The sequence below is a fragment of the Alishewanella jeotgali KCTC 22429 genome (genome assembly GCF_000245735.1).
GTDB classification, from domain to species: Bacteria; Pseudomonadota; Gammaproteobacteria; order Enterobacterales; family Alteromonadaceae; genus Alishewanella; species Alishewanella jeotgali.
This window is the reverse complement of sequence record NZ_AHTH01000051.1, coordinates 1-55,182: the sequence shown is the minus strand read 5'-3', so window position 1 is coordinate 55,182 and position 55,182 is coordinate 1. Positions and strand designations below refer to the sequence as shown.

The 55,182-nt window shown below is 51.7% G+C and carries 51 protein-coding genes; 16 read left to right on the top strand and 35 right to left on the bottom strand.

Features of this window, described 5'->3' with window-relative positions:
• Positions 1 to 41 precede the first annotated feature (41 nt).
• Entirely contained in the window at positions 42 to 434 is a 393-nt protein-coding gene (locus AJE_RS16400) for a DUF2750 domain-containing protein (RefSeq protein WP_008951786.1), read from the bottom strand.
• Between the two features lie 76 nt (positions 435 to 510).
• On the bottom strand, positions 511 to 933 hold the full coding sequence (locus AJE_RS16395) for a YqaA family protein (RefSeq protein WP_039928959.1): 423 nt from the start codon (positions 931 to 933) through the stop codon (positions 511 to 513).
• Between the two features lie 225 nt (positions 934 to 1,158).
• Between AJE_RS16395 and AJE_RS16390 the strand changes: the two genes are divergently transcribed.
• Positions 1,159 to 2,709: a methyl-accepting chemotaxis protein gene (locus tag AJE_RS16390; protein WP_008951784.1), complete on the top strand. Its 1,551-nt coding sequence runs from the start codon at positions 1,159 to 1,161 to the stop codon at positions 2,707 to 2,709.
• A 29-nt stretch (positions 2,710 to 2,738) separates the two neighbouring features.
• Here AJE_RS16390 and AJE_RS16385 read toward each other — a convergent pair whose 3' ends face one another.
• From AJE_RS16385 to AJE_RS16350, 8 genes are all read right to left on the bottom strand, one after another.
• On the bottom strand, positions 2,739 to 5,852 hold the full coding sequence (locus tag AJE_RS16385; protein ID WP_008951783.1) for an error-prone DNA polymerase: 3,114 nt from the start codon (positions 5,850 to 5,852) through the stop codon (positions 2,739 to 2,741).
• 9 nt (positions 5,853 to 5,861) lie between these two features.
• Positions 5,862 to 7,265 (bottom strand): Y-family DNA polymerase, encoded by a 1,404-nt coding sequence (locus AJE_RS16380; RefSeq protein ID WP_008951782.1) that lies wholly within the window; start codon positions 7,263 to 7,265, stop codon positions 5,862 to 5,864.
• A 10-nt stretch (positions 7,266 to 7,275) separates the two neighbouring features.
• On the bottom strand, positions 7,276 to 7,938 hold the full coding sequence (imuA, locus tag AJE_RS16375) for a translesion DNA synthesis-associated protein ImuA (protein WP_008951781.1): 663 nt from the start codon (positions 7,936 to 7,938) through the stop codon (positions 7,276 to 7,278).
• Between the two features lie 116 nt (positions 7,939 to 8,054).
• The gene (gene rlmC / locus AJE_RS16370; protein WP_008951780.1) at positions 8,055 to 9,209 is read right to left on the bottom strand and encodes a 23S rRNA (uracil(747)-C(5))-methyltransferase RlmC; all 1,155 of its coding nucleotides are present in this window, start codon (positions 9,207 to 9,209) and stop codon (positions 8,055 to 8,057) included.
• A 4-nt stretch (positions 9,210 to 9,213) separates the two neighbouring features.
• A complete protein-coding gene (locus AJE_RS16365) occupies positions 9,214 to 10,467 on the bottom strand; it encodes an alkaline phosphatase family protein (protein WP_008951779.1) in 1,254 nt (417 codons plus the stop codon).
• Positions 10,468 to 10,608: 141 nt separating this feature from the next.
• Positions 10,609 to 11,133 carry an RNA 2',3'-cyclic phosphodiesterase gene (thpR, locus tag AJE_RS16360; RefSeq protein WP_008951778.1) on the bottom strand — a complete coding sequence of 175 codons (525 nt, stop codon included), beginning with the start codon at positions 11,131 to 11,133 and terminating at the stop codon, positions 10,609 to 10,611.
• 3 nt (positions 11,134 to 11,136) lie between these two features.
• Entirely contained in the window at positions 11,137 to 13,428 is a 2,292-nt protein-coding gene (locus AJE_RS16355) for a YgiQ family radical SAM protein (protein WP_008951777.1), read from the bottom strand.
• 156 nt (positions 13,429 to 13,584) lie between these two features.
• The gene (locus AJE_RS16350; RefSeq protein ID WP_157999939.1) at positions 13,585 to 14,316 is read right to left on the bottom strand and encodes a helix-turn-helix domain-containing protein; all 732 of its coding nucleotides are present in this window, start codon (positions 14,314 to 14,316) and stop codon (positions 13,585 to 13,587) included.
• A 139-nt stretch (positions 14,317 to 14,455) separates the two neighbouring features.
• On the opposite strand from AJE_RS16350, the gene rhlP reads away from it, so the two are divergent.
• A complete protein-coding gene (gene rhlP / locus AJE_RS16345; protein WP_008951775.1) occupies positions 14,456 to 15,346 on the top strand; it encodes a rhombotarget lipoprotein in 891 nt (296 codons plus the stop codon).
• 22 nt (positions 15,347 to 15,368) lie between these two features.
• Positions 15,369 to 16,247: a cation diffusion facilitator family transporter gene (locus AJE_RS16340; RefSeq protein WP_008951774.1), complete on the top strand. Its 879-nt coding sequence runs from the start codon at positions 15,369 to 15,371 to the stop codon at positions 16,245 to 16,247.
• An 8-nt stretch (positions 16,248 to 16,255) separates the two neighbouring features.
• On the opposite strand, the gene AJE_RS16335 is transcribed toward AJE_RS16340, so the two are convergent.
• From AJE_RS16335 to AJE_RS16260, 16 genes are all read right to left on the bottom strand, one after another.
• Positions 16,256 to 17,671: a phosphomannomutase gene (locus AJE_RS16335; protein WP_008951773.1), complete on the bottom strand. Its 1,416-nt coding sequence runs from the start codon at positions 17,669 to 17,671 to the stop codon at positions 16,256 to 16,258.
• 61 nt (positions 17,672 to 17,732) lie between these two features.
• Complete coding sequence (locus tag AJE_RS16330; protein WP_008951772.1) at positions 17,733 to 19,145, bottom strand: mannose-1-phosphate guanylyltransferase/mannose-6-phosphate isomerase; 1,413 nt, start codon at positions 19,143 to 19,145, stop codon at positions 17,733 to 17,735.
• Positions 19,146 to 19,341: 196 nt separating this feature from the next.
• Positions 19,342 to 20,745: a sulfate adenylyltransferase subunit CysN gene (gene cysN / locus AJE_RS16325; protein ID WP_008951771.1), complete on the bottom strand. Its 1,404-nt coding sequence runs from the start codon at positions 20,743 to 20,745 to the stop codon at positions 19,342 to 19,344.
• Positions 20,720 to 21,670: a sulfate adenylyltransferase subunit CysD gene (cysD, locus tag AJE_RS16320; protein ID WP_008951770.1), complete on the bottom strand. Its 951-nt coding sequence runs from the start codon at positions 21,668 to 21,670 to the stop codon at positions 20,720 to 20,722. The genes cysN and cysD overlap by 26 nt, the downstream gene beginning before the upstream one ends.
• A 291-nt stretch (positions 21,671 to 21,961) precedes the next feature.
• Entirely contained in the window at positions 21,962 to 23,086 is a 1,125-nt protein-coding gene (wecB, locus tag AJE_RS16315; protein WP_008951769.1) for a non-hydrolyzing UDP-N-acetylglucosamine 2-epimerase, read from the bottom strand.
• Between the two features lie 131 nt (positions 23,087 to 23,217).
• Positions 23,218 to 24,021, bottom strand: a complete 804-nt coding sequence (locus AJE_RS16310) for an MlaA family lipoprotein (RefSeq protein ID WP_008951768.1) — start codon at positions 24,019 to 24,021, stop codon at positions 23,218 to 23,220.
• 1 nt (position 24,022) lies between these two features.
• Complete coding sequence (gene ccmI / locus AJE_RS16305; protein WP_008951767.1) at positions 24,023 to 25,252, bottom strand: c-type cytochrome biogenesis protein CcmI; 1,230 nt, start codon at positions 25,250 to 25,252, stop codon at positions 24,023 to 24,025.
• Complete coding sequence (locus AJE_RS16300; protein ID WP_008951766.1) at positions 25,249 to 25,737, bottom strand: cytochrome c-type biogenesis protein; 489 nt, start codon at positions 25,735 to 25,737, stop codon at positions 25,249 to 25,251. The genes ccmI and AJE_RS16300 overlap by 4 nt, the downstream gene beginning before the upstream one ends.
• A gap of 11 nt (positions 25,738 to 25,748) precedes the next feature.
• Positions 25,749 to 26,327, bottom strand: a complete 579-nt coding sequence (locus AJE_RS16295) for a redoxin family protein (protein ID WP_008951765.1) — start codon at positions 26,325 to 26,327, stop codon at positions 25,749 to 25,751.
• A complete protein-coding gene (locus AJE_RS16290; RefSeq protein ID WP_008951764.1) occupies positions 26,320 to 28,281 on the bottom strand; it encodes a heme lyase CcmF/NrfE family subunit in 1,962 nt (653 codons plus the stop codon). Before AJE_RS16290 ends, AJE_RS16295 begins: the two co-directional genes overlap by 8 nt.
• A 3-nt stretch (positions 28,282 to 28,284) precedes the next feature.
• Positions 28,285 to 28,815 carry a cytochrome c maturation protein CcmE gene (gene ccmE / locus AJE_RS16285; protein ID WP_008607980.1) on the bottom strand — a complete coding sequence of 177 codons (531 nt, stop codon included), beginning with the start codon at positions 28,813 to 28,815 and terminating at the stop codon, positions 28,285 to 28,287.
• Complete coding sequence (gene ccmD, locus AJE_RS16280) at positions 28,815 to 29,108, bottom strand: heme exporter protein CcmD (protein ID WP_008951763.1); 294 nt, start codon at positions 29,106 to 29,108, stop codon at positions 28,815 to 28,817. The genes ccmE and ccmD overlap by 1 nt, the downstream gene beginning before the upstream one ends.
• Positions 29,105 to 29,842 carry a heme ABC transporter permease gene (locus AJE_RS16275; protein ID WP_008607977.1) on the bottom strand — a complete coding sequence of 246 codons (738 nt, stop codon included), beginning with the start codon at positions 29,840 to 29,842 and terminating at the stop codon, positions 29,105 to 29,107. The genes ccmD and AJE_RS16275 overlap by 4 nt, the downstream gene beginning before the upstream one ends.
• A gap of 1 nt (position 29,843) precedes the next feature.
• The gene (gene ccmB, locus AJE_RS16270; RefSeq protein ID WP_008951762.1) at positions 29,844 to 30,509 is read right to left on the bottom strand and encodes a heme exporter protein CcmB; all 666 of its coding nucleotides are present in this window, start codon (positions 30,507 to 30,509) and stop codon (positions 29,844 to 29,846) included.
• A complete protein-coding gene (ccmA, locus tag AJE_RS16265; protein ID WP_008607974.1) occupies positions 30,503 to 31,162 on the bottom strand; it encodes a cytochrome c biogenesis heme-transporting ATPase CcmA in 660 nt (219 codons plus the stop codon). The genes ccmB and ccmA overlap by 7 nt, the downstream gene beginning before the upstream one ends.
• Positions 31,163 to 31,581: 419 nt before the next feature.
• Positions 31,582 to 32,598, bottom strand: a complete 1,017-nt coding sequence (locus AJE_RS16260) for an IS110 family RNA-guided transposase (RefSeq protein ID WP_008951603.1) — start codon at positions 32,596 to 32,598, stop codon at positions 31,582 to 31,584.
• Between the two features lie 190 nt (positions 32,599 to 32,788).
• Here AJE_RS16260 and AJE_RS18830 point away from each other — a divergent pair, with 190 nt between their 5' ends.
• The gene (locus tag AJE_RS18830) at positions 32,789 to 33,127 is read left to right on the top strand and encodes a hypothetical protein (RefSeq protein WP_008951761.1); all 339 of its coding nucleotides are present in this window, start codon (positions 32,789 to 32,791) and stop codon (positions 33,125 to 33,127) included.
• Between the two features lie 78 nt (positions 33,128 to 33,205).
• On the top strand, positions 33,206 to 34,867 hold the full coding sequence (gene fliK / locus AJE_RS16255) for a flagellar hook-length control protein FliK (RefSeq protein ID WP_008951760.1): 1,662 nt from the start codon (positions 33,206 to 33,208) through the stop codon (positions 34,865 to 34,867).
• A gap of 34 nt (positions 34,868 to 34,901) precedes the next feature.
• Here fliK and AJE_RS16250 read toward each other — a convergent pair whose 3' ends face one another.
• A complete protein-coding gene (locus AJE_RS16250; RefSeq protein WP_008951759.1) occupies positions 34,902 to 36,314 on the bottom strand; it encodes a sodium-dependent transporter in 1,413 nt (470 codons plus the stop codon).
• Positions 36,315 to 36,481: 167 nt separating this feature from the next.
• Here AJE_RS16250 and AJE_RS16245 point away from each other — a divergent pair, with 167 nt between their 5' ends.
• Positions 36,482 to 36,781: a YciI family protein gene (locus tag AJE_RS16245; RefSeq protein ID WP_008951758.1), complete on the top strand. Its 300-nt coding sequence runs from the start codon at positions 36,482 to 36,484 to the stop codon at positions 36,779 to 36,781.
• 30 nt (positions 36,782 to 36,811) lie between these two features.
• Positions 36,812 to 37,831 (top strand): UDP-glucose 4-epimerase GalE, encoded by a 1,020-nt coding sequence (galE, locus tag AJE_RS16240; protein ID WP_008951757.1) that lies wholly within the window; start codon positions 36,812 to 36,814, stop codon positions 37,829 to 37,831.
• Positions 37,832 to 37,959: 128 nt separating this feature from the next.
• Here the strand turns inward: galE and AJE_RS16235 are convergent, their stop codons facing one another.
• Together AJE_RS16235 and AJE_RS16230 are read right to left on the bottom strand one after the other, a co-directional pair.
• Entirely contained in the window at positions 37,960 to 38,610 is a 651-nt protein-coding gene (locus AJE_RS16235) for a response regulator (RefSeq protein ID WP_008951756.1), read from the bottom strand.
• Positions 38,603 to 39,745, bottom strand: coding sequence for a sensor histidine kinase (locus AJE_RS16230; protein WP_008951755.1), 1,143 nt, complete (start codon positions 39,743 to 39,745; stop codon positions 38,603 to 38,605). The genes AJE_RS16235 and AJE_RS16230 overlap by 8 nt, the downstream gene beginning before the upstream one ends.
• A 133-nt stretch (positions 39,746 to 39,878) precedes the next feature.
• Here AJE_RS16230 and AJE_RS16225 point away from each other — a divergent pair, with 133 nt between their 5' ends.
• Entirely contained in the window at positions 39,879 to 40,622 is a 744-nt protein-coding gene (locus tag AJE_RS16225) for a hypothetical protein (protein ID WP_008951754.1), read from the top strand.
• A 172-nt stretch (positions 40,623 to 40,794) separates the two neighbouring features.
• Entirely contained in the window at positions 40,795 to 41,595 is an 801-nt protein-coding gene (locus AJE_RS16220) for an SDR family oxidoreductase (RefSeq protein WP_008951753.1), read from the top strand.
• Positions 41,596 to 41,697: 102 nt separating this feature from the next.
• On the opposite strand, the gene rluB is transcribed toward AJE_RS16220, so the two are convergent.
• The 6 genes from rluB to AJE_RS16190 are packed head-to-tail and all read right to left on the bottom strand — an operon-like array spanning position 41,698 to position 47,739.
• On the bottom strand, positions 41,698 to 42,684 hold the full coding sequence (gene rluB / locus AJE_RS16215; RefSeq protein WP_008951752.1) for a 23S rRNA pseudouridine(2605) synthase RluB: 987 nt from the start codon (positions 42,682 to 42,684) through the stop codon (positions 41,698 to 41,700).
• Positions 42,684 to 43,277, bottom strand: coding sequence for an SMC-Scp complex subunit ScpB (gene scpB / locus AJE_RS16210; protein WP_008951751.1), 594 nt, complete (start codon positions 43,275 to 43,277; stop codon positions 42,684 to 42,686). The genes rluB and scpB overlap by 1 nt, the downstream gene beginning before the upstream one ends.
• Positions 43,277 to 44,098, bottom strand: coding sequence for a segregation and condensation protein A (locus AJE_RS16205; RefSeq protein ID WP_008951750.1), 822 nt, complete (start codon positions 44,096 to 44,098; stop codon positions 43,277 to 43,279). The genes scpB and AJE_RS16205 overlap by 1 nt, the downstream gene beginning before the upstream one ends.
• Before the next feature lie 13 nt (positions 44,099 to 44,111).
• A complete protein-coding gene (locus tag AJE_RS16200; RefSeq protein WP_008951749.1) occupies positions 44,112 to 44,732 on the bottom strand; it encodes an L-threonylcarbamoyladenylate synthase in 621 nt (206 codons plus the stop codon).
• Positions 44,729 to 45,679, bottom strand: coding sequence for an RNase RNM (gene rnm, locus AJE_RS16195; RefSeq protein WP_008951748.1), 951 nt, complete (start codon positions 45,677 to 45,679; stop codon positions 44,729 to 44,731). Before rnm ends, AJE_RS16200 begins: the two co-directional genes overlap by 4 nt.
• Positions 45,680 to 45,735: 56 nt before the next feature.
• On the bottom strand, positions 45,736 to 47,739 hold the full coding sequence (locus tag AJE_RS16190) for a DUF3857 domain-containing transglutaminase family protein (RefSeq protein ID WP_008951747.1): 2,004 nt from the start codon (positions 47,737 to 47,739) through the stop codon (positions 45,736 to 45,738).
• A 238-nt stretch (positions 47,740 to 47,977) separates the two neighbouring features.
• Between AJE_RS16190 and AJE_RS16185 the strand changes: the two genes are divergently transcribed.
• From AJE_RS16185 to trpA, 7 genes are all read left to right on the top strand, one after another.
• A complete protein-coding gene (locus tag AJE_RS16185; protein WP_008951746.1) occupies positions 47,978 to 48,163 on the top strand; it encodes a DUF6435 family protein in 186 nt (61 codons plus the stop codon).
• Between the two features lie 312 nt (positions 48,164 to 48,475).
• On the top strand, positions 48,476 to 50,098 hold the full coding sequence (locus tag AJE_RS16180; RefSeq protein WP_008951745.1) for an anthranilate synthase component 1: 1,623 nt from the start codon (positions 48,476 to 48,478) through the stop codon (positions 50,096 to 50,098).
• A 1-nt stretch (position 50,099) separates the two neighbouring features.
• Complete coding sequence (locus tag AJE_RS16175) at positions 50,100 to 50,699, top strand: aminodeoxychorismate/anthranilate synthase component II (protein ID WP_008951744.1); 600 nt, start codon at positions 50,100 to 50,102, stop codon at positions 50,697 to 50,699.
• 4 nt (positions 50,700 to 50,703) lie between these two features.
• Positions 50,704 to 51,741: an anthranilate phosphoribosyltransferase gene (gene trpD, locus AJE_RS16170; protein WP_008951743.1), complete on the top strand. Its 1,038-nt coding sequence runs from the start codon at positions 50,704 to 50,706 to the stop codon at positions 51,739 to 51,741.
• The gene (trpCF, locus tag AJE_RS16165; RefSeq protein WP_008951742.1) at positions 51,734 to 53,173 is read left to right on the top strand and encodes a bifunctional indole-3-glycerol-phosphate synthase TrpC/phosphoribosylanthranilate isomerase TrpF; all 1,440 of its coding nucleotides are present in this window, start codon (positions 51,734 to 51,736) and stop codon (positions 53,171 to 53,173) included. Before trpD ends, trpCF begins: the two co-directional genes overlap by 8 nt.
• Positions 53,173 to 54,369: a tryptophan synthase subunit beta gene (gene trpB, locus AJE_RS16160; protein ID WP_008951741.1), complete on the top strand. Its 1,197-nt coding sequence runs from the start codon at positions 53,173 to 53,175 to the stop codon at positions 54,367 to 54,369. The genes trpCF and trpB overlap by 1 nt, the downstream gene beginning before the upstream one ends.
• Position 54,370: 1 nt before the next feature.
• The gene (gene trpA / locus AJE_RS16155; RefSeq protein WP_008951740.1) at positions 54,371 to 55,171 is read left to right on the top strand and encodes a tryptophan synthase subunit alpha; all 801 of its coding nucleotides are present in this window, start codon (positions 54,371 to 54,373) and stop codon (positions 55,169 to 55,171) included.
• Positions 55,172 to 55,182 lie beyond the last annotated feature (11 nt).

Here is a 55,182-nt window from a genome sequence, read left to right as displayed (position 1 = left end):
CGGCAGGTTCCCCTGCCGTTTCTTCTGGTATTGCCGCTGGCTTAAGCTTCGTCTTCCAGCTCGTTCACCAGGGTTTCGGCTAATTCGTCCGGCGTTACCACCACGCCAGGACCGTCCGTATCCGGCAGTACAGCGATACTTAATTCGTCACCGTTTAAGCCTTCAGTCCATTTTTCCAGCCAGGTATCGATGGCAACAGCCTGAGCGGTACAATTTGACCACTCGCCTTCGATCCACTGTTCTGCCAGCTCAGCATGTGGCCATACCGGAATGCAACGCTCGTCCTCGGCGCTGACCAGCACAAAGCCTTCGTCATCGGTCAGGATCCAGATCTGCTCCAGATCGGCGACGGCCTTAATAAAATACTCATAGCGCTGTTCCGCATCCAGCGCGATGATCCGGGCCAGTTCTTCAGCAGTCAGTTGATAATCCATAGTGTGTTCTCTTTGCCAGTAAATACTGCTAATGATGACGGATCCGCTGCGCAAAAGCTATCAGAAAAACACGCTGTTACCAGAGCTGATGTCCCAGCCAAATCAACAGCGCATAGCGTAGCCCCTTACCCAGTGCCACCAGCAGCAAAAACAACCGGAACGGTACCCGGAGTACCCCGGCAACCATGGTCAGCGGATCACCCACCACCGGTAACCAGGCAAAGAGTAAACTCCAGCGGCCATAACGCTGAAACTGTGTTGTCGCCCGCGTCAGTGCAGCGGCTGAAATGGGAAACCAACTTTTATGCTGAAAGCGCAGCAACTCCCGACCAAGATACCAGTTAACACAAGATCCCAGGGTATTACCAAGGGTCGCTGCCAACCACAACCAAACAGGTAGATAGCCCTGCGCCAGTAAGGCCAGTAGCAGCAATTCGGAGGAGGCTGGGAATAGCGTCGCGGCGATAAAGCCGGTTAGAAAAAGTGAAAAATAAGCCACAGCATAGTTCTGTCTGATCAGGTGCGGCAAAGTCTAGCATTTTCAAGTGACTTTTAGGTAAAGCTGCCGGTTTTTGTTTAGGTTTGTCATAGGTAAAACCACGGCTAAGTCACTGGCAAAAAATAAGCTTTCCGATAGACTTTAGTCTAAAAGCCGCCGCTAGCTATTTACAAAGATCGCGGCATTCTCCAACCTGCCAAAAGTATTAGTGTTTCCGGAGTGCCTATGTCTACCCCGCTGATCCGTCATACTGTATTTCTGGTGCTGTTAACGACACTGCTAAGCTTACTGTTGTGGCTGACCAAGCCAATGCTGGCTGTGTTCATAACAGTGCTGTTAAGTGCTGCTTATTTATTTTTGCTACCAGCACAGAAAACGGCAGCGTCAGATCCCGCTCAGGCTCAGACGCAACAGACTTCAGATCGGATGGTCCGCAATATCACCGAAGCGACCTCGAAGATGGCAATAGGCGCGGCAGAAGTGTCCTTTTATATTGATGCCTTGATTAAAGATATTAAACATAGCAGCGATGATAGCCAGCAACTGGCCAATGCCAGCCAGAGTGTGGCAGCCGGCAGCAGTGATTTAAATCATAACCTGCAAACCATAAATCAAACGATAAATCAAACCGCCAGCGCTTCAGAGCAGGCAGATAAAAACCTGCAAAATGGTGTGGTGCGGATTGAAGCATTGGCGCAAGCGGTCGCCAATGCGGCAGCCGAATTACAAAGCCTGCGCAGCAGCGCTGATAAAATTCAGCATATCACCGAAGTAATTAATAACGTCGCAGCGCAAACTAATCTATTGGCGCTGAATGCCGCCATTGAAGCAGCTCGCGCCGGTGAACAAGGGCGCGGCTTTGCGGTGGTGGCCGACGAGGTACGGGCACTGGCAGGTAAAACAGCCGGCGCAACCAAAGATATTGCGAATATGTTGCAGGAGATCCGCAACCAAAGTAGCCATACTGCCGAGTTAATGCAGCAATTAGAACATTCCAGCCATCAAGCACAAGACGAGTTACAGCAGGTGGCAATAGGCGTCAATCATATTAGCCAGGAAGTCAAACAAGCATCAGGTGCTCTGCGGGAAATTGAGCAATTAAGTGATACGCTACAAAGTAATAGCAGCCAAATCAGTGGTGCTATCGACAATATCAGTAGTGCGCTGGTACAAATTGAGCAAAAAGGCACCCGGATTGCCGGTCAGGCAGTAGAGGTATCGATTGAAACTGAAACCATCTACCGGGAACTGAGCACTCAGGCCAGTAACAGTTTTTACCAACCGATCTTTGAAGAAGCCAAACAAGCGGCTTCGGCTATCGCAACGACGCTAAGCCAGCTGATTAAAGAAGGTAAGGTCTCAGAAGCAGAGTTATTTGCCGAAAAATATCAACCTATCGCCAATACTAACCCACAAAAATTCAGTACCGCCTATGACAAGCTGACTGATCAATTATTCCCCGCTATTCAGGAGCCGATTTTAAGCCGGCATCAGAATGTACTCTATGCCGGCGCAGTCGATCGCAAGGGTTACTTCCCAACCCATAATAAAAAATTCAGTCAGCCGCTGACCGGTAATTACGATAAGGATTTGCTGCAAAATCGTACCAAACGGATATTTAGTGACCGAACCGGCAGCCGCTGTGGCAGCAACACTGAGCCGATGCTACTGCAAACCTATAAAAGAGATACCGGCGAAATTGTGCATGACTTATCGGTACCTATCTATGTTAATGGCAAGCACTGGGGCGGCTTTCGGATTGGCTTTAAACGCTAACCTCAGTTTGTAGCCGCCAGCCTTGTTGGCTAGTGAAAATCCCGTGACCCGGCCGGCAGAGCTTCCAGTAAGGGCGTCAGATCGGTCAGACGTCCGGCAATCACATGCTCGACCTCGCCTTCGCGCTCTAAAATACCATTTACCTGCAGGATCTTCGCCGTCAGATAGGGCTGTTGCTGTGCCAGAGCCGTCCCCTGCCATACCACCACATTGATATTACCGCTTTCATCCTCCAGCGTTAAAAAAGTAACGCCGGCGGCAGTCCCCGGGCACTGCCGGCAAGTCACTAAGCCGGCGACCTTAACCACTGCCTGTTGTCGCACTGTCGCCAAGTCGCTAGCCAACGTACAACCAGCCAACTTCCCACGCTGGCGCAAATAGTGCAGTGGATGATAATCAAGACTAAACCCCAGCGCCTGATAATCTTCCAGCATCGCTTCGCGCTCGCTGGGTGGCTGCAGCAGCGGCGTCGCCGGTTCAGCTACAGCGGCAAATAACGGTAGCTGCGTTTGCTGATCCAGCAAATGCCAGCGACTGTTATAACGATCACCAGTTAAGCTCTGCAAGGCATTGCTACTGGCCAGCGCCGCCAGTTCGCGGGCATTTAATCCTAATTGCTTTAACTGTGCCGGATGACAAAAGCCCGCCGCTGGCCGCTGCTGTAATAGCTGTTGCAGCGTCTGTGGGCTTAAGCCCTTAACCTGTTGTAAACCAAGCCGGATAGCCCAATCGCCCTGATGCAGGACCAATTGGTGAGCAGCAGCGGAGGCATTAATACAGACCGGCAGCACCCTAAGCTGATGACGTCTGGCATCCTGAATAAGCTGCGACGGGCTATAAAACCCCATGGGATAGCTGTTTAACAGGGCGGTATAAAATGCCGCCGGAAAATAATGTTTTAACCAGGCAGAAACATAGGCCAGTACTGCAAAGCTAGCGGAATGCGACTCCGGAAAACCGTACTCGCCAAAGCCACAAATTTGCTGATAGATCCGCTCAGCAAAGTCTTGCTGATAGCCGCGGCTTAGCATGCCATTGATCAGCTTTTCTTTAAACTGCAACAGCTCACCGGTTTTCTTCCAACTGGCCATGGCGCGTCTGAGTTGATCCGCTTCGCCACCGCTAAAACCAGCGGCCACCATTGCCAGCTGAATCACCTGCTCCTGAAAAATCGGTACGCCCAGGGTACGGGATAACACGCCGGCGACTGCCTCGGAAGGATAGGTTACCGCCTCCTTGCCGTGCCGGCGCAGCAAATATGGGTGCACCATATCCCCCTGGATCGGTCCTGGCCGCACTATCGCTATCTGAATCACCAAGTCGTAATAGCAGGCTGGCCTGAGCCTTGGCAGCATGCTCATCTGTGCCCGGGATTCAATCTGAAACACCCCCACTGTATCCGCCTGTTGAATTTGCCGGTACACCTGAGGGTCATCACCATAGCCATTAATTGCCGCAATACTAAGCGTCAAGCCATAGTGTTGCTGTACCAACTGAAAACAGCGGCGGATCGCCGTTAACATGCCCAAAGCCAACACATCGACCTTTAACAGCCCCAGGGTTTCCAGATCATCTTTATCCCACTGGATCACAGTGCGCTCAGCCATGGCCGCATTTTCTACCGGTACCAACTCATACAAAGGGCCGGCCGAGATCACAAAGCCCCCGACATGCTGTGATAAGTGCCGCGGAAAGCCGCGGATTTGCTCCACCAGCTGCACCAGCTGCTGCCCCAGACCTTGTTCGGTATTCAGTCCAAGCTGGCTAAGCTGTTGTTGCCAGCTGACCACACCATGGCGGCGGTTCAGGTTTTTAATAAAATGCTCCAGTTGCATTTCATTAATCCCCAGCGCCTTCCCAACATCACGGATCGCGCTTTTCAAGCGGTAGCTGATCACCGTTGCCGCCAGCGCTGCCCGCTCGCGGCCATATTTCTGATACAGATACTGCATCACTTCTTCGCGCCTTTCGTGCTCAAAATCTACGTCTATATCCGGCGGCTCCTGCCGCTCGCGGGATAAAAAGCGTTCAAACAGCACCTTAATCTGCCGCGGATCGACAGCGGTAATTTCCAGGCAATAACAGACCACCGAATTAGCAGCAGAGCCGCGGCCCTGATATAAAATGCCGCGCGCTTTTGCAAACTGCACCAAATCATAGATGGTCAGAAAAAAGTACTCATAACGCAGCTCGGCAATCAGCGCCAATTCCTTATCAATCAGCGCCTGGATCGACGCTGCCGGCCCTGCTGTACCAAAACGCTGCCGGGCTCCGGCTTGCACCAGTTGCTGCAAATACTGACTGGCACTAAGATCAGACGGCACCAGCTCAGATGGATATTCATAACGCAGCTCATCCAGCGAGAACTGGCACGCTGCAGCCAGCGTCACGCTCTGCGCCAGTGCAGCAGCGGGATAGAGCTTCGCCAGTTTGCTCAGGGGTCTTAAACAGGCCTCAGCATTACTCAGCAACTGGCGGCCTAATTGCTGGACCGGCGTTTTCAGGCGAATGGCAGTCAAAGTTTGCTGTAATGCCAGTCGCTCACGCTGATGCATTAATACCGCACCTACCGCCAGCTGTGGCAGCGCAAAATCGTGGGCCAGCGTCTGACAATACGCCAGGTAGCGCGCTTCGCGATAACGCAATTGCCGTACTAGCGCCAGGTGCAGGCGGCCACTAAAATGCCGGCTTAATAATTGCCCCCAGTACTGGTCCACTTCTGCCTCCCCCTGCGGCAACCAGAGTGCCAGGCAATGCTTGCTGCTGCGTAAATCCCATTCTTCCAGCTGGTAATGGCCTTTTTCAGCGCGCCGTCGGGCATTGGTAATAATGCGGCACAGCTCAGCATAGGCTTGCCGATCCGGACACAGCAGTACTAAAGACAGGCCAGGCAGCTGAAAATAACTGCCAATGATCAGTTTTAACGGTAATTGCTGCTGCTTGATTTGCCGGTGTGCCCGCACTACCCCAGCGACCGAACATTCATCGGTCAGTGCCAGCGCCTGATAGCCCAAAGACACCGCCGTGCTAACTAACTCCTCCGGCGAGGAGGCGCCTTGTAAAAAACTAAAGTTCGAGCGGCAAAATAACTCCGCGTAGGCTACGGCCCCGGATGGCGGCGCTGCCGCTGACGTTTCGCTCATCGGCCCCCCTTAGCTAAACCAACCCTGCAGATACCATTGCTGCTGCGGTGTGCGGTATACCCACCACAGCTGCCCCTGCTCAGTGCGGGCCAGATAATAATCCCGCTGCAATAAGGTGCCGCTTTGCCAGCACAGTTGCTCCAAACGCTCGGCACCACTTAACAGCGTCACCGCCTCGGTTAAAGGCAGGGCTTTGGGTAGTTGTAAAATAGGTCTGAGTTGATAACAAAGCGCCGCATTCAATGCCGGCAGCGCCGCTAAAGTTGATGCCGATGACTCAGCCTCCGGCCAGTGACTCAGGCTTAGCAGCGGTGTCACCACCGCCTGCTCCCCCAGGCGGGCTACCAGCACACTGAGCAGTTGTGCTTTGCTCAGCGGCTGTGAGCGCTGTGCCAGTAAATTACAACTTGCGCGCTGATCGGGTACATAGTCTGTTGCCGCCAATTGCAGCGCATACACCGGCTCTGGCAGCTGCAGCTGCGCCAGGTGCAGGGACAGTAATTGCTGCCAGTTCGCAGCACAAGCTTCACCGGCCCGGGCGCGGATCTGCAGAGGTAAGGGGCTGTGCTGGCGAAACTGCAGGGTGAGCTGCAAACGCTGACACAGTAAGTTGGCCCGGCGTAAAAACTGCTGCAGTTGCTGTAACAATGGCTGTAACGGCTTTAATAACTGTGGACTTTCAGTAATTTCATAATGCAGCTGTAATTCACGGTTAAATTGCAGCCTGGGTCGGTAAAATTGTGGTAATTGCAGTACTCTGCCCGTTAATGCCGCCAGATATTGCAGCACGTCCTGAGAAAAACGCCGCGCCAGCTCTGCTGCCGGCAATGCCAGTAAGGGACCTAACTGCCGGATCCCCAACCGGGCTAACTGCTCAATGCTAGCCGCCGGCAGATCGCTGGCAGTTAACGGACAAAGTGCCAGCTTGGCCTGCTCTGCCGCTGGCGTTAAGTACAGCTCGGCCTGCCCGGAGCGGGCCAGTAATTTTGCAGCCAGCGGAGTTTGCCCCGCTGCAGCCAGATATTGATAGGGACAGTCTGCCAGTTGCAGCTGGAGTTGCTGCCAGTAACGGGCAGGATCCGGGTAGAGTTTTAGCATGCTACTCACCCGGATCAGCAAGGCATCCGGCGGCTGTAGCGCCAGATCGGCTGTCACCTGATATAACCGCTCCGCCAGCTGCTGCAGCAGCTGCTTTACCCGTGCCGGCTCAGGACTAAACAGCTGTAACTCACGACACAGTAACACGGCCGTTGCCACACTTTGCCCGACCTTGACCCCGGCTGCCGCTGCCAGTGAATTAACCCCCAGCAATTGATGTCGTTTCGGACATGCCAGCGCCATCGGCTGTGCCGGATATTGTACTGCCAGTTGATCAAGTTGCAGGCTGGGGAAATATAGATAAAGCCAGCGCATGACAAAGCCCTCAGGCGGTCTCAGCCAAAGCCGCCTGGGTGCGGGTCAGTACCGGATAAAGCTCAGGCCATTCATCTTGCCAGTTAAGATAAAATTGTTGCCCGGCCCAGCCGGCACGGCGCTTTAACACTTTAAGCTGCAAACCTTGAGGCTGTGGCAGTAGCTGTAGCGCCAGTGCTAAAGGCAGTGTTAATTCCGGCTGTTGCGTGGTCAATTGCAGCACTAACGCCTGCTGCGCCTGTGCTGCGAGCTGTAAACGACGTGCCGCCTTGCGCACCAGCGCCCTCTGCCAGAGCAGGACCAGACTACATAAACCACTTTGTAATAACTGCTCTGCAGCCCAGAGTGCATCCGTTTCACTGACACCGGAAAGCAACAGCAACTGTGACGGGTTAATCCCCTGTGCCGCCAACGGCTCTGCCTGGAGTAACTGCGGCGGATTAATCAGCCCCAGCAGGCCTTGCTGCTGCAGTTGTTTGAATAAGGGTAACAGTAAACGCAACTCGCCAATTGCCGGCTGACTTTGCAATACCAGCAAACCGGACGCCGGCCAGCCACCCAGTTGCCGGTCAAATTCGGCATAACCGGAACTTAGCTGCTGACCGGCAGCGGGTAAGGCTGAGCCTTGCCAGAGCCATTGCCGCTGCGTCAGTTGTTCAAGTAAGCTGTGCATAGATCACCAAAATACTGTTTATACATACAGTATATTTGCTGGTGTTAAAAATGCAAGTACCCACAGAGTGCTGGCTGTGGGCAAAGGTGTGTGGTTAGCGGGTTTACAAAATCGGATCAGGCGGTTTTAGCCCGCTGCTGTAACAGGGTCAGCACTTCGTAATGACTACTATGGGCAAATAAATCAAAAAGTTGCACCCGCAGTAACTGATAGTTATCCAACAGGGTCAAGTCCGCTGCCAGACTATTGGCATTGCAGCTGGAATAAATAATATAAGCGGGGGCCAGCTGTTTAATCGCCGTCACCAGCTCGACGCCTAAGCCGCGGCGGGGTGGATTCACGACCAGGAGATCCGGTGGGCTAACCGCCGCCGTGGCAAAAGCAGCGGAGTCCAGCGCCCTAAAATCGACCTGGGTTAACCCCAGTTCAGCCGCGGCCTGTTTAGCACTGGCAATGGCGGACGGCGCAATTTCAATCCCGGTCAGTGTCATCTGATTGCTGGCCAAATGTAAACCAAAACCGCCCACGCCACAGAACAGATCCCAGAGGTGCCGGATCGGCACGCCTTGTTGCGTAAGTTCCGCAGTCCAGGTTGCAGCTGTGGCATAGAGCCGGGCTGCCAATTCAGGATTGATCTGAAAAAAACTCTGCGGGCTTAAATACAGCGGTACCTGATTAAGTTGCTCGCGCAGCAACGCCTGCTCTGTTAACAGGATTTCTTCCGGCCCTTCCAGCAGCGCTGCCGGCTTGGGCTGTAAATTAACGCTGACCACCGACAACGCCGGTAAGCTCGCCAATAACCAGGGTAAATGCTTTTGCAACGCCGCCAGACAGTTCTTTGAACGCAGTACCAGACGCAGCATAAAGTGACCACTGTGATAACTTTGCTGCAGCAGCACATACTTGAGCTCGCCGCGGCGGGCGGCAATATCGTACGGGGTAAGCTGAGCACGGCTAATCAATTGCTTAATCACCGCAAAAACGGCCGCAAAGGCCGGCGGATATAAGGGGCAATCGGCGAGATCAACTGCCTGCCCCTGTTGATTTATGATCCCCAGTAGCGGCGCCTCACAGCTACCCTGCACTACCATCTTGGCTTTATAACGACACGCCTGTTGCTGACTTGCCACCGGCGCCAGGATCTCCAGCGGCGCCAAAGGAGAGACTAACTGCAACAGTTGTTGCTGCTTTAATGCCAACTGCTCGGCATAGGGCATCGCCAGCCATTGGCAGGACTGACAACGGCCTGCAACAAAATGCGCGCAATGCATCCGCTTAGTCCCGCAGTAACAGCGATAACGCGCGCGGATCACCCTGATTGGGCGCCGGTGTCAGGCCCACTACCCTGGCCATCACATTGTAAAAATCGACCATGCTTAATTGCGCTACCGTCGCCTGTTGTTTAAAGGCCGGTCCATAGGCAATCAGCATTCCCTGCATATCCGGCTCAGTATTGTCATAACCATGGCTGCCACGTGCTCTGAGAAAAGACGGATCAGCCTTTAAACCAGGTAATAAGCTGCGCCGGACAAAGATCCAGGGCTGCTCCGCCAGCAAAATAATCGGCGCGATGCGAACATGGTGTTGATGCTGAAAGCGTTCTGGCAACTCATGCTTGCGGTACAGGCGCATCTGCTCTGGGTTATAACGCCCGGCAATTTGCTGATACAGTAGCTCTTCCTGGCCATCTTTCGGGAAAATGCTGACAATTTCACGTGAAAAGCGGACATTCTGCGTTAAACTGCCATCAAACAACTCATCAGCAATAATATATTTGCGCTGATCGACCTCAGCCATACCATGGTCGGAACTGATGATCAGGTTGAGCTGTTCCGCCTGACCACGCTCCCGCAGCGTGTGCACCAGATAGGTAAGCTCAGCATCTACCTCGGCCAGAGCCTGAGCTACCTGCTCTGAGCGCGGGCCATAGTTATGACCAGCACTATCCACATCACTAAAATACAAGGTGATCACTCTTGGCCGCTCGGCTTCAGGCATCGCCAGCCAGGCCAGTACCTGCTCGGTGCGCTCACGGTTTGGTGTCTCATGCACATAGGGAAACCAGTAACTGGGCCGCTTACCTTTAATTTCTGCTTCCGAGCCCGGGAAAAAATAAGTGGCCGCCTTCACGCCCTGCAATTCAGCCGTGATCCAAATCGGCTCGCCCTGCCACCAGAAACCATCTGCGACCTGATCCGCCATACTCATCGCAAAATGTCGTTGATGCTCAGGATCATACATCGAGTTATCAACAATACCGTGCCGCTCCGGGTGTAAACCGGTGACCAGTGAATAATGATTGGGGAAGGTTTTACTTGGAAATACCGGCTGTAATTGTTTGACATGCACACCGCCCGCCGCCAGTTCGGCTAGCATCGGTGCCTGATGCAAACTCAGGTAGTCATGACGCAGACCGTCAATTGAAATAATCAGCAAACTGTTTTGACTGGCAGCAGTAGTATTAGGTGTGGCTGGTGGCTGATGGCAGCCAAGTAGCAACAGGCTGATAAAAAACACAAAAAATTTCATAAGTATCAGGTCCGGATCGAAATTAGCCTGATCTTAGCAACTCAGGCAGAAAACCATTAAGTGTACTGATTTTTGTTGACCGCTTCATGACATTTTGCCGGTTATTGCCGGCACTTTACCGAAAGCGGCCTCAGGCTTTGCTTAACTGATTAATTTAAAGCGCTGCAATGGCAAGTACTCTAAGGCTTCGCTTTCACGCCGTGATTGATAGAGCGCAAACTCCCGCACCTTAAGTCTGAGTGGCGTGACGCGCTGTTGCCCCTCAAACAGCGCTTGGCGCGCCAGCGTGATATGCGGCCGATACTCAGCATGTGGCTCGGTAAAGCCCTGTACCTGACAAAACTGCGCCAGCTGTTGTTGCAGCAGCAACAAGGCTGGTGGTATCGATGAGGGCGCCAGATACAGAATTTTCGGCTGCCTAAAGCCTGCCAGATAATCAAGCTGGAGCTCGAATGCAGCAGAGCGAAGCTTTGCAGCTGATTGCAATAACAGCTGCTGTTGCTCAGCCGTCACCTGCCCCAGAAAAAATAACGTCAGGTGCAAGTTTGTCACCGCTACGGCTTTGGCGCTGGGACAAGCTTGCAGCGCCTGCTGCTGATAAGGCGCTAATAGCTGTTGCTGCTGCGCCGAAAAACACAAACTAAAAAACAGCCGCCTGCTTTCCACTGCTCAGCTGCCGGCACGGCCGGTTTTTGCTGCCGGTTTACCTTTGACTGCCGGTTTACCTTTTAACGGTGCCTGGCTGGCCGGCTTAGATGCAGCCTGTTCTGCTTTGGCTTTACCGTTTGCTTTGCCGTTCGCTGTGCTGTGCTTTGACCTTGCTGTGGCCTGCGCAGCCGGATTTAAGCCAGTGTGCCGCGTTAATGCCGGCTTACCACCGCGCTGTGGTCTTTGCTGCTGCTCGTCTTTACTCTCCGGCGGCACCAGACAGTCTTTACCCCGGCCAATCAGGTGCTGCATTTTCAAGCGGATCAGCGCTTCACGAATGATCGGCCAACCTTTGGGATCATGATAACGCAGGATCGCTTTATGTAGCCGGCGCTGCCGCTCGCCCTTGGGCACCGGCACCACTTCGGTATTCGCTTTATTGATATTTTTCAGCGAATTCATTTCGGTATGATAAATGGTGGTGGCATTGGCCATTGGGCTCGGGTAGAAATTCTGTACCTGATCCAACCTAAAATCGCGTGCCTTTAACCACAGCGCCAGATTAATCATATCCAGATCGGTCGTTCCCGGGTGCGAGGCAATAAAATACGGGATCAGATACTGCTCTTTACCGGCTTCTTTACTAAAGCGGTCGAACATTTCTTTAAATTTGTCGTAGGCGCCCATGCCCGGTTTCATCATTTTCGACAAAGGCCCCTCTTCAGTATGCTCAGGGGCAATTTTTAAATAACCCCCGACATGGTGCTGCACTAACTCTTTGACATAATTTGGATCTTCTACCGCCAAATCGTAACGCACACCCGAGGCGACCAAAACCTTTTTAATGCCCGGTAAATTCCGGGCTTCACGGTACAGTTCAACCGTAGGGCTCTGATCGGTATCCATATGCTCGCAAATCGTCGGATAGACGCAGCTGGGGCGACGACAGGTTTGCTCGGCTTTCGGGTTTTTACAGTTTAACCGATACATATTGGCGGTCGGGCCACCCAGATCGGAGATCACCCCGGTAAAACCAGGGACTTTGTCGCGAATATCCTTGATCTCCTGCATAATCGACTCTTTCGAGCGACTTTGGATAATCCGTCCCTCATGCTCGGTAATCGAACAGAACGAGCAGCCGCCAAAACAGCCACGCATAATATTGACCGAGGTTTTAATCATCTCATAGGCGGGAATTTTCGCCTTGCCATACACCGGATGTGGTACCCGCTGATACGGCAAACCAAATACCAGATCCATTTCCGCAGTACTGAGCGGAAAGGCTGGTGGATTAACCCAGATATGCCGATCGCCATGGCGCTGCATAATGGCACGGGCACAGCCAGGGTTGGTTTCCTGATGTAAAATCCGTGATGCATGCGCATACAGCGGCTTATTCACACTGACCTGCTCAAAGGCGGGTAACTTAACGTACGTTTGCTCCCACGGCTTTTGCCGCGGCGCCTGCACCATAATTGGCTTAGCTTCAACCTCAGCGGGCTTGGTTAAATCAATACCGGCTTTAGCAAATTCGGAATAGCTGCTGCAGCCAACATCATCGGCGCCATAAGGATTCGGGATAGGGTCAATTTTACCGACTTTATCAATAGCGGTGGAATCGACGCCGCGCCAGCCCGGTAACGGCTCTTTGCGAATAACCGCTGTGCCACGTACATCCTGAATTTCGCTAACAGGTATGCCCGACGCAATACGATGTGCTACTTCTACCAGCGGTCGTTCGGCGTTGCCGTAGATTAAAATATCGGCCTTGGCATCAAAAATCACTGAACGGCGTACTTTTTCTGACCAGTAATCATAGTGCGCAATGCGGCGTAAACTGGCCTCAATACCGCCGATAATCACCGGCACCTCTTTGTAGGCTTCTTTACAACGCTGGGTATACACCGTCACCGCCCGATCCGGCCGCTTGCCGCCAATATCACCCGGTGTGTAAGCATCGTCATGCCGCAGTTTTTTATCAGCGGTATAACGGTTAATCATCGAGTCCATATTCCCGGCAGAAACGCCAAAAAACAGGTTCGGCTTCCCCAGGCGCATAAAGTCGTCTTTACTGTGCCAATCAGGCTGGCAAATCAGGCCGACGCGGTAGCCCTGGGCTTCCAGCATGCGGCCGACCACCGCCATACCAAAGCTCGGGTGATCGACATAGGCATCGCCCACCACTAGGATCACATCACAGCTGTCCCAGCCAAGCTTATCCATCTCGGCGCGTGACATCGGTAAAAAAGGTGCCGGACCAAAGCATTCAGCCCAGTATTTGGGATAAGAAAACAGGTCGCGTTCAGGCGCCATCCGCGCTACCGGAGCAGATTTACGGGATAAGGGAGCAGTAGCAGTGGACATAAAACAAGCACCTGAGTGTTACAAGGGCGCGTATTATACATTAAGTCTGCCGCCAGTACGATGCGTGTCCTGACGGTGATACTGTAAAATCCGGCTAAAGTTCTGTCAACGCAGTTTATCTGCCTTTAAGAAACGCTTAAACAAACCAAAGCGCCAGTCCCGCATCAGGATTATAGTAGATACACCGGAGCGTTGTTCGAAGGGTAAATATTTATCTTGCTCTGTAAATTCATAAAAATCACGCTTCAATCGTTGTAATCTGGCTTGAAACTGTTGCCGGCTTTTTAACGACAACATGCCATTCAGTACCAGCATTTCCGGCTGCGGTTGCGTTGGGTTTGCTAAAAACTCGGTTGCCAACTGCTGTTGAAAAAACCGCTGCATCGGTCCATTTTCGCGCCACTGAAAATGAGGTGATATTTTGAGTTTGATACGATTTTCCGGCAATAAGCTAATAAGTTGCATTCGCTCCAGTTTAATCAACTTTTGAATGCATTCTGTCTTGGTCAGCTGATACCACTCCAGAATTTGCTCCAGCGTCCAGTAATGCAAAACCAGAAATGCAATCAATAATAGACAGAGATCTTCAGTCAGCTCTAACTCCTGTTGCTCAGTGAGTGCCGTTGTCAGTTGCTGCTGCTCGCTAAGTAATTGCAGCAAGTCAACAAACTCCAGGCCCAGTAATTGGCTGATTTGTTCTAACCGTTGCAGGGTAAATTGTTGTCGCGCAAACATCCGCTTCACAGTCGCCTCACTCAGTTTGAGCGCTTGGGCAACCTGAGCGTAAGTCATCCCCTGTCGACGCAGGGCCTGCTTTAACGCTTTTACTAACAACACACTCTGCTGCATACTGCTTAAAGTATTAATTTTTAATACCATGAAGCCTAACACAAACCACTTTTAATAATAAAGTAGCAATAATTATTGGGCTTGACTAAGGTAGATATCACCCCCTTAGTCCTGAAGGAAACCTGATATGTTTTTAAAAAGCGTCCGCTGTAACCTGCTGCTGTTGTTAGTGTTATCACTCAGTGGCTGCGCCAGTCAGCAATATGGTAGCCGCAGCAGCATCGTCGATTATCTGTATCCCAATACAGAGCAGGTTCAGATAGAACCCTCTATCCCTACCTTAAATTTACCACTACGGGTTGGGGTTGCCTTTGTTCCGGCTGAGCCTGGCCAGCGGCAAGGACATAACAACTGGGGAAGCTCCGCGACTGGACCCCAGCTGACTGAGCCGGCAAAACTAAAAATCATGGAGCAAATTGCCAATCATTTCAGGGATAAAGACTATATTGGTGATATTCAGGTTATTCCCAGCGCCTATCTAAGACCTCAGGGCAGTTTTGCAAACCTACAGCAATTGCAATCTATGTTTGGCATTGATGTGATTGCGCTGGTGTCCTTTGATCAAATTCAGTTTAGTGACGAGCGCAAAGCCGCCTTAAGTTATTGGACCCTAATTGGCGCTTACCTGGTTGCCGGTCAAAAAAATGATACCAGCACCTTAATGGATACTGCCGTCTATGATATCCGCAGCCGTAAATTACTGTTTCGGGCGCCCGGCATCAGTAACGTTAAGGGGCGCTCGACACCGGTTAATCTGGCAGAAGAATTACGCCAGGATAGTCAGCAGGGCTTTACTGAGGCCAGTACGCAAATGATTAGCAATCTGGAGCAGGAGTTAAGGCAATTCAGTGAGCGTTTAAAAGCCAAACCTGATGACATTAAAGTGGTACGCAGCAGCCAGTATAAAGGTGGCAGCTTGAACAGCCTGCTACTGCTGCTTGGGATGCCGCTGCTGTATTACCGTCGTCGTATGCACTTGCTGAAAAGCCCGACAGCTGTTACAACTCCCTTTAACTAGAGCTGCTTCCAAAAGGTTATTGATGCTTAACTTGCGCCCTCGCCAGTTGTTACTTGTCTCCTTGCTGGCGGGGTTCTTAACTATGGCGCTTAAGAGCCTGGCCTGGTACCTGACCGACTCTGTTGGCTTTTTATCGGATGCTCTGGAATCACTGGTCAATGTTGCGGGTGCCGGTTTTGCGTTATGGATGGTGACGATCGCCCGTCGGCCAGCGGATGATGGCCACCCCTTTGGGCATAGTAAAGCTGAGTATTTCTCTGCCGCTTTTGAAGGCGGCATGATTTTTCTGGCCGCACTGGCCATTTTGTTTAGCGCTGGCGAGCGGCTGCTAAACCCTCAATCCATTCAAGCGTTAGGCATTGGTACCCTGCTCACCGCACTGGCCAGCCTGATTAATCTGGCCGTGGCAATGTTATTGCTACGCGGTGGCAAAGACTGGCATTCACCGGCGCTGGAGGGCGATGGCAAACATCTGCTAACAGATGTCTGGACCACGGCAGGCGTAGTACTGGGCGTGGCTCTGGCCGTGATTTTTGAACAAAACTGGCTAGATCCCTTAGTCGCAATTCTGGTAGCGCTACATATATTACTAGAAGGTAGCCGGATCTTACGTAATGCCATAAACGGTTTGATGGATCCGGCTTTACCAGCGGAGCAGTTAATGGCATTAATCCAGATTCTAGATAATATTGCGCCACAGCAAGTACAATTCGCCAATATACGTACTCGTGCTGCTGCCACCCAGGCTTTTGCACTGGTGGATTTGAGGGTTCCAGGGGATTGGACTATTGCTCAGGCCCATCAATTGGCAGACCAAGCTGAGCAACAACTTGCTTTGATAGGTATCCAGCTAACTGTACACCTGGAGCCGGATTCACAAACCGCTGATGTCCGGAGTTAGGATCCGACTTAAACCAATTTAAGCAAACTGCCTTGGTGCGCCAGATTACAGGCGTCTTCTGCAGTAGCCGCTTCACTGTAAATTCTCAATTCTGGTGCATTACCTGAAGCTCTGAAATGCAAAATATTGCCATTTTGTAGCCGTATACGTACACCGTCAGTACGATCAACATCTTCAGTACAGCGACTATTAATGCCGAGTTGCTGCAAAATATGATTCGGTTGTTCTGCCGCTTGGGCTAAGAAACGCTGGCTTTGTTCAGCAGTTACCCGCTGAATACGTTCGCTCGCTGTAAAGCGCTGTGGTAAGGCCGCAACCAAGTCAGACAGCGGCTGCACGCCCGCTCGCAACATGATCATAATAAAAGGCAATAACGCATCGCGAGTCGGCAGTGCAGTTAATGTTGCGCCCTCTAATTGTACGTCTGAAGCAAGCAAAAAACCGCCATTAGCTTCGAAACCCGCCACAGAAGAATAACGCTCCAACAAATATTGCATCGCTTCAATTACATAGGGGGAACCGATACGAGTGCGTTTAACTTCTATAAAGCTACCACAAAGATCAATAGCGCTGTTAGCATTAACCGGCACCGCAATAGCGCTAATTCCCAGGGCTTGAGCAGTGAGTAAACCCACCGTATCTCCCCGTAACCAATTCCCCTGATTGTCAGCGATCAATGGCCGATCGCCATCGCCATCAGTCGAAAAAATCGCATCAAAATGATAAGTCGCAGACCATTGCCTGGCTTTGTGTTGATCGGTAACCGATACCGCTTCGGTATCTATCGGAACGAACTCACTACTTCGTTCCAGCCGGGTAACTTTGGCACCTAACTCAGTCAGAATTTGATAGTACAACTCTCTTCCCGCGCAGGAATGCTCATATATGCCAAAATGCTTACCATGAAAACAATCTGGCGCGCAAATAGCCCGATACCGTTGTAAGTAGTTATCAGCTGCCAACTGTTCAGCAGATAAGGGGATGGCTTTCGCTTGAATAAGAAGCTCGTGACAACTCAGGATCTGTTGCTCGTCAACTTTACTAATTTCACCATCAGGCCGATAAAACTTTATGCCGTTACGATCAAAAGGAATGTGGCTACCGGTGATCATTATTGCAGGCATTCCATCCGCCATCGCCTGTAAAGCAAGAGCTGGGGTCGGCAGCACGCCATAGTAACGAACCGCCAATCCCAGCGCCTGGATCGTGCCAGCACAATACTGCGCTATCGCAGGGCTACTTGGCCTGTTATCAATTGCAAGTGCCACAGCGTGAAACGGATATCGACAGCTCAAGGTCTTTAAAAAACTTTGCGTAAAGGCAGTGCATACATCTGGAGTAAAGTTTTGCACCAATCCTCTGGCACCACTGGTACCAAAGGCAATGCCGCTATTAGCAATAATCTCGCTAATGAGTCTGGTCATTATTGCTCCCTTGTCGGCAATATCCGCGAGCTGATAAACGGCTTATCAATAAAAGGGGTCATTAATGACGACCATAGCGATCAGAAAAGCGTACTATGTCATCCTCACCAAGGTAAGCTCCGGACTGAACCTCTATCAGCTCTAGCGGGATTTTGCCAGGGTTCTCCAGTGAATGGACAGCACCGATAGGAATATATACTGACTGATTCTCAGTCAGGAGCTGTTCCTGTTCATTAATGGTTACCTTTGCGGTGCCATGCACTACTATCCAGTGTTCAGCGCGGTGATGATGCATCTGTATTGATAATTTCTCACCGGGCTTCACACTGATATGCTTAACCTGGTAACGATTACCGTGATCAATACTGTCATATTTACCCCAAGGACGATAAACTTCGCGATGGATAAAATGTTCGCTACGCCCCGCATTTTTTAATTGCTGCACGATATTTTTTACATCCTGCACTTGGTCTTTAGCTGCAACCAAAACCGCGTCCTTGGTCTGAATCACAATAGCGTTTTGCAAACCTACGGTAGCCACTATCCCTGTCTCGGCAAATACGTAATTTTCGCTGGAGCTATGTTGGAATACCTGTCCAAGGTGAACATTGCCGGCGGCATCTTTGTCACTGATTTCCCATAATGATGACCAGGAACCGACATCACTCCAACCTGCAGCCATCGGCACTACCACAGCCAAATTTGTTTTTTCCATTACAGCATAATCAATGGACTCTGCAGGGCAAGCAGCAAAAGCACCACTGTTCACCCGGATAAAGTCTAGATCGGATTCAGTATTTGCTATCGCTTTCTCACAGCATGCCAAAATATCGGGCCGAAATTTTCTCAACTCCGCCAAAAATATACTGGCTTTAAACATAAACATGCCACTGTTCCAATAATATTGGCCACTGCTGAGATACTGTAACGCCAGGTCTTTGTTCGGTTTTTCGACAAATTTTGATACGTAAAAGGCTTGCTCCGTGTTTTGGCAAACTGCTCCTCGCTGAATATAGCCATAACCCGTTTCCGGCGCGGTGGGCACTATGCCAAAGGTAACCAACTGCCCAGCCGTCGCTAACTCTGTCGCAATGGTAATTGCTTGATGAAAAGCCAGATTGTTTTGAATAACATGATCTGCAGCCAGCACCAGCAGTATGGGATCTTGTCCCTGATTAAGCGCAGTTAGGGCTGCCAGCGCAATGGCAGGCGCAGTATTGCGTCCCTCGGGTTCCAGAATAATGTTATGATCTAACTTATTAATTTGTCGAAGTTGCTCAGCAGCAATAAAGCGATGCTCTTCGTTACAAATCACCAGCGGTGTTTTAGCATTAACTCCCTGCAATCGCTGCACTGTGGCCTGCAACATAGTGCTGTCAGTGTACAATTTTAGGAATTGTTTTGGCATAAGTTCACGGGACAGCGGCCACAGCCGACTTCCAGTGCCGCCAGCGATAATTACCGGTAACAGCATACTCAATCCTTGAAGTCCTTTAGGTATGCTTTTACTTTAAATGATCGCGGGAATTAAGCAAATTTTCAATTGCATTACCGCCTATCCATAAGCTTTGATTGCAGCTGGTTATCAAGAATAGTGCCTAATCCTCAAGAATACGGCGCCAGCTGAAAACTAAGCCGGCGCCGCCACCCCTTTTCGATACGGAAAATACTTATCGATTCTGCAGTTGCGGGAAGTGTTTACGCAGTAACTGGATTAACTCATATTCAAAGGCAGACAGTCCTTCGATAGGAGCTTGCGTCGGCTGCTGATTCACCAGCGCGGCTTCGATCATCCCCGCGCCTACTGTCAGGTTGCTCAGCCTGTCGATGATAACAAAGGCGCCGGTTTGCTTGTTTTTGCTATAGGCATCAAATGGCATTGGCTCGGCCAGCTTCAGATCGACCAGGCCAATTTCATTCATTGCCAAGACTTCTGCCGTTTTTTCAGCCAGGGTGTTCACATCTATACGGTAATGCAACTTCTCAACTTCACCGGATGTGGTCTTGCAGGCGAATTTAATGTAGTACTGCCGCTCTGGCTTCATCGCATTTTCATGCATCCAAATCAGTTTGGCGCGCAGGCGTGATGACACGTGCGGCAAGGCATCTTTTTTCACCAACATATTGCCGCGGCTAATATCCACTTCATCATTCAGGGTCAGCGTGACAGCCTGGCCAGAGTGAGCTGAAACCAGGTTACCATCGAAAGTCACGATCTCTTTGACGGTAGAGACTGTACCTGATGGCAGCACCCGCACCGCGTCACCTACTGCGATACTGCCTGAGGTAATGGTACCCTGAAAGCCACGAAACTCGGAGTTTGGCCGGCTTACCAGTTGCACCGGGAAGCGGAAATCCTCATTGGCGACCGGACTGATGTCGATGTTTTCCAGATATTGCATTAAGGTTGAACCACGGAACCAGCTTAGCTTTTCACTGGTGTTCACCACATTATCGCCTTCCAGCGCCGAGATCGGCACAAAGCGGATATCCGGAATATCTAACGCCCCAGCCAGTTGCAAATAATCATCCTGAATTTCCTTGTAGCGACTTTGCGAATAGTCCACCAGATCCATTTTGTTAATGGCTACGATCACATGCTTGATGCCCAGCAATGAGCAAATAAAGCTATGTCGCCGGGTTTGGGTTTGTACGCCTTTACGCGCATCAATCAGGATGATCGCCAGATCACAGGTCGAGGCGCCGGTTGCCATATTACGGGTATACTGCTCGTGGCCTGGCGTATCTGCAATAATAAATTTGCGCTTATCGGTCGAGAAATAACGATACGCTACATCGATGGTAATGCCCTGCTCGCGCTCAGATTGCAGACCGTCGACCAAAAGTGCCAGGTCAACCTTATTGCCCTGAGTGCCGACTTTTTTACTGTCTTCGGTAATAGCCGCCAGCTGATCTTCAAAGATCATTTTGCTGTCGTGTAACAGCCGGCCGATCAGGGTACTTTTACCATCATCAACACTGCCACAGGTAATAAACCGCAGTAACTGCTTGTTTTCGTGTTGTTTTAGGTAGGCCAGAATATCTTGTTCAATTAATGGTGATGCATGACTCATAACGATAACCTCTGACCTTAAAAGTAACCTTCAATTTTTTCTTTTCCATCGAGCCACTGCTATCGTGATCGATCACCCGCCCCTGCCGTTCGGAGGTTTTGGTCAGCAGCATTTCCTGGATAATCTCCGGCAGCGTTGCGGCAGCGGACTCTACTGCGCCCGTCAGCGGATAACAGCCGAGGGTTCTGAAACGTACTTGTTTAAGCTGCGGCACTTCGCCATCTTTAAGCGGCATGCGCTCGTCATCCACCATAATCAGGGTGCCGTCGCGCTCTACCACCGGCCGCTCCTTGGCAAAATACAACTTAGGAATTTCGATATTTTCCAGATAGATGTATTGCCAAATATCCAGCTCGGTCCAGTTGGAGAGCGGGAACACGCGGATACTTTCGCCTTTATCGACCCGGCCATTGTAGATGTTCCACAGCTCCGGGCGCTGATTTTTCGGGTCCCAGCGATGGTTGCGATCACGGAATGAGTACACCCGCTCTTTGGCGCGGGATTTTTCTTCATCACGCCGTGCCCCACCAAAGGCAGCATCGAACTTATACTTATCCAGAGCCTGTTTCAGGCTCTGGGTTTTCATAATATCGGTATGCTTGGCACTGCCATGGCTAAAAGGTCCGACATTCAGTGCCAGGCCATCCGGATTGATGTGCACCAGCAGCTCAAAACCATGTTGTTTCGCCATCTGGTCGCGAAACGCAATCATCTCTTTGAATTTCCAGGTGGTATCGACATGCAACAGCGGGAACGGAATTTTACCGGGGTAAAAGGCTTTGCGCGCCAAATGCAGTAGTACAGAGGAGTCTTTCCCTACCGAGTACAGCATCACCGGATTCTCGAACTCGGCAACCACTTCACGGAAAATTTGAATAGACTCGTTCTCGAGGGCTTTTAGATGGCTCAAGCTAGGTGTGGCCATAACAACTCCAACATCAGGATAAGTGATGGCGGCAGCTTACCAGAACGCTAGCGCGGCAATTATCGTGTTTTGGAATAACTTATTTCCATCCAGATGTCTGTAACTTATCCACAGCACTCCGATGCCGTGACCAGGGGTATCCATCCTTTCAGATTACCGCCCCTGACGCTTTAGTGGAGGCGTTCATATTATTCTCCGGTACCGGCCTGACCTCTGAGGTCTTACCGGTACCGGAGTGCTGTAGATAACAATTTTCCCAAAAAAAGGGAGTGCTGTAGGTATGAAGGAGGGTTAGCGGAGCGTTTTCAGGCTGGCTAAAATACGGCTACAGGCGTTGCCATCACCATAGGGGTTATGGGCAAAGCTCATACTCTCGTAGTAGCTACTATCCGTGAGTAATCTCGTCACTTCGCTGACAATTTTTGCTTTGTCGGTACCGACCAGTTTAACCGTGCCGGCGGCAACGGCTTCCGGCCGCTCTGTAGTATCGCGCATTACCAGTACTGGCTTACCTAAAGACGGTGCCTCTTCCTGAATACCACCCGAGTCGGTTAATACCAGATAGCTGCGGTTCATCAGATAAACGAATGGCAGATAATCCTGTGGTGGGATCAGATGCACATTCGACACGCCGCTCAGCAGCCGATAGACCGGCTCCTTAACATTGGGATTCAAATGCACCGGGTACACGATGTCGCAGTCCGGGAAGCTTTTCGCGATGTCAGCCAGGGCAGCACAGATCTGCTCAAAGCCACCACCGAAACTTTCGCGCCGATGGCCCGTAACCAGAATCATCCGCCGCTCAGGCTGGACAAAGGGAAACTGCGCAGCAAATTGCTGATTTAATTCCGCATTGCCTTCAATCTTTGCCACCACTTGCAGCAAAGCATCGATAACGGTATTCCCGGTGATCACGATATGCTCAGGTGCAACCCGCTCGGCCAGCAAGTTATCCGCGGAAGTTTGGGTTGGCGCAAAATGCAGCCGGGTTAAGGCACCAGTCAATTTGCGGTTTGCCTCTTCCGGCCAGGGACTATAGATATTGCCGGTACGTAAGCCAGCCTCAACATGGCCCACGGCAATCTTTTCATAATAACAGGCCAGCGCAGCGGCAAAGGTCGTACTGGTATCACCGTGTACCAAGACGATATCCGGCTGGAACTCACGCAGTACCGGTTTGATATTTAACAGAATACTGGTCGTAACATCATACAGGTCCTGACCAGGCTTCATGATAGCGAGATCGTATTCAGGCTTGATCTCAAAGAGTTTTAATACCTGATCCAACATTTCCCGGTGCTGACCGGTGACGCAGACCCGGCTATCAAAGGCAGCATCCTGCTTTAACTGATTAACCAGCGGCGCCATCTTGATGGCTTCTGGCCGGGTACCGAACACGCTTAGTACTTTAATCATTTTGTCCCTCTGTTTCTTAACCTGGTTAGGTTTGCCAGCTGGTCAGACCCTGATTTTCCGAGAAAAAAGGAGTGCTATGGATAAACTGGTCAGACCGGTGCCATTTATAAGCAGGAAGTGCTGTGGATAAGTTATTCGATTTCGTCGAGGAAATCGAGGGTGTCGTCATCCAGGGTTTCTTCCGGTGGCGGTGGGTTGCCGTCGTAGATCTTAAAGCGTTGGCGCTGGAAGTAGGCTTCCTTCACAAACGAGTAAGGATCAAGCGAGTTGTTCAGCATGTCTTCCACCTGCATCAGCTCTTCGCGGGCATCCAGCGCCATAATCGCCGCGCGGGTCAGGGTTAGTGGCGTATTTAACAAGCCCAGCGGGAAATACAGGTTATCGACAATACCGCCCGCGGTACCGCGGATTGTTGTTGGGCCGCGCGCCGGCACCATTAAATAAGGGCCATCACCAACGCCCCAGACGGCCAGAGTCTGGTTAAAGTCTTCATCAGCCGGTTCCAGGCCGATTTTTCTGGCAACATCAAATAAGCCGACGATGCCAACGGTGCTGTTTACCAGAAAACGACCTGCACTTACGGCGGCCTTTTCCGGCTTGGCTTGTAACACACTGTTTAGAAAACTCGCTGGCTCACCCAGGTTATCGACCACATTCTTCAGGCCTTTGCGCGCAGGCTTGGGCACTATCGTCATATAACCGACCGTTGCCGGGCGCAGCAGATACTCGTCCAGCACATCGAGGTTAAAGTCAAATAATGGCCGGTTCACCCGCTCCCAGGGATCACGCGGATCGTCATATACGACAGTCCTCGGCGCTTGTTGCGCGGCTGTTCCCGCTGTCGCCGCTTGCTGCTCTGCTTGTTTTGAGCTGGCACAGCCAGTTAGCAATACCGCCGTTAGCAACAGCGCGACACTTTTTATCGGAGATAACATATTACTCTTCCAGAGTTAAGGCTAAACGAAGATCAGTTGCTGTAAACTCCAGCGGCGCTGATACCACTTCAACATCCTGAGCAGTGCGCTCCACTGAACCTGACACTGCCATACGCGCTACCACTTCAATAAGTTCAGCCTGATTCAGATCCCAACCCGGCTGCATCGCATCGTCGACCGTCAGGGTAACATTCAGCACTCCCGCCTGCATCGGTAAACGCTTCGCGGCCAAAGGCACGGCCGGTCCGCCTGCGGCTCTGACAAAGACCAACAGTACGGCGTCCGGATGCGCGCTGGCGAGCTCATTACTGACTTGTAACGTCAAGCTTACTGAACGGCCAGCGGTCTGTGCAGCGGAGCTGCTGACCAATGTCTCAGACGCCGCAGCTTTTAATTCGTTCAAACGTTCCTGCACCACCACTAACCGCGGATCATCCTGCTCTAACCTGTCCGCCAACAACTGCCAGGCTGCGGTCGCTTGTTCGTTGTCACCGCGCTCATAGGCGATTAACGCCATCAGCGAAATCGCATCGATGTTTTCCGGCTCGCGCATTAATACCTTGGCGACACTCTGGCCGGCTTTGGCCAGATTCAAATCGCCACCCAGCATAATCAGGGCCTGACTGTAACTAATCAACACCGGCGTACGCTCCGGCATCAGCTTTAACGAGCGCTCAAACGACTCTACCGCTTCCTCCAGCATACCAAGTGTCATCCACACCCGGCCCAGCAACATCCAGGCAATGGCATCATCCCCCTCTTTTGCCAGCTTGGTGCGCAGCGCCAGCGAGAATAACTGCATATCACGCTCGCCCATAGGTTCGCCCTCCCCCAGCAGCGCGCGCTGACCAAAGGCCGGTAAATTTTGCTGTGCATATTCCCAGTCGCTTAGCTGGCGGTAGTGACCATTCTGACTATAAGTCAGCCCGACAATTAAAGCCGTTAACAGCACCAGCGTCAGATGAAATATGGCCTTATGCCGTGGCTGCTGATAGCGTATCGCCTGCTGTTCCTGCTCCAAAAACTGCTGTTTTAATTCGGCTGCAGCGGTGCTGAAATCCTGCTCTGCCAGCTCACCGGCATCCCGGGCCAAGGCCAATAATTGCAGGCGTTCTTCGAATAACTGCGCCGGAGTCTGATTATTCTGGGCGCTGGCACGGCGGGGCCAGCAAATAAAAATGGCACTTAACGCCAACATGGCGAGTGCGCCGGCGAATAGCTGCCACATCATGGTTTGGTACTCCGGTAGCGTTCAATAATTTGGTCCAATTGCTGATCCAGCGCGGCCTGTTGCTGGCTTGCTGGCGCTGCCTCCTCGCTGGGCTGTTCAGCGCCCTGCATATTGCGTTGTAGCGCACGGCGGCGCAGTTGAAACAGCAACAAGCTAACCAGCACCAGTACGGGTAATAGCCACAACCAAATAGTGATCGAATTGACCGGCGGCTGATAATGCACAAAGTTGCCATAGCGGTCGATCATAAAATCCAGCACCTGCTGCCGGCTATAGCCCTGTATCACCAGTTCATGGGTTTTTTCGCGCATATCGACCGCGACCACGGCATTGGAGTCGGCGATATTCTGATTCTGACATTGCGGGCAACGTAGCTCGGCCGTTAACTGCGCATAAAGACGCCGTTGCTGCTCAGACTCAAACTGCAACAGCTCCTGACTGGTGCTGGCGTGCAGCTGTGCTGCGGCCAGCAGGCATAACACCATTACGAGTCTTATCATGGTTTGGCCGCCCATTGCTGATAAATTGGTGCCAGCTTACTGCGCCACACCTGCGGGTTGATATCACCGATATGATGCGCCCGCACTATACCGTCGGCATCGACAATAAAATGCTCTGGCGCACCGCTGACGCCCAAATCCAGCGACAAGCGACGCTGGCGATCCAGAATATTGAACTGATAGGGGTCACCAAAGGCCTGCAAGCGGCTTTGCACATCGGCTTGCAGTTTGGCTAAGTCGAACACTTCACCGAACATCGGATCTTCCGGCAATACATAGTACAAGCCAATAATCCGCACCCCCTGCTCGTTGCGCAGCTGGCTCATATAACCCAGCTCAGCATTACAGGTTGGGCACCAGATCCCCCAAACATTCAGCAGGTAAGCCTCGCCTTTCAGGTTCTCTGGCGTCCAGATTTGCTCTGGGCTCATCAAGTCCGGCAGTGCAAATTGCGGCAGCGGCTTGCCAATAATGGCAGAGTCACGCTCGCGCGGATCAGAAAATAAGCCGCTGAGCAAAAACAACGACAAACCCAGAAACGCCAGTAACGGAATATAAAACAGGACTTTACGCATGTTGGGCTCCCGCTTGGGTGCCGGTACGGCGGTAGCGTTTATCCAATAACGAAATCAGGGCACCGATAGCCATTAACAGGCCGCCAAGCCAGATCCAGCGCACAAAGGGTTTTACGTAAACCCGAATCGCCCAGGCATTTCCCGGTAGCGCTTCGCCCAACGACACATAAAGATCGCGGCTCAAGCGGGCATGAATAGCCGCTTCGGTCATCACCATGCGCTGAATGTTGTACTCGCGCTTCTCGGCATGTAAGTGGGTAACATAGCGCCCATCAACGGTGCGAACATCGAGCTCGGCCGCTTCGCCGCCGTAGTTAGGGCCATTTAGTTTATACACATCCTGTAATTCAAACTCATAGCCGGCCAGTACTACCCGATCGCCAATTGCCATCCGCACATCGCGCTCTTCACTGTAAGTCAGCGTCATGGCGATACCGACGATCATTACCGCAAAACCAATATGCGCGACTGTCATGCCGTAATGCGATGCCTGCAATTTGGCTACACCAGCAGTCACTGAGCCAAACTGTTGTAAACGCTGATAAATTTCAAACAAGGCCGATACACCAACCCAGGCACCGAGCAACAAACCAAGCAGCGCCAGATTAGCGGCGATGCTTTGGGTGGCGGCCATAGTACCCAGCGCCAGTATCAGCGCAAAAATAGCCACCAGCGATAACGGCTTTAACAGCGGCGCCGCTTTTTGTTGCTTCCAGCGCACCCAGGGACCTAAGCCCAGTAACAGTGCGAAAGGAATATTCAGATAGTAGAACATTTGGTTAAAGAACGGCTCACCAATCGAAATTGAGCCCAGACCCAGTTCTTTATGTACCAGCGGAAACAGGGTACCCAGCAACACCACCAGGGTAGCGGTGAGCAGAAAGACGTTATTCCCCCACAGCATCACTTCGCGCGAGAACAGCTCATAACGGGCCTGGCTGCGCACTGAATGCATTCGGCTGGCGTACAGCAGCAGCGAGCCGCCAATCACCAATAGCAGGAAAATCAGTAAAAACACGCCGCGTTCCGGATCGGCAGCAAAGGAATGCACCGACACCAAGACGCCGGAACGCACTAAAAAAGCGCCCATTAAGCTTAGCGAAAAGGCACCCAGTGCTAAAAGTACGGTCCAGGATTTAAAGGTGCCGCGCTTTTCGGTCACCGCCAGACTGTGAATGAGGGCAGTACCGACGAGCCAGGGCATAAAGGAGGCATTTTCAACCGGATCCCAGAACCACCAACCGCCCCAACCCAGCTCTTTATAAGCCCACCAGCTACCCAGCATAATGCCCAGGGTTAAAAACAACCAGGCCGCCAGGGTCCAGGGCCTTGCCCAGCGTGCCCAGGTACTATCGAACTTGCCACCGAGCAGCGCCGCAATGGCAAAAGCAAAGGACACCGCAAATCCAACATAGCCCATATACAGCAACGGCGGATGGATAATCATGCCGTAGTCTTGCAGCAAGGGGTTAAGATCGCTGCCTTCTACCGGATAAAACGGCAGGCTGCGCTCAAAGGGGTTGGACATAAACAACGAGAAGGCAATAAAACCAACGTTAATAAGCCCCATAATGCCGAGGATCCGTCCCTGCATCAGCAATGGCAGACCTTTGGAATACTGCGCCACCAAGGCGGTCCAGGCGGCCAGGATCATCACCCATAGCAGCATCGAGCCTTCGTGCGAACCCCAGGTTGCCGTTAGCTTAAAATACCAGGGCAAAATTGAGCTGGAGTTGGAAGCGACATTAATGACGGTAAAATCATCGTGGTAGAAGGCCCAACTTAACGCCAGAAAGGCCAACAGCGTAAATACAAACAAGCCTACCGATAAAGGTTTAGCCACCAGCAGTGCCCGCTCATTGGCGGTATAGCTGCCAATCAGTGGAATAACACCCAGCAGTACCGACAGCGCAAAGGCGAATGTCAGCGTAAGCTGACCTAATTCAGGGATCATCGCCTAGCCTCCGTAGTTGCCAGTACTGCTACTATTATTTTGCTGCGGGTTTTGCGGTGGATTCTGCTGCCACTGGCTGGGTGGCACATGGCGGATGCCTTTTACCGCTTCGGCCACTTCCGGCGGCATATATTCTTCGTCATGCTTAGCTAATACTTCTGAGGCGACCAGTAGCGTTGGGGCTTTTAAGATGCCCTGCGCGACTATGCCCTGCCCTTCGCGAAACAGATCCGGCAGAATACCGTCATACTCAATGGTCGCGATTTCACCGCTATCATCGGTTAAATCAAAACGTACCCGCAAACTGGTTTCATCACGCTGTACCGTGCCCGGCACTACCATGCCACCCAGACGCAACCTTTGCCCTACCTCGGGCTTCACTTTATTTGGGCCTGTGCCACTAACCAACTGGCCCGGGGTATAGAACAAATTAATATTCTGACTCAGCGCATATAGCATGGCACCAACGGCACCGGCCATCAGGCCAATCACCAGGATGATGGAAAACAGGCGTTTCTGACGTCTTGATTGCATTAGGTCTGTTGCTCCTGATACTGCTTAACACGTTGCTCGCGTGCCAATTTTGCTTCGAGCTGCTGTTTAAATTGCCGATGATTAAAATAACTCCAGATGATTAACCCAATTAGCAAAAGATAGGTTAAGGCATAGGCCAGCCAAACATAAAAGGCATAACTGACACCATTGCTCGCCATTTGTAGAAAATCGCTAAAGCTGGCGAAATAGAACGGAAAAAGACCAAAAAGTTTCTGCGGGAGCTCTGCAGCGGCACTAAAAACCAGTGCGAATTCAACAAGACTGTGCATCATACTTTACCCACCAGTTGTTTTACCCAGGGCCTGTGCTGCTCGTTTTCCAGAATGGCAGTACGCAACCTTACACAGGTTAACCATAACATCACTAGCTTAAAGGCCAGTAAACTCATTAATAATGGCCATAACATACTGGGATCAATCGACGGCTTGGCAAATTTGGTAATGGTTGCACCCTGATGCAACGTATTCCACCATTCAACTGAAAAGTGAATAATGGGCAGATTAATGGTACCAATTACAGCCAGTAAACTGGCTACCTTAGCCCCGGTTTGCCGGTCAGAGAAGGCACCATGTAATGCCATTACTCCAAAATATAAAAATAACAGGATGAGCTGTGATGTTAAGCGTGCATCCCATACCCACCAGGCGCCCCACATCGGTTCACCCCAGGCCATACCGGTCAGCAGAGCAATGGCGGTGTATACCGCGCCGATAGGTGCAATTGCCAGCACCGCCCATTGTGCGGTTTTAATTTGCCAAACCAGAGCAGTAAAAGCAGCGATCGCCATGGCCATATAGGCACCCATCGACATAATGGCCGACGGCACATGGATATGGATAATACGGTAGCTGTCACCTTGCTGGTAATCGGTTGGCGTAAAGCCAAGGCCCCAGATATTACCAAGCAGCAGCGTAAAGAGTGCGGCAGCCATTAACCAGGGCGAAAGTTTACCGCAAAAATGATAAAGGGTTTCTGGCTTGGCCAGCGGATGTAACCACTTAAACATATCAGCTCACATTTATCTTAAGCGCACTGCACACTGCCATCGGCACCAGTGCCAGCGCAAACAATACGATTGCCATTAAAATTGCCAACTGTCCCTGATATGCTAATCCCATGCTGGCAGCTTCAATCGCCGCACTGGCAAAAATTAGCAGCGGAATATACAGCGGCAGAATCAGCAGTGCCAGTAAAATCCCACCCTTATCGGCAGAAACCGTAATGGCCGCGCCTAACACGCTCAATAAACTCAGCACCGGGGTGCCAAGCAGCAGAGTTAACGCCATCGCCTGCAATGCCGGCAGCTCCAGATTAAACAACAGCGCCACCAGCGGTGACAACAGTACCAGCGGCAAGCCGGTGCTTAGCCAGTTAGCACTGATTTTCGCCAGTACAAAGGGCTGTAATGCGTGCCGGGCTGCTACCAGTTGCTCTATCACCCCGTTACGGTAGTCATCCTTAAACAGCCGCTCGGCAGCGAGTAACACACTAAGCAGTGCCGCGATCCAGACTATCCCCGGTGCCATTATACGCAGCATATTGGGCTCCGGGCCAACACCTATCGGGAACAGGGTCAACACTATGATAAAAAACAGTACCGGATTGAGCCAATCAGACTTTTGCCGGGCCAGTAGCCGCAGTTCGCGTTGTAAAAAGACGCCGTAGCTTACCATCGGTAGTGGATCTCCAGGGCAAAGAGCCCGGCATACTGCAGGCTAAGCGGCTGATGGGTGGTCAGAATAATGGCGCCGCCCTGCTCTAAATGGGCGATAAAGTGCTGTTGCAAGGTGCCGATGGCCGTTTGATCCAGCGCGGTGAAAGGCTCATCCAGGATCCACAGCTGTGCCCGGCTGGCCCAAAGCCGGGCAAGTGATACCCGGCGCTGCTGTCCGGCCGATAACATCCGGCACGGAATATCCTCTAAGCCTGCCAGCCCTAAACTGGCCAGCAACGCCAGATCATCGGCCGGCTTCAGATCAGTTGCCGCACGCCAGAAGCGTAAATTTTCCAGTGCAGTTAGTTGCTCGTGAATACCACTGTGATGACCAATAAAGCACAGGTTAGCCGCGTAATCGGCACTGACGTCAGATAGCGGACGCCCCTGATAATACAGCTCGCCTTCTTCTGGTCTGGCCAAGCCGGCCAGAATACGTAATAAGCTGCTTTTGCCGGCGCCATTTTTGCCTTTGATTTGTAATAGCTGCCCGGCGCTGACACTGAGCGATAATTGCTCGAATAGCACCCTGTCCTGCTTGACACAGCTAAGCCCGCTGGCACTGAGCAGCGCGGCTGGGGTGTGATTTAAAGTTGACTGAGTAAGATCCACTGGCCTTAACTATCGACTCTGCAAAAAATTGCGCGCATAGTAGCACAACAGGCGGCGAATGCGAATCAGAACCGGTACTTAGCCATGATCCAGATCAGTATCTTCCACGCAACTTATCCACAGCACTATATGAACGCCTCCTTTGCAAGGGTTTTTAACGTGTGCTGAGTTTGGATGGGCTGCGGCACTATATCCGGTCTTATTAATGCGGGGCGCGCCCCCGCTGACCCTAATGATTTCCGCGACTTTAGTCCTTACACTCCGGACGGTATTTAAACCCTTGCTGTGCCCAGGTTACTAAAGTATGGTCTTACCAATTTTCATCACACGTCAGGCGCCCTGACAAATCGTTGCGAACGTTTTCGCGCTAAACAGTTTTACATCATTTATCGTTAATCATTATGGTTAACCGGCTTCGATTAACTCACCTGTGAATACAGGTTCTCGTCGTACTCGACGTCTTTGCTTAACAATGCCCAAACAACTCTGGCTGTTTTATTGGCTAACGCCAGAAGTACCACATTCTTTGGCCTACGAATAAGGAGCCCCTGCAACCACTCACTTGGGTGTTTATTATGTGTGATGGCCGAGCGGGCGCCGTGTACCAATAAGGTCCGCACATAGGTATCGCCCCGTTTGCTAATGCCATGAAGCTTTACTTTGCCGCCTGAGCCCGTTTGTTTCGGGACTAAGCCCAACCAGGCGGAGAGCTCACGTCCTGATTTAAACTGGCTGACATCACCTACGGTGGCAACAATAGCCGTCGCACTTAATACGCCAATACCCGGCACCTTACCCAGCCGCTGACATTGCGGACAACGCTTAAAGTAAGCCGTAATGTGCTGCTCTAACCCGGCAATATCCTCATCCAGTTTGTTGATATAGGCCAGGCGCTCATATAACCGGTCAACGAATTCCTTGGGAACACTTTGTGATAACGTCTCCAGGCAGCCGGCTATCTCACGTTTAAAAGCCGCTCTGCCTTTCGCTATGACCAGTCCAAACTCAGCCAAAAAGCCTCTTACTGCATTGATGCTACCCGTACGGGTTTTTATCAGATACTCGCGCATCCGGTGTGCCGCGAGTGCTGCTTGCTGCTCAACACTTTTTACTGCCACAAAACGCATCTGGGGTTGCTGTACTGCGGTCCAAATCGCCTGAGCATCGACCATGTCATTCTTATTGCCAATAACAAAGGGTTTGACTTTATGGGCAGCAATTAACCGTACCTGGTGCCCCATCTGCTGAAAACAGCGGCCCCAGTGATGCGCACCACTGCAGGCTTCCATGGCAATCAGTGATGACGTCTTATTGCTGAACCACTCCAAAAAGTGCTGTCGTTTCACCTTCTCTGAGCGCGCTTTGCCTGCTTTGTCTACCCAGTGGATTTGAAAAACATCTTTTGCAATATCAACGCCGAATACATTAAGCTTCATCTCGGATACCCCTGCTGTCTGTCGTTAATAACGACCATTTTGGCACACGATGCCGTGACCAGGGGTATCCATCTTTTCAGATAACCGCCCCTGACGCTTTAGTGGAGGCGTTCATATTATTCTCCGGTACCGGTCTGACCAGTTCAGCCGTAGCACTTTTGGTGAAAGCCAAGCTCAGGTCTGGAAAGTTATGGCGCCGCTGCATTCGGCTTACCGGGATATGTGGTTGATGGATCCACTACAGCCATTATCCGTTGGGGCACCGTTGCCGCCGTCGCCACAAAAACCCCAACTGTCACTGAATACGCCCTACCCGGCGCAATTGCTACAAGATGCTGACCCCGTGCTACGCCTGCAAGTTGGCGGGCGTGAACTGCGCTTGCCACTGCATCATTTACCAGCACTGCCGCTGACTCAGCCCCTTACAGTGAGTGTCAGCTTAAGCCAGAGAACATCGCTACAGCTAAATCTGAACCTGTCAGCAGCCAGCGTCACGGTGCCTCTTACCCCGGCCCAAGTTGCTGTGTAACAAGATCCCAAGGCGCTGGCCCTGCTTACCCAACAACTTAACCGCGGCGAAACACCCAGCCTGGCCGGTAGCCAGGTTATGACATCCGCCCTCAGTACACTGCTGGCGGCAAAAATTCCGTTACAGCTGAACCTGAATGCCAGCGGGGAGCTAAACATTCAACCCGAACACCCCCCTAAAAGCTTAACTTTACCACTCAGTGTGCTAAAAGAGCCGGCCTTGCTACAAAGCTTAGTTGCAGACAAACTGCCGCTAATGAAACAATGGTCGTCAGCGACGAGTCAGGAGAGCACGATGAAACCCCTGAACCTGGATCAGGCCCTGCAACAACTCAGTGGCGTAAAAGTTGAGTTAAGCAGCGCCAAACTGCAGGCTGGCGCCGATTATTTCGCCCGTTTACAAATAAACGCCAAGCAAGGGCCGGAATTATTGATCCAAACTGCGCAAGGCCCGGTGCGTCTGCCACTGCAACAACTCCCAGCCATCCCCAGCGGTGTTCCGTTAGTGCTGCAAATGCAACCGCTGGCCGATGGTGGGGTGCAGCTACAAGTTAAAGTGCTGGCAGGTGTCGCAACAGAGGTACCGCTTAGCAGCGCACAGCTGCGCCTATTACAGGACCCAAAACAGCTGGCGTTATTACAACAGCAGCTTAGTCGTGGTGAAGCACCGCCACAACTGGCCGGCGAGCCATTTAAACTACCTGCAGGCATCACGACTACGCCGCAGACCGTCACACTGCAACTGTTAAACCAGTTAACCAAAAATATTGCCGCGAGCAAAAGCCCGGCCGGTAGCCTGAGTATTCTGCCGATTGCCGCCGAGCAGCAACTGCAGTTAAGTCAGAAAGACTTGTTGAAGCCCTTGCCATGGCAAACCTCTGCCACAGAGCGTCCGGCAGCGGTAAATCTGAATAACAGCACTGGCGTTGCCGAGCAGGGTTGGCGGCAACTGTTACCTTTACTTAGCAGCAGCCCGGCGCGGCTGGCGGCACTGCCGGAGATGCCACCGGCTGTCGTTGCCCTGCTACAACAGATCAGGCAAGCACAACCGGATGGGCAACGCGTTTTAACTGTCGCGGAAGTGCAGCAGCAGTTACAGGCGGTGCTGCAATTTCAACCGCTGCAATTGCAGCCCAACACCAGTACCGGCGCCGGTACCCTGGCTATTGCCATTCAGCTATTGCTGGGGCATTTGTTGCGACCACCGTCAGCGCAAGCATCCCGCAGCAATAGTGCCACTCAGACTATGGCGCAGCAGATCGGTCAGTTGGATAGTCAGCAAGCCAGTCAGCTGCTGCGGGCACTGGGCAGTCACAGTAGCTTGCTGCAGTTATCGCAGTTACAAAATGCCGATCTGCCACAGCTGCAATGCCAGTGGTTTATTCCACTGGCATTGCAGCAACAGCAGGAAAGCCGGATCAGCGAGATCTTACTGGAACAACGGGAAGCGAAAGAGAAGAACGGCGCTGGCAAACAAAAACACTGGCAACTGACGATGAAGTTTGATTTGGGGCACTATGGCCAATTATTGGTAGTGGCTAAGCTGGCGGCGCAGGATCTGCAGTTACAGTTTTATACCGATCAGCCCGCCGCGCTAAAACAAGCAGAAAAATTTTTACCGCTGCTAACCGAGCGCTGTCAGGCGCAGGGGCTCAATGTCAGCCAGGCGGCTTGCCAGCTTGGGAAAATTCCCGACACCCTTGGCAGCCGCCGTACCAGCCTGATCGCCACTCAGGCCTGACTTATCCACAGCACTCCGGTACCGGTCTGACCAATTAGAACAGTAAGTTTTTACCAAAATAAATGGTCGAGACGGTATTCACAAAAATAATTAACAGGATCAGTGGGATAAAAGTACCTAGAGAGAAGTTAACGTATTTTTGCAGCACTGTGCCGGCAAAACCGGGATTACCGTCGGCGATTTCTTTATCCAGATTGTGTGCTTTCCAGCGGTAAACCACAAACAGACACAGCAGGAAACCGTTTAACGGCAAAATGGTCTCGTAGAACATATCGTAAACCAGATCGAAGAAAGATTTGGTGTTGCCACCGTAGCTCAGGATATTGCTTAGCCAATCTATGCGGCCGAACGACAAAGCAGATACTACCGCCAATGCCACCATTACCGCACCTAGGGTGTAAAGCGCCTTGCGGCGGCTTAAGCCTTTACCGTCCATCACACTAGCCACCGGTACTTCGATAATGGATACCAGTGAGGTCATGGCAGCAAAAAACACCAGTAAGAAAAAGAATGCGGCGACAAAAGAAGCACCGAAATAACCAATATCCGCCTGTAAAGCCAGGAAAATTTTTGGCAAAAACATAAAAATCATGCCGATACTGGACTCGGATAACTCGGCGATTTGAATGTCAGGATTAAACGAAAATACTGCAGGCAGGATCAGCAGGCCGGAACAAGCGGCAACTAACAACGATAAACCTGCCACGGTTTTACCGGCTGAGACGATATTGTCATGCTTTTGGATATAAGAGCCATAAGTAATCAGGATGCCCATTGCTAGTGATAACGAGAAGAATGCCTGCGCCAGGGCACCATTTAGGACTTCACCGGTAAGCTTAGTAAAATCCGGGATTAGGAAAAACTTCACGCCTAACATGGCGTTATCTAGTGTCAGCACGTAAATGACCAGTGCAATTAGCATGATAAACAGTGCCGGCATTAATACCGTAGTCGCCTTTTCGATACCCTTTTTGACACCACCCTGCAGAATTAAAAAGGTTAAGCCGACCACCAGCGCCATATACACAAAGAGTTCATTACTGTTAATAAAGACACCGAAACCCTCAGGATCCGCCAGTTGGTCGAGCTGGCCTAACACGGCTTTACCAAGATAACCGGCAATCCACACCGTGATCACCAGATAAAACACTCCAATCATAAAGGGCGTAATCACCGATAACCAACCGACAGTACGCCAGGCGCGGTTTTGACCAATTTGGGTGTAAGCACCAAGTGGGTTTTGCCGGGTGTGACGCCCCAGGCTCATTTCGGCCAGCATCACGGGTAAACAAATAAAGAACACAAAAATCGCGTACATGATAAGGAAGGCGGCACCGCCATTTTTACTGGCCATTACCGGAAAGGCGACCAGATTACCGATACCAACGGCGGAGCCGGCCGCGGCCAGAATAAAGCCAAGGCTGGAACTGAATTGTTCACGTTTCATGCGTGGGTGGACTCCCTGAATGGATTTTTTTAGTTATTGTTAGAAAAAGCGCCTTCATGCTAACAGTCTGTGCCGGGAAATCCTAGCCCGACCTGCCGGCCTGAATTGGTTTTAACGCACAAATCTGCTAAGGTGCAGCCAGAATTTCTAGCGTAGCGAGTTTTAACATGTTCTATATGATTTATGCCGAAGATGCGGCCAATAGTCTGGAAAAACGGTTACAAGCCCGGCCGGCGCATTTAGCCCGCCTGGAGCAATTAAAAACGGAAGGTCGGCTGCTAATGGCAGGCCCGCTGCCCGCCGTTGATTCAGACAATCCAGGCGAAGCCGGCTTTACCGGCTCTCTGGTGGTGGCTGAATTCCCATCGTTAGCAGATGCAGAAGCCTGGGCCGCGGCAGACCCGTATTGGGCAGCAGGCGTTTATGTTAAGGCGACTGTTAAACCCTATAAAAAAGTCTTGCCTTAACTGCTTCGTTTTTTAGCCAAAGGATTGCTTATGAGCTCTTATATTTTGCTAACCGGCGGTGCCGGTTATATCGGTAGCCACACGGCACTGTGTTTGTTGCGTGCTGGTTATAACGTGATTAGCTTTGATAATTTTAGTAATAGCTCGGCAGAGTCGCTAACACGTGTCGAACAACTGGCGGGTAAATCACTACTCAGTATCAATGGTGATATCCGCGATCAGGCCGCGCTTACGGCAGTATTCAGTCAGTATAAAATCAGCGCGGTGGTTCATTTCGCTGGTTTAAAGGCGGTAGGAGAATCGACCGAACTGCCATTGCATTACTACGACAATAACGTCGCTGGCACTGTCACCCTGTGCCGGGTGATGCGGCATTTCCACGTCAAAAAGCTGGTGTTTAGCTCTTCGGCGACGGTTTATGGCGATGCTAAAGAAGTGCCTATTAGGGAGACTTCGCCACGCTCGGCTACGAATCCTTACGGCCAGAGTAAGCTGATGATCGAGCTAATTCTGGAAGACTTAGTAAAAGCCGAACCGGACTGGTCTATTGCCCTGCTGCGCTACTTTAACCCGGTCGGCGCCGATGACAGTGGCCAGATCGGCGAAGATCCTAATGGCATCCCGAACAATTTAATGCCGTTTATTTCTCAGGTCGCGGTGGGCAAACGCCAACAACTCAGTGTGTTTGGTAATGATTACCCAACCAAAGATGGTACCGGCGTACGCGATTATATTCATGTCGTGGATTTAGCCAATGGTCATTTAAAGGCGCTGCAATATCTGGAACAGAGCAAAGGTATAGAGGCGATTAACCTCGGTACCGGCGTTGGCTACAGCGTGCTGGATATGGTTAACGCCTTTAGCGAAGTGAATCAGGTAGCGGTGCCGTATCAGATTGCGCCGCGTCGCCCCGGTGATATTGCGGTCTGTTATGCTGAGCCAACTAAAGCGCTGACTTTACTGGGTTGGAAAACAGAGAAAACGCTGGACGATATGGTCCGCGATACCTGGCGCTGGCAGAAACAAAACCCCAACGGCTATCGCAGCTAGCTGGTCAGACCCTGCTCTTACCAAAGAAAAGGGAGACCTGTGGATAAACTGGTCGGGCCGGTACCGGAGTGTGGATAAACTGGTCAGACCCTGCTCTTAGCAAAGAAAAGGGAGACGTGTGGATAAGTTTAGGGGGTGATAAGGCCCAGCTCCAAAGCCAGTAATACCGCTCGGGTGCGATCCCGCACCCCCAGCTTACTTAAAATGGTTGAGCACTGGTTTTTTACTGTGCCTTCAGATTTAAACAGCGCGCTGGCAATTTCTTTATTACTGTAGCCAGCCGCCATCAGCCGCAAAATCTCTAACTCTTTATCAGTTAGCGGCTCGGGCAACACCGGCTTGCGGTACTGGGTATCGCTACTGCCAGGTAGTTGCTGCAACAAGCGCTCGGTTATAGTGGGCTGAAAACAGCTGCCCCCGGCCGCCAGGCTCTCAATGGCTTTGATGAGCGTATCAAGCGACACATCCTTTAATAAAAAGCCACGGGCCCCAGCTTGCAGGCTTTGCAGCACTAACTCATGGTCGTCAAAGGTGGTCAATACCAACACCGGCGTGTCGCTGCCGGCTGCTTTCAAGGCTTTAATGGCGGCGATACCGTCCATTTTCGGCATTGACAGATCCATCAGGATCACTTGCGGCCGGCAGCTTTGCCACAGCGCCACCACTTCACTGCCATCACAGGCTTCACCGACTACTTCGACCTTGCCGGATATCGCCAGCAAGCTACGAATGCCATCGCGGATCAGTTTTTGGTCATCGACTAATAGCACCTTAAACATTGGCCACTCCTGCCTGAGGTAACCAGATCTGTAACGCCAGGCCACCGGCATCAGCGACAAGATGTAGTTTACCTCCACATTCGGCAACGCGCTCGCGCATGCCAATCAGACCATTACCGGGCTGCCAGCTTGCCTTTAGCTGACCATTGTCTTTAATTTCCAGAGCGATGCCCTGCTCTGCCTCCCTGGCATGGATCCACAAGCGGCTGGCATTGGCATGCTTCAAAGTATTACTAATCGCTTCCTGCGCCAGATACTGTAGATGCTGAGCCTGGCTTAGAGAACTGGCTTTTAGCTTGGGGGCAATATCCAGTTCAACCTGCAAGCTTTCCGGCAAATGCTGCAACAAGGGGGTAAATAACTGCTGTAAATCCAGCTCGGAACTGTCGCGCATGGCAGATACTGCCTCGCGCACATCAGAAAGTAACAATCTGGCCAGTTGCAGACTTTTCTCTACCTGTAATTTGGCCTCGCCATCGCACTGATAACTGGCAATCTGTAGCTGTATTGTCAACGCGGTCAAATGATGCCCCAATAAGTCGTGCAGATCGCGGGCGATCCGATTACGCTCCTCCGCGCGTGACGCCAGCTGCAATAGCTGTTGTGCCGCCAGCAGTTGGCGATGCTTTTCTGTTAATTCAGCACGCGCCTCAGTCTCAGCTTTGATTGCTGCCTGCATCAGTACCGCAAATAAATGAAAGCTGCCGTACAGGGCTGCGGTGATCCACAGGCTGCGCTGTTCCAGATAGGCCTGTAAGCCAAACCACAGCACCACTATGCCCAGAGTCAGTAGCAAAGCCAAACGCTGCGATATCAAATGTGGTAGCAAACAGACCCAGATAATGGTCAGGATGGCCAGATAATCGAAAATAGCGGTCGGTAATAACCACTGTAAGGCAAAGGCACAGAGCAGTGGCAACGGTAGTAACCAGCGACCATAGCGGCCACCAAGACCCAACGGGTGCTGCTCCTGCGTCAGTAAGATAAAGCTGATGCCATAGACTAACAACAGCAGGCCTGCTGGCAGCAGAGGCTGCGGTGCAGGCAGCCGTAACAGCAGCATCAAAGTGATACCGGATACCAGTAGCCAGGTCAGGATGCCGGCCAGGGTTGCCAGCGGAAAATGGTATTTCATCGGCTTATTATGACGCTTGTCTTAACGAGTGCAATAGGCCAAAAGTCATGTTCGAAAATCCTGACTTCCGGCACCTGCGATCGGGCAACTGCAGGCGTAAGCTGAATTTGTTTTCAGCCTAAGGAGGCGTTAAATGAACTACTTACATACAACTCTACTTTTTCTGCACATTTTATTGGGCGCTATTTGCCTGATGCTGTTTTGGGTGCCGGTCGTCAGTGCCAAAGGCAGTATGCTGCACAATACGGCTGGTAAGCTTTACTACAAGATGATGTTATTCATTGCAGGCTCCGGGGTGCTGATGTGCCTGATGGTGTTATATAGCCCCATCATGGTTTATGGTCAGAATCCGAACTGGACAGTGGCACAGCTGGAGAGATTTATTTCAGAGCGGCGTGTGTTTTCCTTCTTTTTATTACAACTCAGCTTATTGACCTGGGTGACAGTGCGCCATGCCTATGGTGTGCTGAAAGTAAAAGCTGAGCTGGCACAGCTACGGGTATGGTCTTATCAGGGACCGGTATGGGCGTTGCTGGTCGGCAGTGTTGCGCTGGCAATAGTCGGTTTTGCTGCCGGTGATTTGTTATCAATCATCTTTAGCGGTGTGGGGGCTATGACAGTGCTTGGGATTTTGCGTTATATCCGTCAACCCACTTTGCAGCCGCGGCAATGGATTATTGAGCACTTTACTTCAATGATTGGCACCGGTATCGCGCTTTACACTGCCTTTTTTGCTGCCGGTGGCCGCCGCTTACTGGCCGAAGTGCTGACTGGTCAATGGCAAGTGATTAGCTGGATTATCGCCCCGGTGATGGGTATCAGTGCCATTATGCTGTTTAAGCGCCACTTTAGCCGCAAATTCCGTGTCGGCAACTAACTTATCCACACGTCTCCCCTTTTTTTGGAAGAGCAGGGTCTGACCAGTTTACCCACACGTCTCCCCTAATTTTGGGGGAGCAGGAGTCTGACCAGTTATCGTGACTTCGCTTTGACAGTCACACCGCAAATCCCCTAACATCGGCCATCTGTATCTTAAGATGGCTATAACAATGACAATATCGCTACAAGACAAGGTTATCTGGATCACCGGTGCGTCAGGGGGCATCGGTGAAGCTTTGGCAAAGCAATTTGCTAGAGCCGGCGCCAAGGTGGTGCTGAGCGCCCGCCGCAGAACAGAGCTTGAGCGCGTTCAGCAAAGTTTGCCGCATCCAGAACGGCATTTAACAGTGCCGTTGGATGTTTGCGATGAGCATGCTCAGCAGCAAGCGCTTGATCAGATTATGCATCACTACGGCCGGCTGGACTGGCTGATCAATAACGCCGGGATCAGTCAGCGCGCGCTGGTGATGGATACCAGCAGCGACACGGATCGCAAAATTATGGAAATAGATTACTTTGCTCAGGTGGCGCTGAGTCGGCGGGTATTGTCGGTGATGTTAAAACAAGGCGCCGGCCAGCTGGTGTTTATCTCCAGTGTCGCCGGTTTAGTCGGTACCCAATACCGCGGCAGCTACTCTGCTGCTAAGGCAGCGCTGCACTTATGGGCCAATAGCGTGCGGGCCGAGCTGTATAACCAGGGTATTCGCGTGGCGGTGGTTTTCCCCGGCTTTGTGAAAACCGCGGTATCAATGAATGCACTAACCGGCAGTGGCGAAGCGCTCGGTAAAATGGATGATGCCCAGGCAAAAGCCATGACTGCCGACGAGTTTGCGACAGCAACACTCAAAGCATTGCGCAAAGGTAACAGTTATATTGTTATCGGCGGCTTTAAAGAAAAGCTGGCGGCTTACATCGCCCGGCTATCACCTGAGTTGCTGTACCGGCTGATCCGCAAAAGCAAGGTGCGTTGAGGCGGGTAACTGGTCGGTCCGGTACCATTTTTAAGCAGAAAGTGCTGTGGATAAAGTGGTCAGACCCTGATTATCCTGAGAGCCAGGGTCTGCTGTGAATAATTAGCCTCTACCTTCTCGGGTTGGGGTTTTGCCGGTTGGCTGCCGCTGTGTGCTGTTGCCTCTACCCGCCTGACCTTTAGTCGCAGTCGGTTTTTTGGCCGGCTCTGCCCGGTTGGGTTTTGCGCTGGGTTCAGTTTTTTTAGCGGGCGTTTTTTCGGCAATTTGATGCTTACGCACGGCCCGTTTCATGCTAGCCAGGCGGCGACGCCGCTCAGTGCGATCTTCCGGTTTTACCAGCGTGGCCACTTCATCTTTTAACCCGACCAGGTTACGCAGATAGTTGACTTCAGCAAGGGGATATTCGGTATAACCACCAGCAGGTAAGTGCTTAGGCAACAACAGATCACCATAGCGTACCCGGATCAGCCGGCTAACGACCGCGCCCTGAGATTCCCACATCCGGCGTACCTCACGGTTACGGCCTTCAGTAAGCACCACATGGAACCAGCGGTTAATCCCCTCGCCCGGCAGCGCTTTAATGCGTTTAAAGTTAGCTTTACCGTCTTCCAGTTCCACCCCGGTGCGCAGACGCTGGATCATGGCATCGTTAATCTCACCGAAAACCCGCACCGCATATTCGCGCTCGACTTCAAATTTAGGGTGCATCAGGCGGTTAGCCAGCTCACCGTCAGTGGTGAACAACAGTAAACCTGAGGTATTGATATCCAACCGGCCGATGGCAATCCAACGTGCGCCCTTGATATTCGGTAAGCGCGAGAATACCGTGGGCCGCCCTTCCGGATCGGTACGCGAACAAATCTCGCCCTCGGGCTTGTGATAAGCCAGTACCCGGCAGACTTGCTGCTCTTCGCTTGCCACCTGCACCGGATGACCATCAACGCGGATCGCCTGAGTCGGGGTAACCCGATCACCCAGGCTAGCCGGTTTACCATCCACGGTCACGCGGCCACGACTGATGTAGTCTTCCATTTCGCGGCGCGAACCGATGCCGGCCCGGGCCAAAACTTTCTGTAATTTTTCACTCATTAGTGGAGCTCTCCTGTCATCCCGACGGTGGTTAATAATTCCGCTTCTGCCGGTTGCAAGGCTGCAAACTCGGCTAATGGCGGTAATTGGTCTAAATGGCGTAAGCCAAAGTAATCTAAAAAGGCCTCAGTAGTGGCATAAAGCCCGGGCCGACCCGGTACTTCTTTGTGGCCGACCACCTTGACCCAGCCGCGTTCGGTCAATGTGCGCATAATCTGGCTACTGACCGATACGCCACGAATTTGTTCAATTTCACCGCGGGTAATGGGCTGACGATAAGCAATTAAGGCTAAAGTTTCCAGCACCGCACGCGAATAACGCGGTGAACGCTCGGGCCAGAGTCTGGCCAGCGGTTCGCTTAATTCAGGGCGGGTTTGAAACCGGTAGCCACTGGCCGTTTCCATCAACTGGATGCCACGGGCACTGTAATCGTCCTGCAGTTGTTTCAGACATTGTAGCAGCCGTTTCGCGCTGACGTTAAAGCCCTCCAGCACGGTAGCTTGCAATTCGGCGCGGCTAAGGGGCTTTTCGGCAGCAAAGATCGCGGCTTCGACAAGTTGCAGTAATTGAATGTCGTTAATTTTCTGCGCCATTATGCCTCACTTAGCGCCAGTTTGACATGAATTTGTGCATAAGGCGCCACCTGGATCAGCTCTACCAGCTTTTCTTTGGTTAGCTCCAGGATTGCTAAAAAGGTCACTACCACGCCTTCCCGGCCTTCAGTTAAGTCAAAGCACTCAGCGAACTCCAGATAACCCTGCCGCTGCTGCAGTAAATCCAGAATACGGCTCATCCGCTCCCGGGTCGACAGATGTTCACGCTGAATATGATGATGCGCCAGCGCCTTGCTACGCTTGACTATGTCATTTAAGGCGCTGATCAGCTCAGTGAAATCCACATCCGGTAAAATCAATAACGGGCTGAAATTATCAGCCAGGCTGGCCTGGGCAGTAAAATAGTCGCGCTCATCGCGCGGTAAGACATCCAGATCGGTCGCTGCCTGTTTAAAGATTTCATATTCCTGTAAGCGGCGCACCAGCTCGGCGCGTGGGTCGTGCTCATCGTCTTCCAGGTTAGTGATTTTCGGCAACAGCAGGCGCGATTTAATTTCCGCCAGCATAGCGGCCATTACCAGATATTCGGCTGCCAGCTCGAAATTCAGCTCCTGCATCAGCTCAATATATTCCATATATTGCAGGGTAATTTCGTTTACCGGCAAATCGACCAAATCAAACTTATGTTTGCGAATTAAATACAGCAGAAAATCCAGTGGCCCCTCAAAGGTATCCAGCAGAACTTCAAGCGCATCTGGTGGAATATAGAGATCTTCCGGCCGCTCCAGTACCGCCTCACCGCGGACAAAGGCCAGCGGTAACGGCTGTTGTATCGTTAACGGCGGTAGCTGCTCAGCCATCTTAGATCAGGACTTATCCAAACGGCCGGCTATCGCCACGGCCCTGACGAATAATCTGCGGTGCGTCTTCCGATAAGTCGACCACTGTGGTTGGGTCTTCACCGATAATGCCGCCATGCAGAATCAGATCGACCTGCCGCTCCAGCTGATGCCGCATCTCATCCGGATCACTCTCGGCAAATTCCTGACCGGGTAAAATCAAACTGGTGGTCAATAAAGGCTCGGCCAGCTCTTCCAACAGCGCCAGCGCGATTTTATTTTCTGGAATGCGCAGGCCGATGGTCTTCTTCTTTTCATTTAACAGCCGACGAGGCACTTCTTTGGTGCCGCGTAAAATAAAGGTGTAGGCACCGGGGGTGTTATTTTTAATCAGTCGAAAGGCGGTGTTTTCCACCTTGGCATATACCGACAACTCCGACAAATCGCGACACATCAGTGTAAAGTGGTGTTCACCGCTGACCTGACGGATTTGCATAATGCGATCCATAGCGGTTTTATCGCCCACATGACAGCCAAGCGCATATCCACTGTCGGTTGGGAAAATCACCACACCGCCTTTCTGGATAATTTGCACCGCTTGCTTTAACAGACGCTGCTGCGGGTTTTCCGGGTGAATATGAAAAAACTGGCTCATGTTGGCGTATCCATGCTGATAGTTGATGCAGCGGACTTGGCCGCTGTACGGTTTAGTTCTGACTCTGGTTCTGCCTGGGGTTCTGCTTTGGATTCTGAGACTGCGCGTTTCGAGCTCAGGCCCCAGCTGGCCCAAACGGGCGTGACGTCGTCTGGTAAATATAGATGCTTTCCGAGTTCATTCCAAGCTGTTGGTTGATGAAAATCTGAGCCTACAGAAGCAGTTAGCTGATGTTGCTGGCAAAGCGCCCATAGCTCGCGCCGCTGCACCGGCGTTTGCTGCGGGGAAATAATTTCCATCGCATCGCCGCCGGCTGCTGCAAAATCGGTGACCAGGCGCTTTAAATAGCGGCCGTTCAGGTTGTATTTTAACGGGTGCGCCAGCACAGCCTGGCCGCCGGCATCATGGATCCATTGCACTGCACTGGCTAAATCGACCCAATTATTGGGTACATAGCCGGTTTTGCCGCGTGCCAGGTACTTTTTGAATACCGCATTCATCGAATCGGCACGGCCGGTTTTCACCAGAAAGCGCGCAAAATGACTGCGGGTAATGGCGCCGTCGCCAACCTCTGCCAACACTGCCTCTAATGCGCCCGGAATTTGCGCTTTTTCCAGCCGGCGAGCCATTTCCTCGGCCCGCTCCAACCGCCGCTGTTGTTGTGACGCCAACCGCGCCAGGAACTGTGGGCAGTCCGGCTTGATATTTAAACCGACAATATGAATTTCAAACTCATGCCAGGCGGTAGAAATTTCTACACCGTTAATCAGCGTTAGCGGTGCCTGATTTTCTGTCAGCCAGTCCGCAGCCTGCGGCAAGGCACTCACCGTATCGTGGTCGGTAATAGCCAGCACATCCAGATTGCAGCTGATTGCCCGCGCCAACAGCTCAGCAACCGGCAACAGGCCGTCTGAGTGGTTAGTGTGGCTATGTAAATCGATTTTCATGCGTTCCCCTATTCAGGGGGCTATTGTCTCATAGATAGCGCTAAAGCCAAACCGCTTCAGGGCGTTTCGGCGGCTTTTAACATCTCACTTAGTCGCTGCCGTATATCCTTTAGTATCTCTGGTACCGGATCGGTTTTATCTATTACAACCGTGAAATACATGGCTTCACGTACTTTTTTAACTGCAGTGATAAAGTCCAGTGCCTGCTCTGGTGTGATGTGGTCACTTTTGCTTTGATAATGATGTACAGCTGTGATGCTATAAGCGCTGGTCTCTACTTGCCGCAGGTAAACAAAACCTGAGTTATCGATTTCTAACTGTAAATCGCCCAATTGCCATTGGATCGGGCTTGCCAGATCGAAATGGATCCGGTGTTGTACCCGGACGTTGGGCTCGATATAAAGTGGCATTTTACGCCGCGTATTTTTCGGTAACTGCGTAAAGCGCTCCAGAAAGTCGCCAAACAGCGACAACTCCTGCCTTGGTTCATTCTCATCCCAAAAATTGTCTATGATAAAGCTGGCAACTACCTGTACCTGATTGCTCTGTTTATCGTCTGATATAACGGGGTGTTCAACTAAATCAGCACCAGGATATTGCCGCTGGTAAACCCGTTCCAAATGACTCGCATATTCGGTCAGGCCATGTTGGTCCAGCATACCTCGGAAGGACTCAGCTTCGTATTGCTGGTAACTAATAGCTACTTTTAGCATAACGGGGTCGCCTACAGCACCGAGTTGATACCGCTCTTCTGATTCAATGATGCCATCCACACTGCTCGGCATCGGTATTGCCGTAAGGGTTGTTACGCCCTCTTTAATTAACAATGCTTGCTGAAAATACTGACGGCCTTTTTGCTCCAGAGTACCATATTGTTGGCTGCGGGTTCCGTCCAACCAATAGTCTTGGCCATTTAACGGCAAGTAGGTAATAACATGGTCAAATGCGATGGGGCCTGGTAAGCGGTGTTGAATCTGACCGCGCGTTGCACTTGAAACCAGAGCTGGATAGGCTTTGATGCCACCGGCTGCTAGCAAGGCAATCATCAGGGTGGTTTTATCTTTGCAATCGCCATACTTACGGGAAAACACCGTGTTGGGGGAAAAAGGTTGATGGCTATTCAAGCCTATTTCTATGCCAAAGTAACGAATGTCGTTCTGTACGTAACGGACAACTTTAGCGACATAGTCCTCCTGTGAACGGCTTTCTGCTAACCAGGTTTTCACTAACAGCTGTAACTCGCTATGCAGAGGTTCATTAAATTGATAGAGCGGCATCGCCCAGGCTACCACGTCCTGCCAACGACCAAACTCATTGAACTCGATAAAGTCATAGGGCATAAACCACTGCGGGTAGTTATCTTCTGCCTTTACTGCGGCAATATCACTCTGTTGCCACCGATACTCGTAGTGATTGCCAAGCTTACGTTGTTGCGGGATCACTGCGGCTTGATTGCTATAATAAGCCAGTTTTTCTGCGCTAGATAAGACTCTAAGCTGTAACTGCTGCACGGCGACAGACCAATTTAATGGGAAATAAACCGAGCGCTTGCCGCCATAGATCGGGTTGGTGCCGGTAATAGAGTATTGAATATCAAGCCTGTCACCCGGCTGCATGTCGCTTAGCAGCACCATGGCAGTAACATAGCCAGTATAGATCTGCCGTTCATGCTCTTGTTCGCGCTGCACCAAGCGAATATCGGCAATACCTAGTTGCTCTTTTGTGTCACCGTTGCGGGTTAACCGGATACTATGAAAAGTAAGTTGCTGATATTCAGGTGCGAAGCTGACCTGATACTGCGATGCTTGCTCTACCCCTTTACGGGTATTGGCCTGCATAGCGATATGGGAATAGGCTACCGGTTCTGTATTCAACCAATTGATTTGTTCATCAACAAGCAAATAGCTGACCGGTTCACTGGTTTCAGGCCTGGCCTGCTGCGTCGGTGAAGTCGTAACCCAGGCTGGTACCGGTTGCTGCTGATAGCTAAAGCCTGCAGTATTGGCATTGGCAGCAGCCTGCCAGACGAGCGACAGTAAAAGTATCAAAAAAAACCGCATTCGTTATTCCTTGTCTTCCCTGATTACGCTTTGTGAAAGCAGTATCGGCTAGTCAGTAGGTATAATACCTTAACAAAATCAGCACAATTTAATTTTGGATTCAGCTTATGCCGGAAGCGTCGGGTTTGGCAAGTTACTACTCCGAAATAACCGCTTCGAATATAAAAGTAGATTATAGAGAACTAGCAGCGGTGTATTGCCGTAACGGTGTGTACGAAGATTAAAAAGGAATCTGCAGATGTTTCGCTGGTTAAAACCCGATCCGGTAAAAAAATTACGTAAGGCCTACGATCAAAAACTCGAACAGGCGATGTACGCCCAGCGCAATGGCGATATGCGTTTATTTGCCGACCTGACGGCAGAAAGCGAGGAGCTTTGGCAGAAAATTGAGCAGTTGCAGCAACAACAAGCTGCCAACCAATAGAGCCGTCCAGACTTTTATACGTTTTTCTTTCTTGTTTTTGTGATTAAGGGCTTGACGCCAAGCCCGATTCGCGGTTTTATGTAGACGTTCAAGAATAAGGTAGTTAAAGCCAATGCAATTTCTAACAACGTTTTCACTGATCAACTGGTGGTGGCACATTCCCAACGGGCGTGTGTAGGCGTTGTATTCGCTTTAGAAACCCAGGCCCGTTTCCCCCGAAACGGGCTTTTTTTTGGGCGCAGTTTTGGGGTTAGCCGGCGACAAACCAATAGCAACAGGTTAACCAACTAAAAATTAAGGAAAATTATTAAGATGATTTTCAGCCATATCACAGACACCCCAGGCGAGGTGGCCAGTATTGCGCTAACGTTGCCCTATCAGCGCGATGCCTTAGCGGCTTATGCCAGCCTGTGTCAGGCCGACCGCTGCTCACTGCTGCTGGAATCAGCCGAGATTGACAGCAAAAACAGTGTCAACAGCCTGATGCTGATCGACGCCGCACTGCGTATTGAGTGTAACGGCCAGCAGGTGAGTATTACGGCGCTAAGCAGCAACGGCCTTACCCTGCTGCCCTTTTTAGCCGACCTGCTTAGCCCCATCGCCACCCTCACTTATCCACAGCACTCCGGTACCGGTCTGACCAGTAGTTATCCACAGCACTCCGGTACGGAGGCGGTGCTGTTAGCAGAATTTGCGCTGCCAGATCCGCTATTGGATGAAGTCAGCCGTTTAACGCAGCCTAATCCGTTTAGTGCGCTACGTTTAATACAGCAGCAATTGCGCAGCCAGGGTGATGAACCCTTTGCTATCTTTTTAGGCGGCGTGATTGGCTATGATATGGTGGCCAATATCGAGCAATTGCCCGAGGTGCCGGTAAAAGAAAATCAGTGCCCGGATTATCTGTTTTATCTGGCCGAAACTGCACTGGTGATTGACCATAAAGCGCAGCAAAGCCGCTTAGTGGGCAATGTATTTTGCGGCGAGGCGGCTCCTGCCAACTGCTTTGCCATTGGAAAACGGCTAGAGCAGTTAAAACAGCAGCTACTGCATAGCCAGCCATTGGCTGTGGGGCAAGCCGCCAGCAGCAAAGAGATTGCGGTTGATATTAGCGACGCCGATTTTGAAACCCAGGTCGAAACGCTAAAGCAACATATTGTCGCCGGCGATATCTTTCAGGTGGTTCCGTCGCGCTGTTTCTCGCTGCCCTGCCCTAAGCCGCTGCAGGCTTACGCCAAGTTAAAACAGCTGAACCCCAGCCCCTATATGTTTTATCTGCAAGACCCTAAGTTTTGCCTGTTCGGCGCCTCACCGGAGTCAGCGCTAAAGTTTAATGCCGCCAGCCGCGAAGTGGAGATTTACCCCATCGCCGGCACCCGCCGCCGCGGCTTTGCCGCCGATGGCAGTATTGACCGCGATCTGGATAGCCGCATTGAGCTGGAGCTGCGCCAGGATGAAAAAGAAAAAGCCGAGCATTTAATGCTGGTGGATTTAGCCCGCAATGATGTGGCACGCATCAGCACGCCCGGCAGCCGTTACGTGAAAGAATTACTAAAAGTCGACCGTTATTCCTATGTGATGCACCTGGTATCGCGGGTGGTGGGTGAGCTAAAACCGGAGCTCGATGCGCTGCATGCGTATCAGGCCTGTATGAATATGGGTACCCTGGTGGGTGCACCTAAGGTAAAGGCGGCTGAGCTTATTCGCGGTGTCGAAGGTAAAAAACGCGGTTCTTACGGCGGTGCTGTTGGTTACCTGGCCGGTAACGGCGATTTTGACAGCTGCATTGTGATCCGCTCAGCTTATGTCACAGATGGTATGGCTTATATTCAGGCCGGTGCCGGGGTGGTGTTTGACTCAGTGGCGAAGCTCGAAGCAGAAGAGACACGCAACAAAGCGCAAGCGGTGATTAACGCTATTCAGGCGGCGGGGTATTAAGATGAGCCAGAACCTTAATTGCACAGTGTTTCTGCTGGATAATATCGATTCTTTTACTTACAACCTGGTGGATGAATTTGCACAGCTGGGCGTAAGCTTAAAGCTGTACCGCAATACTGTCCCGGCCGATTATATTTTTGAAAAAATGCAGCAGGAAAAAGGCCCGGTGCTGCTGGTGTTATCACCCGGCCCGGGGGCGCCAGCCGATGCTGGCTCAATGCCGGCGTTATTAAAGCGCTGTGCCGGGGTGTATCCGGTGCTGGGGATTTGCCTCGGGCATCAGGCTATCGTTGAACATTATGGCGGTGTGGTCGGCCGCGCCGGCGAAACCGTACACGGTAAAACCTCGGCGATTAGTCTGGCAGAGCATCCGGTGTTTAACGGTTTACCACGGCCTTTCCCGGTGGCACGTTATCACTCGCTAATGGCGACGACACTGCCAGAGCAGCTTACACAAATTGCCAATGAGCGACATATTCCGATGGCGGTGATTAACGAGACTGAGCGGATGCTGGGCTTTCAATTTCACCCTGAGTCGATTTTAACTACGCTTGGCAAGCCGCTGCTTAAGCAAAGTATCGAATATTTATTAAGGAGTTAAGAGCATGACAGATCTTAACAACACAGAGGCAGGGGTTTTACCGCTGGTGCAACAAGCGCTGACGGGTAAAGCACTTAGCCGCGAGCAAGCCGAGCAATTCTTTAGTGCTGTGGTAACCGGTCAGGTCGATCCACTGCATTTAACCGCCATGTTAGCCGCCTTGAAAGTACGCGGTGAAAGCAGCGCCGAAATAACCGGTGCAGCCAGTGCATTACTGCAAGCCGCCGCGCCATTCCCGGCTACGACCAAACCGAGCATCGACTGCTGTGGTACCGGCGGTGATGGCAGCAATACTATTAATATCTCCAGCACTGCCGCTATTGTCGCTGCCAGTATGGGATTGCCGGTGGTAAAACATGGCAACCGCAGTGTGTCATCACGTTCGGGCTCTGCTGACTTGCTGGAACGGCTGGGGCTGAATATTCAGCAAAGTCCACAACAGGCAGCCACTATGCTGGCCGAGTCGCAATGTACCTTCTTATTTGCGCCCTTGTATCACAGCGGCATTAAGCATGCGATGCCGGTACGCAATGCGTTGAAAAGCAGAACTATTTTTAACTTGCTCGGGCCTTTAATTAACCCGGCGCGGCCTGCTTTTCAGCTACTTGGCGTCTACGATCCGGCGCTGTGCCGGGTGATGGCCGAAGCCTTACAGCAACTGGGTACTGAGCGCGCCTGGGTGGTGCATGGTAGCGGCTGTGACGAAGTGGCGCTGCATGGCAATACTTATGTCTGTGAGCTAAAAGACGGTGCACTGCGCGAATTTACGCTTACGCCGGAAGATTTTGGCCTGAATATGACTCCTCTTAGTGCCTTAGCTGGTGGCGAGCCGGAGCAAAATGCGGCAGCGACGCTGGCCATTTTGCAAGGCCGTGGCGAAGAGCCCCACAATCAGGCAGTAGCAGTAAATGTGGCGGCGATGCTAAAAATTGCCGGTTTAGGCCAGAATTTAAAAGTGAACACCCGAGCAGTACTGGAACAACTGGCCAGTGGTAAGGCGATGGCGACCTTGGAAAAAATGCAGGAGTTAAGCCGTGGCTGAACTGGTATTACACAATAAAACCATTACCGGGGTACTGGCGAAAATCGTCAGCCATAAGTTAACTGAAGTCTCGGTTATGGCGGAAGAGAGGCCACTGGAACACTTTATCGCCGGCGTTACCCCGACCAGCCGCGATTTTCTGGCCGCTTTGCAGCAGCCTGGCGCCCGTTTTATTCTGGAGTGCAAAAAAGCCTCGCCGTCAAAAGGCTTAATTCGGCCGGATTTTGATCTTAGCGCTATTAGTCAGGTGTACAACCAATACGCCGACTGCATCTCGGTGCTGACCGACAGCGAGTTTTTTCAGGGCAGCTATCAGTATCTGGAGCAGATGCGCGCCTTATCTGACAAGCCGCTACTGCATAAAGACTTTATAATTGATCCCTACCAGATCTACGCCGGGCGGGCTGCCGGTGCCGATGCGGTACTGTTAATGCTGTCGATTTTATCACCCCAGCAGTATCAGCTGTTAGCAGCCATTGCCGCCGAGCTGAATATGACGGTATTAACCGAAGTCAGTAACGAAGAAGAAACCTTACAGGCGGTGGAGCTTGGCGCCAAATTAATTGGGATCAATAACCGCAACCTGCGCGATCTGAGTACGGACTTAAATACCAGCTTTCGCCTGCGGCAGCTGATCCCAGCTGATCGCACTGTGGTATCGGAGTCCGGCATTTATCGTAATCAGCAGGTACGAGAGCTGCTGCAGGTCGCTGATGCCTTTTTAGTTGGCAGCTCACTGATGGCTGAAGCCGATCTGGCAGCTGCCTGTCAGCGGCTGATTATCGGCGAGCATAAAGTCTGTGGTTTAACCCGAATTGAAGATGTTAAAGCGGTGGCTAAAGCCGGCGCTTACTATGGTGGTTTAATCTTTGCCAAGGCGTCACCGCGCTATGTGACACCGGAGCAGGCGCAACAGCTGGTTCAGGCCGCTAAACTTCGCTTTGTTGGCGTTTTTGTCAATAGCCCGCTAGCTGAAGTGGCTGAGCTGGCTAAGGCACTAGAGCTGGCGGCAGTGCAGCTCCATGGCGAAGAGGATGATGCTTACCTTGCTGCCTTGCGGCCGCTACTAGCGGCAGATTGTCAGATTTGGCAAGCCTATCGGGTGCAAAACCGGCTACCAGCGTTTAGCCCACTGGCCGATAGGATCTTGCTGGACAGTTTTCATGCCAGCCAGCATGGCGGCAGTGGCTTGAGTTTTGACTGGTCGCTACTGTCAGCGCTTAACAGCGCACAACCTATTATGTTAGCCGGCGGCCTTAAGCCGGATAACGTGGCGCAGGCGCTGGCCTTACCGGTGGCGGGGCTGGATTTAAACTCCGGATTAGAGAGTGCGCCGGGCATTAAAGATCACACTAAACTGGCGGCGGCCTTTAGCGCCATCCGTCATTTCGATTTTCAGAGCAAAACCAATACTAAGGGTGAGCAGAACTGATGAGTGAGTTAAAACTAAACCCCTATTTCGGCGAATATGGCGGCATGTTCGTGCCACAATTGCTGGTACCGGCGTTAAAGCAACTGGAAGCCGCCTTTGTCGAAGCACAGCAGGATCCGGCCTTTTTAGCCGAGTTTCAGCAATTGCTAACCGAATATGCCGGCCGGCCAACGCCGCTGACGCTAACCCGTAACTTATCACCTAACCCGCTGGTTAAAATTTACTTAAAGCGTGAAGACCTGCTGCATGGTGGCGCTCATAAGACCAACCAGGTGTTAGGTCAGGCGCTGCTAACCAAACGCATGGGTAAAAAAGAAGTGATCGCCGAGACCGGTGCCGGCCAGCACGGTGTGGCCACAGCGCTGGCGTGTGCGCTGTTGGGCTTAAAATGCCGCATCTATATGGGTGCTAAAGATATTGAACGCCAGCAGCCGAACGTGTTTCGGATGAAGCTGATGGGCGCAACCGTGATTCCGGTGACGGCAGGCTCCGGTACGCTAAAGGATGCCGTAAACGAAGCGATGCGCGACTGGTCAGCTACCTATGAAACCACGCACTATATGCTGGGTACCGCAGCTGGCCCGCACCCGTTCCCCACTATTGTGCGTGACTTTCAACGGATGATTGGTGAAGAAGCCAAGCAACAGATCTTAAAAGCCGAGGGTAAATTACCGGATGCGGTGATTGCCTGTGTCGGTGGTGGCTCTAATGCGATTGGCATTTTCGCTGACTTTATTGCTGAAGCTGGCGTCAAACTGATTGGCGTCGAACCCGGTGGCATGGGTATTAACACTCATCAGCATGGTGCGGCGTTAAGTACCGGCAGCTATGGCATTTTGCACGGTGCCTATACTGCCATTATGCAAACCAGTGATGGTCAGATTGAAGAGTCGTACTCGATTTCGGCCGGTTTAGACTACCCGGCGGTCGGGCCACAACATACCTATCTGCAGCAAAGCGGCCGCGCGCAGTACGTGGCGATTAATGATGATGAAGCTTTGGCGGCGTTCCAACATCTGGCCAAAGCCGAAGGCATTATTCCGGCGCTGGAAAGCTCGCATGCGGTAGCGCAGGCGTTAAAAATTGCAGCTGATGCCACAGAGCCAATGGTGTTACTGGTGAACTTATCCGGTCGCGGTGATAAAGACTTGGCGCACGTGCATAGCGTGTTAGCGGCGCAGCAGGGAGGAGTATAAGATGCAGCGTTATCAACAAATGTTTCAGCGGCTTAATAGCGAGGGTCGTGGCGCCTTTGTGCCCTTCGTGACCCTTGGTGATCCGAACCCTGAGCTGTCGTTTGAAATTTTAAAAGCCCTGGTCGATGGCGGTGCCGATGCGCTGGAGCTGGGTATTCCGTTCTCTGATCCTATTGCTGACGGCCCAACAATTCAAAATGCCAATATCCGGGCGCTGGCCGCTGGCGTCACGCCGGCAGTCAGCTTTGAGCTGATTGAAAAAATCCGCGCCTATGCCCCGGCAGTACCTATTGGTTTATTACTGTATTCAAACCTGGTAATGGCTAAAGGCATTACTAAGTTTTACGAGCAAGCGGCGGCTGCCGGCGTCGACTCGGTACTGATTGCCGACGTGCCGCTGCATGAGAGTAAGCTGTTCCGCCAGGCCGCGATGGCACAAAACATCGCGCCGATTTATATCGTGCCGCCAAATGTCGATGATGATGACCTGCGCGCAATCGCTTCTTATGGCCGCGGCTATACCTATCTTTTAAGTCGCGCCGGCGTGACCGGTGCCGAAACCAAGGCCGCGATGCCAACCTCGGAGCTGATCGCGCGCATTCGTGCTTATAATCCGGCACCACCACTGCTGGGCTTTGGGATCTCCGCGCCTGAGCAGGTAAAAGATGCGATCCAAAACGGCGCTGCCGGGGCAATTAGCGGTTCGGCTATCGTCAAACTGATTGAACAACACCAACACGAGCCTGAGCTACTGCTCACTAAGCTTCGCGACTTTGTCAGCAAGATGAAAGCCGCCACCTGATTTGATCCGCA

Coding starts and splice junctions, on each gene's coding strand:
- AJE_RS16230 (WP_008951755.1), bottom strand. CDS start 39,745: ATGAAATACCATTTTCCGCTGGCAACCCTGGCCGGCATCCTGACCTGG.
- AJE_RS16260 (WP_008951603.1), bottom strand. CDS start 32,598: ATGAAGCTTAATGTATTCGGCGTTGATATTGCAAAAGATGTTTTTCAA.
- ccmE (WP_008607980.1), bottom strand. CDS start 28,815: ATGCAATCAAGACGTCAGAAACGCCTGTTTTCCATCATCCTGGTGATT.
- AJE_RS16300 (WP_008951766.1), bottom strand. CDS start 25,737: ATGGTGTTATGCCTGCTGGCCGCAGCACAGCTGCACGCCAGCACCAGT.
- AJE_RS16200 (WP_008951749.1), bottom strand. CDS start 44,732: ATGAGCCAGTTTTTTCATATTCACCCGGAAAACCCGCAGCAGCGTCTG.
- AJE_RS16400 (WP_008951786.1), bottom strand. CDS start 434: ATGGATTATCAACTGACTGCTGAAGAACTGGCCCGGATCATCGCGCTG.
- rlmC (WP_008951780.1), bottom strand. CDS start 9,209: ATGCATTGCGCGCATTTTGTTGCAGGCCGTTGTCAGTCCTGCCAATGG.
- galE (WP_008951757.1), top strand. CDS start 36,812: ATGAGCTCTTATATTTTGCTAACCGGCGGTGCCGGTTATATCGGTAGC.
- AJE_RS16250 (WP_008951759.1), bottom strand. CDS start 36,314: ATGAAACGTGAACAATTCAGTTCCAGCCTTGGCTTTATTCTGGCCGCG.
- AJE_RS16390 (WP_008951784.1), top strand. CDS start 1,159: ATGTCTACCCCGCTGATCCGTCATACTGTATTTCTGGTGCTGTTAACG.
- AJE_RS16295 (WP_008951765.1), bottom strand. CDS start 26,327: ATGCGTAAAGTCCTGTTTTATATTCCGTTACTGGCGTTTCTGGGTTTG.
- AJE_RS16275 (WP_008607977.1), bottom strand. CDS start 29,842: ATGTTTAAGTGGTTACATCCGCTGGCCAAGCCAGAAACCCTTTATCAT.
- fliK (WP_008951760.1), top strand. CDS start 33,206: ATGACATCCGCCCTCAGTACACTGCTGGCGGCAAAAATTCCGTTACAG.
- AJE_RS16225 (WP_008951754.1), top strand. CDS start 39,879: ATGAACTACTTACATACAACTCTACTTTTTCTGCACATTTTATTGGGC.
- AJE_RS16235 (WP_008951756.1), bottom strand. CDS start 38,610: ATGTTTAAGGTGCTATTAGTCGATGACCAAAAACTGATCCGCGATGGC.
- rhlP (WP_008951775.1), top strand. CDS start 14,456: ATGTTTTTAAAAAGCGTCCGCTGTAACCTGCTGCTGTTGTTAGTGTTA.
- ccmD (WP_008951763.1), bottom strand. CDS start 29,108: ATGATGCACAGTCTTGTTGAATTCGCACTGGTTTTTAGTGCCGCTGCA.
- AJE_RS16190 (WP_008951747.1), bottom strand. CDS start 47,739: ATGCGGTTTTTTTTGATACTTTTACTGTCGCTCGTCTGGCAGGCTGCT.
- wecB (WP_008951769.1), bottom strand. CDS start 23,086: ATGATTAAAGTACTAAGCGTGTTCGGTACCCGGCCAGAAGCCATCAAG.
- AJE_RS16245 (WP_008951758.1), top strand. CDS start 36,482: ATGTTCTATATGATTTATGCCGAAGATGCGGCCAATAGTCTGGAAAAA.
- AJE_RS16185 (WP_008951746.1), top strand. CDS start 47,978: ATGTTTCGCTGGTTAAAACCCGATCCGGTAAAAAAATTACGTAAGGCC.
- trpA (WP_008951740.1), top strand. CDS start 54,371: ATGCAGCGTTATCAACAAATGTTTCAGCGGCTTAATAGCGAGGGTCGT.
- AJE_RS16175 (WP_008951744.1), top strand. CDS start 50,100: ATGAGCCAGAACCTTAATTGCACAGTGTTTCTGCTGGATAATATCGAT.
- rluB (WP_008951752.1), bottom strand. CDS start 42,684: ATGAGTGAAAAATTACAGAAAGTTTTGGCCCGGGCCGGCATCGGTTCG.
- AJE_RS16365 (WP_008951779.1), bottom strand. CDS start 10,467: ATGAAATTTTTTGTGTTTTTTATCAGCCTGTTGCTACTTGGCTGCCAT.
- trpB (WP_008951741.1), top strand. CDS start 53,173: ATGAGTGAGTTAAAACTAAACCCCTATTTCGGCGAATATGGCGGCATG.
- AJE_RS16385 (WP_008951783.1), bottom strand. CDS start 5,852: ATGAGCGAAACGTCAGCGGCAGCGCCGCCATCCGGGGCCGTAGCCTAC.
- rnm (WP_008951748.1), bottom strand. CDS start 45,679: ATGAAAATCGATTTACATAGCCACACTAACCACTCAGACGGCCTGTTG.
- AJE_RS16205 (WP_008951750.1), bottom strand. CDS start 44,098: ATGGCTGAGCAGCTACCGCCGTTAACGATACAACAGCCGTTACCGCTG.
- AJE_RS16310 (WP_008951768.1), bottom strand. CDS start 24,021: ATGTTATCTCCGATAAAAAGTGTCGCGCTGTTGCTAACGGCGGTATTG.
- ccmI (WP_008951767.1), bottom strand. CDS start 25,252: ATGATGTGGCAGCTATTCGCCGGCGCACTCGCCATGTTGGCGTTAAGT.
- scpB (WP_008951751.1), bottom strand. CDS start 43,277: ATGGCGCAGAAAATTAACGACATTCAATTACTGCAACTTGTCGAAGCC.
- AJE_RS16180 (WP_008951745.1), top strand. CDS start 48,476: ATGATTTTCAGCCATATCACAGACACCCCAGGCGAGGTGGCCAGTATT.
- imuA (WP_008951781.1), bottom strand. CDS start 7,938: ATGCACAGCTTACTTGAACAACTGACGCAGCGGCAATGGCTCTGGCAA.
- AJE_RS16335 (WP_008951773.1), bottom strand. CDS start 17,671: ATGACCAGACTCATTAGCGAGATTATTGCTAATAGCGGCATTGCCTTT.
- cysN (WP_008951771.1), bottom strand. CDS start 20,745: ATGAGTCATGCATCACCATTAATTGAACAAGATATTCTGGCCTACCTA.
- AJE_RS16380 (WP_008951782.1), bottom strand. CDS start 7,265: ATGCGCTGGCTTTATCTATATTTCCCCAGCCTGCAACTTGATCAACTG.
- AJE_RS16355 (WP_008951777.1), bottom strand. CDS start 13,428: ATGGCGCCTGAACGCGACCTGTTTTCTTATCCCAAATACTGGGCTGAA.
- ccmB (WP_008951762.1), bottom strand. CDS start 30,509: ATGGTAAGCTACGGCGTCTTTTTACAACGCGAACTGCGGCTACTGGCC.
- AJE_RS16290 (WP_008951764.1), bottom strand. CDS start 28,281: ATGATCCCTGAATTAGGTCAGCTTACGCTGACATTCGCCTTTGCGCTG.
- AJE_RS16340 (WP_008951774.1), top strand. CDS start 15,369: ATGCTTAACTTGCGCCCTCGCCAGTTGTTACTTGTCTCCTTGCTGGCG.
- trpD (WP_008951743.1), top strand. CDS start 50,704: ATGACAGATCTTAACAACACAGAGGCAGGGGTTTTACCGCTGGTGCAA.
- cysD (WP_008951770.1), bottom strand. CDS start 21,670: ATGGCCACACCTAGCTTGAGCCATCTAAAAGCCCTCGAGAACGAGTCT.
- AJE_RS16220 (WP_008951753.1), top strand. CDS start 40,795: ATGACAATATCGCTACAAGACAAGGTTATCTGGATCACCGGTGCGTCA.
- AJE_RS16330 (WP_008951772.1), bottom strand. CDS start 19,145: ATGCTGTTACCGGTAATTATCGCTGGCGGCACTGGAAGTCGGCTGTGG.
- AJE_RS18830 (WP_008951761.1), top strand. CDS start 32,789: ATGGCGCCGCTGCATTCGGCTTACCGGGATATGTGGTTGATGGATCCA.